The sequence below is a fragment of the Catenuloplanes atrovinosus genome, assembly GCF_031458235.1.
Taxonomy (GTDB): domain Bacteria; phylum Actinomycetota; class Actinomycetes; order Mycobacteriales; family Micromonosporaceae; genus Catenuloplanes; species Catenuloplanes atrovinosus.
The window spans coordinates 8,545,435-8,602,401 of record NZ_JAVDYB010000001.1; the positions used below are offsets into that span (position 1 = coordinate 8,545,435).

Genomic DNA, 56,967 nt, shown 5'->3' on the forward strand with positions numbered 1-56,967 from the left:
GGACGCGATCGGGTCGTTGGTGAACTCGATCGTCTTCCAGGCCTGCGCGATCAGCTCCAGGTCCAGCGGCTTTCCGGTGATCTTGCCGATGTGGTCGGAGATCGCCTTCTGCGAGTCCGCCTCGTTGGCGTGCAGGTAGTCGTTCGCCGCCACCTGGCCCGCGACCAGCGCCTTGACCACGTCCGGGTGCGCCTTGAGGAACTTGGTGCTGACGATCAGGTTCGTGATCACGAACTTGCCGTCCGGCCACAGGTCGCGCTCGTCGACCAGGACCTTGCCGCCCTCGTTGACCAGCCGGGAGACGAACGGCTCCGGCACCCACGCGCCCTGGATCGCGCCGCTGCGGAACGTCTCCACGGTCTGCGCGTTCTCCTGCGGCACGATCGAGACGTCGCCCCCGCCCTCCTTGGTGGCGGTGAGGCCCTTCTCCTTCAGCCAGTAGCGGAACGCCACGTCCTGCGTGTTGCCCAGCTGCGGCGTGGCGATCTTCTTGCCCTTGAGGTCCTCGACGCCGTTGATGTCCGGCTTGACCACCAGCGCGACGCCGCCGGACGCGGAGCCGGAGACCACCCGGACCGCCTCGCCGTTCGACTTCGAGTGCGCGTTGACGGTCGGGTTCGGCCCGATGTAGGTGGCGTCGATCGCGTCCGAGAACAGCGCCTCCACCGCGGCCGGGCCGGCGTTGAAGGTCTTGGTCTCGAGCGTGACGTTGCTGCCGAGCTTGTCCTGGAAGATGCCCTTTTCCACGCCCACGACGGCGGAGGCGTGCGTGATGTTCGGGAAGTATCCGAGCCGCAGCGTGACCGGACCACCGTCCGCGCCGGCGGCCTCGTCGGAGCTGCCGCAGGCGGCGAGCGCGCCCACGGTGGCCGTGGCGAGTGCCACGGCGGCGGCCAGGGTTCGCAGCCGAAGAGAGCTCATCGAGATCCAATCCAGATATTGCCTACTTGTTTGATAGGAACAATCGATTCAGTGGTGCTTCCCGGTCAAGGTGATGTCCAGATACTGGGAAGGTGGTCCGGGAGCGTCGGAAGCCGACCGCGCCGGAAAGCGCTAATGTCGCAGGGTGGCCCGGAGATCCAACAAAATAGCCGCGACGCGGTACCCGGTGGAGCGCCTCACGCTCCCGAACGGACTGCGCGTCGTCCTGGCCCCCGACCGCAGCGCACCCGTGGTCGGCGTGGCCGTCGTCTACGACGTGGGCATCCGCTCCGAACCCGAGGGGCGCACCGGTTTCGCCCACCTCTTCGAGCACCTGATGTTCCAGGGCTCGGCGAACCTGGAGAAGCTGGCGCACTTCCGGCACGTGCAGGGATCCGGCGGTACGTTCAACGGCTCCACCCACCTCGACTACACGGACTACTTCGAGGTGCTGCCGAGCAACGCGCTCGAGCGGGCGCTGTTCCTCGAGGCGGACCGGATGCGCGGCCCCCGGCTCACCGAGGAGAACCTGCGCAACCAGGTCGACGTGGTCAAGGAGGAGATCCGCGTCAACGTGCTGAACCAGCCGTACGGCGGGTTCCCCTGGCTGACGCTGCCGCCGGTCATGTTCGACACGTTCCCGAACGCGCACGACGGGTACGGCTCCTTCACCGACCTGGAGAGCGCCACCGTCGCGGACGCGGCCGACTTCTTCGAGCGGTACTACGCGGCCGGTAACGCGGTGCTCACCGTGGCCGGCGACATCGACGTGGCCGAGACGACCGCGCTGATCGAGCGGCACTTCGGCAGCGTGCCCGCGCGGCCCGCCCCGGCGCGCCCGTCGTTCGACGAGCCCGACCTGACCGCGGAGCGGCGGAAGTCGTACACGGACCGCCTGGCGCCGCTGCCCGCGGTGGCCGCGGCCTGGCGGGTGCCGGACCCGGTCGCCGACTTCGCCGGCTACCTGCCATACGTGGTGCTCGCCGAGGTACTCACCGACGGCGACGCGTCCCGGCTGGTCGAGCGCCTGGTGCTGAAGGACCGCTCGGTCACCAGCGTCGGCGGCTATCTCGGCTTCATGGGCGAGCCGTTCGAGGTACGCGACCCCACCGCGCTGCTGCTCCAGGCGCACCTGCCACCGGGCGGCGACACGGACAAGCTGCTCCGCACGGTCGACGAGGAGCTGGACCGGCTGGCCCAGGACGGCCTGGCCGCGGGAGAACTGGCCCGCACCCAGGCGCGGATGGCCACCCACCTGCTGCGCGACACGGACGCGGTGCTCAGCCGTACCCTCCGGATGGCCGTGCTGGAACAGCAGCGTGGCGAGCCCGGCCTGCTCAACGAGCTGCCCGTGCTGCTCGCCGAGGTCACCGAGGAGCAGATCCGCGCGGCCGCGGCCGCGCTCCGGCCGGAGCGCCGGGCCACCATCGAGGTCATTCCGGGAGCGGCGCGGTGAGTCCGACCACAGTGAAGCCGGTCAAGGTTCCGGCGATCGTGACCGAGCTGCCCGCTTTGGGCCCGGCGACCACGCTGCACCTGCCCAAGGAGGCCGAGGCGACGCTGCCGAACGGGCTGACCGTGATCGCGATCCGGCGGCCGTCCGTGCCGCTGGTCGAGGTGCGGCTGCGCATCCCGTTCGGCAAGGCGCACCCGGCCCGCGCCGCCATGCTCGCGCAGACCATCCTGTCCGGCACCGACACCATGACGTCCGTGGAGATCGCGGCCGCGCTGCAGACCGTCGGCGGCGGGCTCAGCGCGGGCGTCGACCCGGACCGGCTGCTGCTCGCCGGAAACGGTCTGGTCAGCGGCCTGGGCCGGATTCTGGAGCTGCTCGGCGAGGTGCTCACCGCGGCCCGCTACCCGGCCGAGGAGGTCGCCACCGAGCGCGCCCGCCTGGTCGACCACATCCAGGTCGCGCAGAGCCAGCCGCAGCACGTGGCCCGCACCGCGCTGCTCCGGCGGATCTACGGCCGGCATCCGTACGCGAACCAGCTGCCCGAGCCGGAGCAGGTCAAGGCCGTCCGGCCGGCCCAGCTGCGCGCGCTGCACTCCGAGCGGGTCCGCCCGGCCGGCGCCACGCTGGTGCTGGTCGGCGACATCCAGCCGGCCAAGGCGATCGACACCGCGGAGCAGATCCTCGGCGGCTGGGCGATCGGCGGCGACGTGCCCGCGTCCAAGTGGGAGCTGCCGGCCGTACCGTCGCTGGTCCCCGGTCCTCTGATGGTCGTCGACCGGCCGGAGTCGGTGCAGTCGTCGCTGCGGATGGCGCTGCCCGCGGTGCACCGCACGCATCCCGACCACGCCGCGCTGCTGCTCGCCAACCTGATCTTCGGCGGCTACTTCTCGTCCCGCTGGGTGGAGAACATCCGGGAGGACAAGGGGTACACGTACGGCCCGCACTCCGCGATCGAGCACCTGGTCGCCGGTTCCTCCCTCACGGTCGCGGCGGACGTGGCCACCGAGGTCACCGGCCCCGCGATGCTGGAGACGCTGTACGAGCTGGGCCGCCTCGCCAGCCTGCCGCCCGGCGCGGAGGAACTGGAGCAGGCCCGGCAGTACGCGCTGGGCAGCCTCCGGCTCGGCGTCGCCACCCAGGCCGGGCTCGCCGGGCTGGCCGTCACCTACGCCGGCGCCGGCCTGCGGCTGGACCACCTGGCCGAGCACTCCGCCCGGCTCGCCGCGGTCACCATGGACGAGGTCGCCGCCGCGGCCGCCACCTACCTGGCCCCGGCCCGCGCGGTCACGGTCGTGCTCGGCGACGCCGAGCGGATCGCGGCCCCGCTCGCCGCCCTCACCCCGATCGAGAAAGCACAACCGTGACGCAGGAACGCCCGGGCCCGCCGCTGGCACGCACCACGCTGGACCGCTCCGCCCACCGGCGGCGCGACGCCGCATGGCTTGCCTCCGCCTGGGAGCGGGCCCGGGTGCTGGTGCTCGACACCCGCGCCGGGGGCCGCACGCTGATCTCCGACGACCACCGCCTGGTCCTGTTCACGCCGGAGAGCGCGCCGGACGTCGACCCCGCCGCCCGGATGTTCCTCGGCGAGGAGCCGGACGGCGGCCCGGTCTTCGCCATCGACGCGCCGCTCCCCACGGTCCCCGGCGCCACCCCCGCCAACCTCCGCGACGTCGGCCACCAACTGGACGACCGCGACGCCGGCCTGATGACCACCGCGCTCGCGCTGGCGAACTGGCACGCGGCCTACGGCTTCGCGCCCGGCACCGGCAACGCCACCCGCGCCCACGAGGCCGGCTGGAGCCGCATCGACGACGGCGGCAAGCAGGTGTGGCCACGCACCGACCCCGCCATGATCGTCCTGGTCCACGACGGCGTACCCGGCCCCGACGGCCGCTGCCTGCTCGGCAACAACGCGGCCTGGGCCGGCGCGCCCGACATCCGGCGCTTCTCCTGCCTCGCCGGCTACGTCGAGCCCGGCGAGTCCGCGGAGGCCGCGGTGATCAGGGAGGTGGCGGAGGAGGTCGGCCTGCCGATCAGCCGCGTCTCGTACGTCGCCAGCCAGCCGTGGCCGTTCCCGGGCTCGCTGATGCTGGGCTTCAACGCCATCGCGGACCCGTCCCTACCGGTCACGGTCGACCCGGAGGAGATCGTCGAGGCCCGGTGGTTCACCCGCCGCGAGATCGGAACCATCTTCGACGGCGGCGAGGTGCTGACGCACGACGGGCGCCGGGTCGGGCTCCCGATGGGCGCCTCCATCGCCCACTACCTCATCGTCACCTGGCTCTCCTCCTAACCACCGCCCGCTCCCGCACCCTCCGCGTGCCGTCGCACGGCGCTCGCGTGGCCCCGTGCGCGTTTCACGCTCCGCTCGCGCCCTCCGCGCGGCACTCACGCGCCGTCCGCGCGGCACTCACGCGCCGTCCGCGCGGCGCTCACGCGCCGTCCGCGTGGCGCTCACGCCGTCCGCGCGGCACTCACGCGCCGTCCGCGCGGCGCTCACGCGCCGTCCGCGTGGCGCTCACGCCGTCCGCGCGGCACTCACGCGCCGTCCGCGCGGCGCTCACGCCTTCCGCGGCACTCACGCCCTCCGCGCGGGACTCACGCGCTCTCCGCGCGGCGTGCCGTCCGTGCGGGACTCGCGCGTCCCCTGCGTGCGGCCCCTCGCGCCCTCGGATCGCGCCCGTCGCGTGCTCTCCGCGCGTCGATCAGGCCGTATTCGCGTGATTGGAGATCAGACCGCCGGAATCCCGCTAGATCGACGCGCGTGGGGGGTGGGGGGTGTCGGGGAGGGGGTGCAGGTCGCGGGCCTGCCAGGCCTTGGGGTCGCCGACGCGGATGATCTTTACGCGCTGTCGGCCGGAGCGCACCGAGCCCATGGCGGACAGTGCTCGCGCGAGGTCCAGGGCGGCGGCCCGATCCTGTGCCAGGACGGTCTGGCGCCGGGGCTCGGGTGTGGTCCGCTCGTCACGCACCGACTTGCCGTCCGCCCACACGGACTCCATCGCCCCCGCCTCCACCGGCCGGATATCGGTGCGGACGATCAGATAGCGCATGATCCACTCCCCAGCGATGCCGTAACCCTCCGTGATGGCATCGTGCACTTCCCACCAGAGTGGAATTTGCAACCGTCCACCACGGACATGTCTATGACAGCCATTCGGCCCCGACAAGCGCCAGGATTTCCGGTTCGCCCAGCGCCACCCGATCGGGTGAAAACATCTCACTTTCCGTAATGTTCCTCGTATTGGTGGGTGGCCGCCACGTCCGTCGTGCGGACACTTGGACGGGCCAACCACCGGGAGGTGCCCACCACGGGCACGCCGAGGCGTCCGGGCGCGCCACCCCGGTGGGCGGTCACGTGGAGTGTCCGCAACACCGCCCATCGATACCGCGGTGCAGACCTCCGGTTGGTCCCGCCGACGTTCCGGTGGCACGTCGGGGCTCGTGCGGAGAAGCGCCGTACATGCCGGGGAGAAAGATCCGTCCGTGGTCATGGTGGCCGGCGTCCAGAGTCGATTCTCGGAGCGAAAAGCCCTCGATCGTCATGAAGCACGACGAGTTGATGATCGATTGTCTCGGCGAAGGACGATGATCGGCGGCCGTATACGTGAATGAGAGGAAATATCGGGCGCGGCGCGCCGACCACGCGTCCGAGGTTGCGCCCGCCGCACCGGACGGGTGAAGAGGCGAATCGGCGGCAGACCGCGAGAAGCGTCTGGTACGGAGATCTCGGCAGACCGGCTGCGGGCGGCGTCTGGCGAGTACGGGGTTTAGACCCCGGCGGAACCGGCTCCGGCGCGGCGGCCGGAGCGGAGCGCCAGCGGAGTCGGAGGCCGCCGCGCGGTTTGCCCGCGGGAGCATGCGGGCCGCACCAGGCCGGGAGCGGGAATATCGGGTTTCAAGGTCGTCCCGGAACCGGCGCAGTGCCCGCGGGCCGCACCGCGCCGGAACCGGGAGTCGAGGTCCGCGATCGTCCCGGGTCGGCACGACGCACGCGGCTCCCGGCCGCGAGGCAGGCGGAAAGCTAGATCTCCGACGGCCGCCGCTGCCCCGGTGGGCGGGCCGCCGTGTGCAGGGTTTCCGCCGCCTCGGTGAGCCAGTCCATCGAGTCCTCCGGGGAGAGGGCCGCGTCGCGGAGCCAGTCGTAGACGGTGGCGTAGTGGCGGACCTCGTGGGGCTCGTTGACGAACATGTCCCGTTCGAGGGTTTCGACGGCGACCGTCTCCGGGTCCTGCGGGTCGGCGAAACGGTACATCGAGAAGCTGGTGTGGACGAGGTACCAGTTCGCGATGGTGGCCGAGTTCGGCAGGATGCGGATCGTGACGTTGGGCAGGGAGCCGATGCGGCGGAGGTGGGCCGCCTGGCCGCGGAGGATCTCGGGTGGGCCGGCCCGGCCGGTGAGCGCGGTGTCCTCGAGGACCGCGTCGTAACGTGGCGCGTCGAGGCGGCGGGTGAGCAGGGCCTGGCGGGCGATGCGGGCGTGGATCTGGTTCTCCAGGGCCTCCGGGTTCTGGCCGTCGACGCCGGGGTTGGCCAGCGGGCGGGCGGAGACCAGGCGGAGGCGCGCGTACTCCGGGGTCTGGAGCAGGCCGGGGATGTGGCAGGGCGCGTACTCCCGGATGTCGACGCAGCCGGCCTCCAACTCGGCCCAGTCGCGTTGCTGCGGGGTCATCACCGGGTACGCCCGGAGCCAGGCGCGGGTGTTGCCGGCGTCCCGCGTGATCGCTATCAGCTCGTCGCGGGACGGGCCGGACACGCCGTAGAGGTCGAGCAGGTCGAGCACGTCGCCGAGGTCCGGGCGGCTGCGGCCGTTCTCCAGGCGCGAGAGCTTGGACGCGGAGGCCCAGCCGATCCGCTCGATGACCTGGTCGCCGGTGAGGCCGGCGGTCTCGCGCAGCCGACGCAGCGCCTGTCCGAGCCGGCGTCGCCGCACGATCGGGCTCGGGGCAGGGGCCACTGCAACCTCCACGCGTCGTCAATCGTTCCGCCAGCGTCCATTATGAACCGCCTCATTGTTGCGCGGGGGCCATGGGACGTGCGTGTTGGTCAATTGTCGAGCGCGCAGAACAATAGAAATACGCACTTATCCACCGAATGCTACGGCCGCCGATCGTAAATGATCACGATCGGCGGCCGTATATCGCTGAGAGCGTTACGCGGTGAGCGCGGCGAGGTGCGCCTTCACCTGAATGATCGACGGGTTGGTGAGCGCGGAGCCGTCCTCGAACCGCACGGTGGGCACGGTCTGTAGAGTTGCCCCACTGGCTGAGGTGATCAGCCAGCAAGGGGAGGAACCATTGAACAAGCCAAGAGCCCTGGGTGTCGTCCGCCTCTCGGTCTCGAACGAGAACCAGACGGGCGAGGAGACACAGCGTAGGCGCATCACGAAGAGGGCCGAGAGCGACGAGATGGAGATGGTCGGCTGGGCGGTCGACATCGACGTCTCCGGCTCCACGTCGCCGTGGATGCGTCCGTCCATCGGTAACTGGCTCACGAACCGCAAGGACGAGTTCGACCACATCATCGTCTTGAAGATCGACCGGATCGCTCGGTCGGTCCGCCACCTCACGGAGCTGATGGAGTGGTGCTCGAAGCACGGCAAGGGCCTCATCTCGTGCGAGGAGGGCTTCGATCTGTCCAAGCCGTGGGGGAAGGTGGTCGTCCAGATCCTCGCGGTTGTGGCGGAAGCTGAGCTGGACGCGATCACCGCACGGATCAGAGCTTCGCGGGAGGCGATGCGGCAGCAGGGACGGTGGCCAGGCGGTCTGGTTCCGTTCGGCCGACGGTCCGTGAAGGGCTCAGACGGCTTCACGCTGGAGCTTGATCCCGAGTACGGTCCCGTCCTCAAGGAGATGATCCGGCGATTCATCGACACGCCCAGCTTCTCGGGGGTGGCGCAATGGCTCAACGAGCAGGAGATCCCCACGGTCCAGGACATCGCTCGTCTCCGGTCGGCCAGAGGTGAGAGCACGACGCGTCTGATCGCTCCGGAGGCCAGAGGCAGGAAGTGGCTGCCGAACGCGGTTCAGGCGATCCTCACCAACCGGTCTCTCCTGGGCGAGTACCAGACGGCCGATGGTTCCGTTCTGCGAGGTGACGACGGCGCACCCATCATGAGATCGCAGCCGGTCCTCGGCATGGAGGAGTGGGCCGTCCTCCAGGACGCGGTGAACTCCGTGAAGTACAAGAAGCCGCGAGGGTCATCCTCCGCCCTGCTCGGAGTCGCGTTCTGCCTCACGTGCGGCAATCCCCTGTACTTCACGAAGGCGGAGCCGGCCCGTAGCAGAAAGGCGCGATACCGATGCCATGGCAACAAGAGCAAGGGGCAGCCAGCGTGCAAGGGTGCGGCGCTCACTGCGGAGCGCCTGTACGCGTGGCTGGAGGAGTTGCTTCTCATACAGATCGGCGACCTGGAGATCATGGAGTCGGTCACGAAAGCGGGTGACGACGAGCAGGCCCGCAAGCTCGCGATCATCGACGGCGAGATGAACCAGCTCACGAAGGAGTTCCGGGCTGGTCGCCTCGAAGCAGTGGCCTACGCCTCCCAGGTTGCCCAGCTTGCCAACGACCGGGAGCAGGCGTTGAAGGCCGGTAAGGCCAAGCCGGTGACCCAATGGGTCCCAACAGGGGAGACCTACGGCAACTGGTGGAAAAGGTCAACCGAGGAGGAGCGGCGGGAGTTCCTGACCAGGCGTGGGTTCAAGGCGTATGCCGGTATGGGCTTGCTCGTAATCACTCCCGGGGATCTGCTTGGCTTCCTTGAGCAGCGTCAAGCAATCAGTTTCGGTGACGTGCCTGCCGAAGCCTTCGGTAAGCCGCATCTCTGGTGGGATAGAGGCGATTATGAGACCCTCGAAGAGGCGAAGGACAAGCTTTACGCCTCGGGCTTCTTCACCCGGTTCTTTCAGGACCTGCCAGCCGATGCGCCACGCGCGATCATTGATGTAAGCGATAACCTTTACCTGCCTCGGAATAGCGAATCCGACGCAATCGCAGATACCCGCTTGTCGAGTTAGTCGATGCGTTATGGGCTCTCTTCGGAGAGCCTATAACCGTCTATATGCGCTTCCTTCATGGCTCAGGCTTGGCTCGGGTGTTATATCAATATTCCGGGCGGCGGGCTTTTCCTTCGCTGGTTATCGGATATTACCCAGAAGCCCCCGTAGGGGGTCATTGGCAGCTATGCGGCTAAACCGTAAACGGCTATAGCGGCTATGGAGCTGAAATTGTAAACGGTTGGCTGGGTTAACGGTAAGCGGCTAAACCAGCTTTGCAGTAGAAGACCCCGTAGGGGTCTATACAAAGGGTAAACAGCATAACTGCGAAGCAGTTATTCCGGTTTCGCACGCGCGCGAGGCCGCAGGTTTGGGCTGGTCGAGGGTGGGCTGGAGGGTCGGATCGCCGCTCTCGACATCCGCCACCGCCTCAGCGGCCTTCTGGCGTGCTGGGTGGGTCTACCCTAGACCCGGGTACCCTCCAGGCTCGTTCGGGCCGCAGCGTGGATCTCAGGCCCCCTGGCGACCCCGTCATGATCTTCGGTGGGGGCGTCGGTAGCCAACTCTTGAGCATACCGCCGTCGGTCCCTGCTGAGCAACCAGGGTGCTCCGCGCTGAGGGTCTTCTGTCGGCACATTGCTTTGCCGCAGACGTCGGGTTAGCAACGTAGCCGGAATGCCTCCCATTCGGCCGAGGCGTCAACCATGCGCTCGGTCCAGGGATCTGTGCTGCCCTTGCCGATATGAGACCATAGCCTCGCGTTTGCTGTTGCAAACTCGTTGAGTCCTTCGGCTGTCGCCATTTGCCATGTCGGCACTTTGCTTGCCCAGCGTTCGGCCGAGGGTGGCTGATGCCCGGATGCGATAAGCCAAATTACCCAGTAGGCGGCATCGAGCCATGGGGCACCTCGGGTGGCCCATCCCCAATCAACGATCCGAGCTTTCCCTTTGTATACGATGATGTTGGCGTTGTTAAGATCGGTGTGCAGTAGGGAGTCGCCGATGAAGTGGTGAACGCTACCGGGGCGAACGTAGGCTTGAAGTCGCTGGCCGGCATCCCGCAACTCAATGTCCGGGCGCGGGATTTCGCTCATCTGGGTTAAGAGGTCGACGACTACCGGGACATGAAATGAGCTGGGGCTGTAATCGGCCACGCTGCCTTGCAACATCTCGAAGACGAGTACGTCCCAGCCGTCTTTCACGACTCGCCCATGAAGCTTCGGCGCAACTGCGTGCACGTGCGGCGCGACTTCGGCTTCTCTTGCCTGCGTCCATGACCATCGGTCGCCGGATCGGAGCGCCTTGACGAAGAAATGCCCCTTGGCGCTCGCCAGTTTCACCCCCACCGCGCTGTTGAAGCCTTCGGCTACCGGCTCAACGGTGATCGGGGTTCCTGTGATCTGCTCAATGGCGGCACGGGTCCCTACGGGCAGGGCGTCATACGAGACTCGATGAACTGACATGTGAACTTCCTGGTCGACCGGATGGCCCTGGGACGTCTGGCACGACAACGCCCCAGGGCCTTACCGGGTTGTGGCCGTGCCTAGCGGTAGGGGTTGTCGTCGCCGCAACCGCGCTGGTTGCCGCCGGTCAGGTCGTCGATCTGCGTGATGACGACCCCGGTGGGCTCCGGCGCGGGCACCGAGCGGATCACGGTGCTGAGCGCCTGCTGCGGGCGGCTGATGATCTCGACCGGGACGGGGCTCATGAAGCCTCCTTCATGCCGTGCTGACAGTAGTGACTGAGTGGAGCCTTCGCCTCCTGGTACACCCGTGCCATGGGTCGGCATACCCGGCAGGTGGATGAGAGCTTGCAGCCCGTGCATCCACCTGTGCGAAGCATCTGGGCGTCTGCGATGCCGGGCAGACGCAATAGCCCTTGCGGGCCTTCGGTGATCAAGCTGATGGGGTTGTCCCGGCCGACCTTGCACATCGTCGCGAAACCGTGCGGGTCGACGTGGAACGACGTGTGTCCCGCCGGGCAGCCCTGGAAGACATCGCTCTTGCCGATCAGGTCGGGAACCTGCGCAGCGAGCGTCGAACCCTTGCCGGTGTAGGTCGGCGAGATGGAGGCGTACTCCTTGAACCGCAGGCCGAGATCTCGCACCATCGCTCGCATCTCGTCCAGCTCGGCGACGTTGTGCTTGGTGATGATCAGGGTGACATCGACGGGAAGCCCGGCTTCAGCCGCCGCGACGAGCCCGCGATAGGCGTTCTTGAACGCCCCTCGTGTCTGCGTCAGGGCGTCGGCGGTCTCCGGGCTTGCCCCGTACATCGACACGGTGATCTTGTGCGGCTGACGCCTTCTGAACGCGTCCAGCAGGTCTTCCCGGTGGAGGCGGGAGCCGTTGGTCAAGATCTCCATCATCATCCCGGCCGCGTGGGCCCGCTCGTACGCAGGCACGAAGTCCGGGTCGATGAGCGGTTCGCCGCCGGTGATCTCAAACCAGATCACGCCCATGTCGCGCAGCATGTCGATCAGGCGAAGCTTGTCCGCGAGCGGTAGTCCGGCGAAGGGCCGTTGTTCGAGGTAGCAGTGCTCACAGGAGAAGTTGCATCCCTTGTTGATCTCCCATGAGGCGCGGCTGTACGTGACCGGCAGGACCGACGGTGGCCGGACCACAAGCGCCTCATTGACCGGGCGCGCCGCCAGGTCCAATCCCCACGCCTGTCGCGCTACCTCGGCGAACCAGCCGGGCGTGACCGCGTTCTGATCGGCCAGGTTGGCAAGCTCGGCGTAGTACCTGGAGGGAAGCTGCATAGCCGCGTTCTGACCCGCCCGGACAGCGATGAACTTGTCCTCCTGCGGACTGACGATTGCCTGGTACATCGGTCCTCCTGTCCTGGTCAGTGGTGGCGCGTGAGCGCGGGCGGGCGTGACGGGGGCGGGGGCATCCGCCACGCCCGCCCACTCCCGTCAGGAGGGCCGGCTCATGACGGGCTTCGAGAGGGCTCGGATTTCAGCGGGAGGTCGCGTCGACCAGGCGGTTAGGCGTTCGGGGAATCCAGCCCATGAACCGAGGCCAGAAGTCGATGTCGGCGAGCTTGGGGTGCCGGACCGCATCCGCGATGGCTTCATGCATGTGGGCTGCCATGTACATCCGGAGTAGGAGCCGTGAATGCCGGAAGGTCCTCAACAGCGCAGCGCGTCTCTCCTCGCACGGCCACGCCTGACCACAGCTCGACACCTTGCACGTCCAGCCGGGTCGCGAGGGAGCGTGGAGAGTCGCTGTCTCAGCCACCGGTTCTCCTCCTGACCGTTGCCGCCCGCCGCCCCTCGCTCGGATGCTGAGAGCGGCGGGCGGGGCACTGGTGTGTCGATGAGGTGCCTCGACGCGAAAACGATCGCATCTGCGCAAGCTCGGACACACCTCTGTGGTCGGTCATGGACGATCGGATCTGTGTGTAGGGCTGAGCTGCGGATACGCCCATGATCGATGCGGCTTGCCCATTCGAGTGGGCAACAGTAGCGTGGCCGTCACGACCGGTGATGACGGATGGCTCGGCATCGGTGACGGAGAGGCCGGAATGGGCGCAGCGGCACAACGCAGCCAGTCCCCGCAGGCGCGCGGACGAGAGCTGGCACGGCAGGGCAAGGATCTCTACATCGAGTTCGGGTCGGTCAGCGCCGCCGCTCGCGAGCTGATGAACCGGCACCAGGATCTGCCCAGCATCCAGGCACATCGGTACGCGGCGGGGCTGTCACAGGATCAAGCCGCAGCCCGGTACAACACCGTTGCCGGTAATCAGACGACTCTTGGTGGAACGACCATCAACGCGTGGGAGAGCTGGGCGCGAGCGCGGGGAAGCGCGGGAGCCGGATCGCCACCGTCGTTCGCCAGTCTGCTGATCCTCGCGACCGCGTACGGGCGTGGCCCGCATGGCACCGCAGACGAGACCATCTCGCCGAGTGACCTTGTGCAAGAGGCGTACGAGAAGCTGGCTCCCGAGGACCAACTCGCGCTGAAGAGCGTGGCCGCTCGTCCCTCCATGACCGCCACCAGCGACGCGCTCCAGCCGCGTAACGCCGTCGTCGGCGGGTCGCCGGGCGTGGACAACATCATCGGGCCGGACTTCAACCTCCAGGCGCCTACGATCGACAACGGGAATCCAGCCATCTGTGCGTTCTCGTTGCCCAACCCGAATCCGGGCCAGCTACTCGATCTCACCTGGAACACGTTCGGCTTCGGCGTCCAACGCCTGATGAAGCAGATCAAGAGCCTCGGACGACGGCTCAACGCCGACATCTGCTTCGGGGTCAACGAGGCGGGTCTGGTGATGGCGACCTTCCTCGCCTCAGCCCAGTTCAACCGGTCCGCTATCGGGTACCTCCGGTGCCACCGGGTGAAGAACGAGGTGACCTTCACCAAGGAGTCCCACTACCCGGAGACGGTCGAAGCGCCAGTCATCGTCATCTGCGACTTCGAGGTGAAGCACGCGGACGTGGTGGGCTTGGTGGCGCGTGAGCTGCGAGCCCGCTACCCGGGAGCGGAACTGTACTTCGCCGTCTTCGGCGCGATGACGAAGGGCAACTCGTTGGAGGTAGAGAGCTTCGACGATCTGACCGGAGCGACGATTATGAAGGCCGCTAACTTCGAGGCCGTATTCATCGCCGCGACCATGAGCCCACCCGGCATCGAACCACCGCTTGAGCTGCGTTGACCGTTGGAGAGGCACTGATGGATCAAGCCAGGAACGTTCCCCCGCAGGCCATGAAGATCGCCGAGATGGTCAGGTCGGTGATGCTGGAACTGCGACCCCGCCTCGTAGAGGCTGCGCTGACCGGCCGGCGGGGCGAGAGCGAGAACCTGCGCCACGCGGACAACTTCCTGTCTGAGCACGACCTGTGGATGCACCAGCGTTACCGGGAACTCCTCACCCCTGTTCTCGGCACGTTCGTCTACGCATCGGAGGAAGCAGAGCCGGAGGTGATCGGCGACGACCCCGATCCTGATCTGTGCGTGCTGGTGGACCCGCTCGACACGAGCGAACTCGCCGTGCGGGGTGTGCTCGGCTACACGCACGTCATGGTCTACTCGCGTACTGCGGCCCAACCGGTGATCGCCGTTGTCGGCGACATCTTCCACCACCTTCAGCTCTACGTCGGCGCACGGGATGAACAGGGCATCGACCGAGCCTTCGTCGTGACCGCAGATGGCGAGACCTACGAACTCGGTCCGCGTCCACCAAAGCGGCTCGCCGAGTCGATGGTGACCAACTTCCTGATGAAGCCGGGTGAACGCTTCCTCCCGCTCTCGCAGAAGACTCAGCTCATGAACACCCTCGACGAGCCGTCAGAGGACGGCAAGAGCCGGGGACGTATCGGCGTGGACTTCGGCTCCGTCAGCCTCTGTCACGTCGCCGCAGGCATGACCGAGGCCGTCATCGAGTTTGCCAAGGGCTTCGCCGTCTGGGACCTCGCGCCAGGCCACTACATCCTGCACGCCGCCGGAGGAACCGTGCTCGACCTGGACGGCGCTCCCGTACCGCTCGACTATCGCTTCGGCTCGTTCGACGAGATCACCAAGGCCATGGACCGGCGACAGCGGTTCGTCGCTGCGGGAAGTAGCGAACTAGCGGCGGAAATTGTCACTGCGCTTCGCTCCTGACGGAGGCATTTGACCAGCTCAGGGGTTGTGCAGGCTCGTTCTAACCCGTTCAGAAAGACTCTGAAACTGTGGCGGAATCTGAGCTGCTATTACCTGCCGGTCCTCGGATGAAGGCGTTAGGGGTCATACCCCCACCCTCATGTGCAGGCAAACGTCCTGCTCGGAGGGTGTTCAAAAACGAAGGATTATGAGACGGCTCTGCCGGAGGGCTGAGCGAGGCTGAGACCTTGTCCATAACCCGTCTCGAAACGTGGCTTGCGGGCTTGATGTTTCGAGACGAGTTATGAGACAGTCTGTGCATGGCGATACCCGCTGGCGTCGGCCAGCTCATTGGATATGCCCGTGTCTCCACCAATGCACAGGACGCACAGCTACAGCGAGACGCACTCGCTGAAGTCGGGTGTGCCCGGGTCTTCGAGGACAAGGCGAGCGGCAAGAACACCGACCGCGTGGGCCTCGCTGCCGCGTTGGACTATGCGCGGCCTGGCGACACCCTGTGCGTCTGGAAGTTGGACCGTCTCGGTCGTTCGGTGAAGGACGTTCTCACCATCGCGGACGATCTCCATGGGAGGGACATCGGGCTGCGCATCCTCACCGGCAAGCTCTCCGGGGTCTATACGCCTACCGGTGAGGGCAAGTTCTTCTTCACCATGATGGCCGCCTTCGCGGAGCTGGAGCGTGACATCATCCGCGAGCGCACCCGCGCGGGGCTGGATGCCGCGAAGGCTCAGGGGCGGACCGGCGGGCGGCCAACGGTCGTCAATGAAGACATCTTGACGGTTGCGCGCGCTCGGCGGGCGAAGGGTGAGAGCGTCAACTCCATCGCCAAGGTGCTGGGAGTCTCGCGGGCGACGCTGCATCGGCACCTCGCGGAGCCCGCAGAGGGGCACTGAGCCGCGAGCCTGCGACACGGGGAGGCCGGTTGTCGACCGTCCGCGTACCGCAGGCTCAGGCGATCTCAGGTCTGTCGAGCTGCGATCAAGCGACCGGAGCCGTACCCGCGATGGCTTCCTTGACTTGCTTGATCGTCGGGTTTGTCATTACGATTTCGCTTCCGCCAGTTGGGGGAACAATGCGGACCGTGGGAACGGTCTGGTTGCCGCCGTTCACGCCGCGGACGAACGCGGCCGCCTCCTCGTCCGCCTCGATGTCCACCACCCGGTAGCCGATGCCCTCGCGGTCGAGCTGCGACTTCAGGCGGTGGCAGTAGCCGCACCAGCTCGTCGAGTACATGGTCAACATCGCAGGCTCACTCCTCATGGCAGACGCTGGTCACCCGATCATCACCCTCAACCAGCGATGATGTGCGGATAATCCCGCGCCCGGCGTGCGGTCGCGGCGCCGATCATGTCCTAGGCTCGGACGCCGTGGGTGACAGCGTCATATCCGGGCTCGACCCGGATCAGCTCAGGGCGGTGACCGCGCCCGCCGGCGCGGTGTGCATCCTGGCCGGCGCGGGCACGGGGAAGACCCGGGCCATCACCCACCGGATCGCGCACCGCGTGGTGTCCGGCGAGATCGCCGCCCGGCACGTGCTGGCGGTCACGTTCACCGCACGCGCCGCGGCGGAGATGCGCGCCCGGCTGGCCGCGCTCGGCGTGCCCGGCGTGCAGGCCCGGACGTTCCACGCGGCCGCGCTGCGCCAGGTTCGCTACTTCGCGCCCCGGATCCTGGACGGCCGGGCGATGCCGCGGCTTCTGGAGAGCAAGGCGCGGCTGGTCACGCTGGCCGCCGGGCGGGCCGGCGTGCGCGCGGACCGGATCACCGCGCGGGACCTGGCCGGCGAGATCGAGTGGGCCAAGTCGTCCCTGGTCGAGCCGGGGGAGTACCCGGTCGCCGCGGTCAAGGCGACGCGCGAGCCGCCGCTGGCGCCGGAGCGGGTCGCGGAGGTGTTCGCGGAGTACGAGCGGCTCAAGCGCGCCCAGGGCGTAATCGACTTCGAGGACATGCTGCGCGCCGCGGTCTGGGGCATCGAGGAGCACGCGGACGTGGCCGAGGAGATCCGGTCGCAGTACCGGCACCTCGTGGTCGACGAGTACCAGGACGTGAACCCGCTGCAGCAGCGCCTGCTCGACGCCTGGCTGGGCGGACGGGACGACCTCACCGTGGTGGGCGACGCCAGCCAGACCATCTACTCGTTCACCGGCGCCACCTCGTCGTACCTGATCGACTTCGCCCGCCGGTTCCGGGACGCGACCGTGATCCGGCTGACCCGCGACTACCGGTCCACGCCGCAGGTGGTCGGGCTGGCCAACGCGGTGATCGCGGCGGCCCGGGGTGCGGAGGCGCGGCTGCGGCTGGAGCTGGTCGGCCAGCGCCCGCCGGGGCCGGAGCCGGAGCTGCGGATCTTCGCGGACGAGCCGGACGAGGCGGCCGCGGTGGCGCGCCGGTGCGTGGAGCTGATCAGGTCGGGCGTGCCGGCGCGGGAGATCGCGGTGCTGTTCCGGACGAACGCGCAGTCCGAGGCGTACGAGGCGGCGTTCACCGACGCGCGCGTGCCGTACGTGGTGCAGGGCGCGGAGCGGTTCTTCGAGCGCGCCGAGATCCGCCAGGCGATGGTCGCGCTGCGCGCCGCCACCCGGTCCACGCCGTCCGGCACGCCCTTGCGTACCGCCGTGGTGGACGCGCTGGCCGCGACCGGCTGGGCGCCGGACACGCCACCGCCGGGCGGCGCGGCGCGCGAGCGGTGGGAGGCGCTGGCCGCGCTGGTGCAGCTCGCGGAGGAGTTCGCGGCGGTCCCGGAGATCCAGCCGATCGGCGAGGGCGGGGCCGTGCAGCGGGACGCGACGCTGGCCGGCTTCAACGACGAGCTGGCCCGGCGCGCGGCGCAGCAGCACGCGCCCGCGCTGGAGGGCGTCACGCTGGCCTCGCTGCACTCCGCGAAGGGCCTGGAGTGGGACGCGGTGTTCCTGGTCGGGCTCGCGGACGGCACGCTGCCCACCGCGTACGCGCGGACGCCCGAGGCGCTGGAGGAGGAGCGCCGGCTGCTCTACGTGGGCGTCACCCGCGCCCGCCACTGGCTGTGGCTCTCCTACGCGCAGAGCCGGTCGCCGGGTGGCCGGCCGCGGCGCCCCTGCCGGTTCCTGCCGAGCTTCGAGCGGCCGTCGCCGGGCCGGCCCGCGCAGGAGAGTCGGAAACCTGACCGGCGCCGGGTCCCGGTCGCGTCCTGCCGGGTCTGCGGGGCCACGCTGCTGGCCGGCGCGGACCGCAAGCTGGGGCGCTGCCCGAACTGCCCCAGCGACCTGGACGAGGAGCTCTACGAGCGGCTGGTCGACTGGCGCGCGCGGGTCGCCGGCGGGCAGAAAGTTCCTGCGTACGTGGTGTTCACGGACGCGACGCTGGTGGCGCTGGCCGAGCGGCGGCCGAGCCGGCCCGAGCAGCTGCTGGAGATCGCCGGGATCGGGCCGCGCAAGCAGCGGCTGTACGGGGAGACCGTGGTGGCCCTGATCGGCGGCGCGACCGTCGATGACGTGACCGTCCAAAAAACTTCTGAGAACCCGCGTTAATTCGTTTGCCCTCTCGCACGGGAGGGGCATAGCCTCAGATCACACCTCACCGGCAGCGGGTCTTCTTGCTGCTCGGAGGGGTTGGAAACCGTATTCGTCAACGGCTAGTGGAGAGAGAAGGTGACCCCCGTGGAGATCTACACGATGCTGCAGATCCCATCGATGTCCCCTGCCCTCCTGCTGTCCGTTGCCGGTCCGGTCCGGTCCGAGTGCCCCGTGGCGCCCGCGTCCTCGCCGACGCATGTGTCCCCGTGGCAGGTCCGGTCGATCGTGTCCGACGTGCCGCAGCGACCGCAGGTGGATCAGGTCCGCACCCAGGCCGAACTGGTGCGGGACCCGCAGTCGGTGGCATATGGCGCGCTCGATGCCCAGGGCACCGGTGTGTCCCTGGTCAACAGCGGCAACGAGTCCCTTCAGGGCCGCAATGGCTCTATGGGAAGCAACAAGATCTCGGGCAACAAGGGCATGACCGTCGAGACGAAGCGAGCCTTCGGCGGTGCCCGCGGTGTTCCACCTCGAGGAAGGCCGGTCTGACACTCAGACCAACCGGCTCACCTCGAGGCCGCGGAACCCGCTTACCGGGATCCGCGGCCTTCGTCATTTTCAGAAGCCCGCACCTCGGGTTCGGAAATGACTCCGACCCCCGTACGAAGTCGGAAGCGATCTACGAGATCGAAGCGAGAGAGAGGTGACCGGGCGATGAGTCTGGCCCTTGCCGTGCTCGACACGAACGTCGAGCTGGAGGCGAACCTGCCCTGTCGGAAGTTCGACCCCGACCTGTGGTTCTCGGATGTCCCGGCCGAGCTCGAGCTGGCGAAGTCGCTCTGCGGGGACTGCCCGCTGCGCAACGCCTGCCTGGCCGGCGCCGTGGACCGCGCGGAGCCGTGGGGCGTCTGGGGTGGCGAGATCTTCGAGCGTGGCGCGGTCGTTCCGCGCAAGCGGCCCCGTGGCCGTCCGCGCAAGGAGGACGCCGCGCGCGACGCCGAGCTGCGCACCGAGGTCGAGGCGCGGATGGAGGCCAGTGGTCTGGCCGAAACCCGCAGCAACGTCCGGCTGGCGGCCTGACATGCACCCGATCAGCGTCGACGCCGGTCACCGACCGGCACTGCACCTCGAGATGAACACCGGAATCACTGCTTCCCCGAACGGAGCCGGCAAGATGCAACTACTTCACGAAGCGCTGTCGAGGGTACGAATGCGACAGCCTCAGTCCGTGACCCGGAGCGCTGAGGCACCTCGATCCGCCCGTCGCGTCGCGATGGAGGCCCGCCAGCGGGCCGCCCGCGAACTGCGCGGATAACCATTCGGTATTCACCGCCCCTCGGCCGCACCGCGGCCGAGGGGCCTTTCTCATGCCGAGAAGCCCGGCAGCCACTCCTCGACGATGTCGCGGTAGCGCGCCTTCGCCTCCAACTGGGAGAGCACGCCGATCGAGCCCATCGTCACGCGGTGCAGCAGCAGGTAGGACGGCGGCAGGTTGAGGTGCCGGCTGAGCTGGTAGGCCGGGCTCCTCGGGTTGCCCAGCCGGACCGCCTCGCCGCGCAGCCAGGCGCGGGTGAACTGGAACTCCTCCTCGACCACCGGCGCCAGCATCGGCCGCAGGAAGTCCAGCAGCGCGGGCCCGTCCAGGTTGTCGTCGTCCGGCTTGACGAAGCCCTCCTCGACCAGGCCGGCCAGCACGCCGTCCGCGTCACCGGCGAGCGCCAGCGAGAGCAGCCGGCCGACCGGCTCGGGCAGGCCGTCCGGCAGCCGCGCCACCGCGCCGAAGTCGATCACACCGAGCCGGCCGTCCGGGAGAATCCGGAAGTTGCCGGGGTGCGGGTCCGCGTGCAGCAGGCCGCAGCGCCGGGGCGCGGAGAAGTGGAGCACCGCCATCAGCCGGCCGGCCTCGTCGCGCTCCTCCTGCGTGCCGCCGGAGATGACGGCGGAGAGTGGGGTGCCGTCGATCCACTCGGTGACCAGCACGTGCGGGGTGGCGCGGATCACCTCGGGGACGTAGATGTCCGGGTCCTTCGCGTACCCGGCGTGGAAGGCGCGCTGGGTCTCCGCCTCCAGCTCGTAGTCGAGCTCCTCGGTTATCCGCTCACGCAGCTCGACGATCAAGGGCTTCACGTCGATGCCGGGCTGGATCGCGCGGAACATGCCGGCCATCCGGGACAGCTGCTTCAGGTCGGAGAGCAGTGCGTCGCCGGCACCCGGGTACTGGATCTTCACGGCGACGGCGCGGTCCGGCGTGCGCCTCCGGCCGCGGCCCGGGGGTGGCGAGCGCCACACCGCGCGGTGCACCTGCCCGATGCTCGCCGCGGCGGCCGGCACGTCGTCGAACTCGGCGAAGTTCGCCCGCCAGTCGTCGCCCAGCTCGGCCGCGAGCACCCGGTGCACGCTGGCGGCGGGCAGCGGGGGAGCGGCCTCCTGCAGCTTGGTCAGCGCCTGACGGTACGGCCCGGCCAACTCGTCCGGCAGCGCGGCCTCGAACACCGAGAGCGCCTGCCCGAACTTCATCGCACCGCCCTTGAGCTGCCCGAGGACGCTGAACAGCTGCTCGGCCGTACGCTGCTGGATCTCGGCGGATATGACGTCGGAGGCCATGCCGGTGACGCGCTTCCCCAGCCCGAGCACGGTCCGGCCGGCGAAGCCGAGCGGAAGACTGGCGAGCTTGGCGGTGCGAGCGGCCGCCCGTCGGGGAATATCGGTCACCAGATCATTGTGCCTGGGCTTTCGTGAACGTGTCGGGCTGGAAGCGTGGAGATCGGCGATGCCGCCGCCCGCAGTCGCACACCGGGTGCTGCGCCCAGCGGCGCCGCCGCATCCGGGACGGCCCGTCGATCTCGGTCGCCGCGCCGATCGTCTCCGGCGCGTCGCCGTCCAGGTACGCCAGCGTCTGCTCCGCCGCGTACGCCGCCGCGGCCAGCACGGTGGCGGCGCCGCCGGTCGGGCCCTCGCGGCCCGGGCGCGGCACCAGCTGCGCCGCGAGCGCGGGCCAGGCCGGATCGCGGTCGCGCCGGTGCAGTTCGAGGCAGCGCAGGCAGGGCACGCCCGCGCTCGGGACCAGCGGGCCGACCACCATCGTGCCGTCGCGCGCGGCGACCAGCAGGTGTGCCTGCCGGCGCTGGGCGAACCCGGCCGCCAGCACGGGCGCGGGCCGGTCCAGCCCGAGCTGGACGACGAGCGCGGCCCGGCCGCGCGGCACCGGGCCGGTCCGCACGTCCGGTGCGACGCGGGTGATCGCGGCCGTCACCGCGCGTGCCCGTGCGGGCGGCGGGTCGCCGGTCGCGACCGCGCCGCCGGCCGTGTCGGACGGCAGCACCGGACCGGACAGCGCGGCATGAATCCGGCCCACGCCGGCCTGGGCGAGCGCGACCGCGATCGGCCCGGCGGCCGGACCGGGCCCGGTGATCGTGACGTCCGCCGCGTATCGCCGGCGCAGCACCTGGGCCGGGTTGTCCACAGGCGGGGCGTCACCCAGCGCGATCGCGGTGGCCTCGCCGGACAGCCGCGCGCGGACCTCGCCGGGCAGCCGGGCGGGGAGGAAGTGGTGCGCGCCGAGCAGCAGGCCGGCATCGAGGAGCTCGCGGAGCAGGCCGCGGGCCTCCGCCTCGGAGAGGCCGAGCCGGTCGGCGTGCCGCAGGATGGTGCCCTCCGACCTGGTGCCGTCGACCAGGTCGAGCAGCTCGCCGACGGTGCCGGCGGCCGGCCGGAGCACGACGCCGCGCCGGGCGTCCGTGCCGAGCTGGAACGTCTGCGGATCGCGCCACAGCCGGGTGAGGCCGGGGATCAGCATCGGGCGATAGACCATGGGTCACACCGTGTCACCCGGGACGGGTCGTCCCACCGGGTTATCCACAGGCCCGCACTGCTGTGCACCGTGTTATCCACAGAACTCGGCGGGTTATCCACAGGCTGTGTGTGTCCCCGTACTTACTCAACGTGGCGGAGTCGTCGCTGGTGACGGCCTCGGCCGGAAAAGCCGAGGGGCGGCCGGAGCCGCCCCTGCCAAGCGTCGCGGATCAGGCCTTGTTGGCCTTGCCGAGGATGCGGTTCATGGTCGTACCGCAGACCGGGCACTTGCCCTTGGCCATGTTCATCCCCGTCTTGGAGACCTCCACGGAGCCCTCGAAGTCCCGCTTCTCCTTGCACTTAACGCAGTACCCGTTGTAAGTCTGGGTCTTGGTGGCCACGGTGCCCCTCCTCAGTTTCGGTGACCGGCTTGCCGCACCCCGGTGTCTCCGGCGCGGCGACCTCGTTCGGCGCCGGCTGTTCGATGTGACCGCCGCCGGCGGGTCGCGGTCCTCGCGGACCCCTACCCAGCCGGGGCCGATTCCATGTCCGGTGCGTACGCCGAGGTGGAGTCTGCCCGTCGTATTGCCCGGTTTTGGGCAGGTTCGCGCGGACACGCCGGAGAAGCTTTGCCGGCCGTCCACCTCGGTGATCAAAAGAGTCCACCCCCGATGCTCAACCGTCCGAACCGCCGGGTAGTCTCGCCGTGGCACCAAATTTTTTTCGGACTCCATGCCCTAAAGAGGACTTTTTGGGCGCGGCTCACCCGGATGGCTCTTGCGAACACCTGGTGACTAGGGATTAGCGTGCCGATGTGAACGGAACCCGGGGCTCCGCGGGCCGGTAATGGCTGCTACGCGGAAGCCGGTCGTCGAGGTGCGGCGCAGTCAGCGTCGTCGCCGGACGGTGTCCGCCTATCGGGACGGCGAACGCGTGGTCGTCCTCATCCCCGACCAGTTCTCCCGCGCCGAGGAGACCGAGTGGGTCGACAAGATGCTCGCCCGCCTCGCCGCCCGTGAGGAACGCCTCCTCCGCACCGACGCCGAGCTCCTCGCCCGCGCCCGCCGCCTGATCGCCCGCTACCTCGACGATCACCGCGCCCTGGTTCTCCCCGACAGCGTCCGCTGGGTCACCAACCAGAACGGCCGCTGGGGCTCCTGCACCCCCGCCGACCGGACCATCCGCATCTCCCACCGCATCCAGGAGATGCCCGAGTGGGTCATCGACTACGTCCTCCTCCACGAACTCGTCCACCTCGTCGTCCCCAGCCACAACGCCCGCTTCTGGGACCTGGTCGGCCGCTACCCCCGCACCGAACGCGCCCGCGGCTACCTGGAGGGCATCTCCGCCGCCACCGGCATGGTCCTCGACGACTGAACCCCTCCCTTCCCCGATACCCCGTCCCGGCGGCTCACCTCCCGCATGCTCCCGCGGGCACCGGTCGTCGCTGGCGCTCCTCCCTGCACGCGCCGTGGCCGCAAGCCCTCGCCCTTCCCGCGAAGCCCTCGTCTTTCCCGCGAGGCTCTCGTCTTTCCCGCGAGGCTCTCGTCTTTCCCGCGAGGCTCTCGTCTTTCCCGCGAGGCTCTCGTCTTTCCCGCGAGGCTCTCGTCTTTCCCGCGAGGCTCTCGTCTTTCCCGCGAGGCTCTCGTCTTTCCCGCGAGGCTCTCGTCTTTCCCGCGAAGCTCTCGTCTTTCCCGCGAAGCCCTCGCCTTTCCGCGCGGGCGATGCGGTGTTTCCCGTGGGCGGCCGGATTCTGGCGTTGCCTGAACGGTGGCGGCGCCTGGCGCGATCGGGATTCGGCGCTGCGGCGGTGGCGACGTCCGCGCTCGCCTGTCGTGGGCGGGAAAGCCGGCGGCGAACGGAGCCGGTGATGCCGAGGGATTGCCAACGATGGGGAATCGCCTCGGCCGTTGCCGTCGCGTCCGTTCTGGCGATCGTCTCGGCGGTCGCCATCGGGTCCGCTCCGCCATGGCGGGCACTCCGTGCCCGAAATTTCGTGTTATTGCGTTCGGCAGGGGAATTAGTGCATCCGCAGGATTGCGAACCTGCGCCACCTTGCGCATGGGTCGAGGCCGTGGGTGTTGGCGGGATGTGTGGATGGCCTGAATGGTGTTGATAACTCGATCATAACCTGTAGCTATGTGAGCCTCAGGCACGTTATTCGGGCGGAATTACGTGCCTGAGGCTCACATAGTGAGGTGGATCGAGAAAGGATACGTGAAGTGTCATACGGGTGCGGCAGGATGTCGGCGTGGCTCGATTGGCTTCAGTGCCCATGCAGCTCCGGATCAGGCCGTTTCGTGGCGATCGCGCGGTCTCCGGCGGGCTGATAACGCGGCGGCAGTTGCAGTCGGCGGCGTGGCGTCGGCTCTTTCCCCAGGTTTATGTGGAGGATGCGGCATTCGTACCCGACGATCATCGGTTGTGGTGTGAGGCCGCGGCATTGCTGTTGCCGCCGGGTGCGGCGATCAGTGGAGACAGTGCCGCGTTTCTCTGGGGCGCGGCCTCGCCGCGGTGGAACGCGCCGGTCACCGTGACAGTGCCGCGATCGCGGAGGCTGGAGTCGGGACCGCGGCTCTCGGTCACGTGCCGCACGCTTCCCGCGGAGGACGTCGCGGAGTTCGGGGGCCTGCCGGTGACGACTCCCCTGCGCACCGCGTTCGATCTCGGGCGGCAGTCCGACCGGCGGCGTGCGATCGTGGCGCTGGACGCGTTCCTGCACCACCGAATGGTGGAGGCGGGGAAACTGGAGGCGTTCGCACGGGGGCGTGCCCGGTGGCCCGGCAACCGGCGTCTCCTGGAGCGGCTGGCCGAGGCGGAACCGCTGACGGAGTCGCCGATGGAGACGCTGCTGCGACTGCTGATCACCGATGCCGGGCTGCCGCGGCCGTTCGCCCAGGTCGAGGTCACGACGGACGGCGGCCGCTGGCTGGCCCGCGTCGATCTCGCCTACCCCGACCTGCGGATCGCCATCGAGTACGAGGGCGATCATCACCGCGAGCGGGACACCTTCCGGCGCGACATCACCCGCAAGCGGACCCTCGAAGCAGCCGGCTGGCTGGTGCTCCGTTTCACGGCCGACGACGTCCTTCGCCGACCAGCCGACACGGTCGCGATGATCGCCGAAACGCTCCACCGGCGCGAAGCCCGGCAACCATCCGCCTCGCCCTGACCGATTCGACGCCTTCGCCCGATGTGGTGCCGGCGATCATCCGCCTGACCCGGCTGCTGCCCCCGGATCGAGATCACCTCGGATATCCGGCCGCAACCAGCGGACGCGGTTGCGGTGATGGCCGGGACGCTCCGCCGGTGCGAAGGGCGGCAACCGTCGACCGGAGTTGGCTGTGGCGGTTGGCGCTTCGCCGGTGTGGTGGGTGGTGATTGACCGTATGGGCCGGTGACTGGCCTCGGGTCGAGATGGCCTCTGACGTCGGGCGGCACCCGGCGGACGCGGTTGCGGTGATGGCCGGGACGCTCCGCCGGTGCGAAGGCCGGCAACCGTCGACCGGAGTTGGCTGTGGCGGTTGGCGCTTCGCCGGTGTGGTGGGTGGTGATTGACCGTATGGGCCGGTGACTGCCTCGGGTCGAGATGGCCTCTGACGTCGGGCGACGCCCGGCGGACGCGGTTGCGGTGGTCGCCGGGACGCCCCGCCGGGTGCGGAGGTCGGCAATGATCAACGGGATCTGGCTGTGGCGGTCGGTGCTTCGCCGGGTGAGGGCTGTCCGTCTAGGCCGGTGGCTGGCCCCGGTTGAGATCCCTCTGACGTCGGGCGGCGGCCAGCGGACGCGGTCGCCGGGACACTCCGCCGATGCGGCGGCCAGCGGACGCGGTTGCGGTGATGGCCGGGACGCTCCGCCCGGCGTGTAGGCCGCAACCGTCGACCGGAGTTGGCTGTGGCGGTTGGCGCTTCGCCGGGTGTGGTGGGTGGCGGTTGTTCGTCTGCGGGCCGGTGGTCGGCTTCGGGTTGAGGTGGCTTCCGGCGGTGGGCGGGGGAGCGGCGGACGCGGTTGTGGTGATGGCCGGGGTGCTGCGCCGGTGTGGACGCAGGCAACCGGAGACCGGAGTCGGGTGGGTGGGCAAGGCCTTCGCCGGGGGTTGTCGGCGGGAGTGTGGGGGAGGGGCGGGATAGCGTGAGGGGATGACGCGGCGGGTGGTGGTGGCGGTGTTGGTGCCGGTGAGGTGGGCGCCGCCGGGGGTGGAGATCGGACGGTGGCGGGCGGCGCTGGCGGAGGATGTGGTGGATCTGCTGCGGGGGCTGGCGCAGGTGGATGCGGCGATCGCGGTGACGGGGGAGGATGCCGGGCTGGCGGAGGCGATCAGCTGGCCGGGGATGCCGGTCTACCGGGTCGGGAGCCTGCGGGCGGGGGAGATCTTCGCGGAGGCGGCGGCGGACGGGTATCAGCAGGCGGCGCTGGTGGCGGGGGATGCGCCGAATCTGCCGGGGCTGACCGTGGGGAAGTTGCTGCGGCCGCTCACCACCAGGCCGCTGGCGGTCGCGCGGGCGGACGGGGGGCCGGGGCTGGTCGGGGTGGCGGCGGCGCTGCCCGTACCGTCGTGGCTGCCGGATTTTGATCTTGATGAGGGGGATCCGGGGGCGTTGCGCCGGGCGGCGGAGCGGCCGGAGCACGTGGGATCGGCGCCGGAGTGGCGAAGGCTGCGCACGCCGGACGACCTGCACGCGCTCGATCCCGCCGTGGAGGGCTGGGACGTGACCCGGGCCCTCCTCGGCGGCTGACGAACCGGCTGGACGAGGACTCAGTCGTCCGAGGCGGGGGGCAGGTCGTCCAGCTCGGCGATGTCGAAGTCGAGCTGGGAGCGGGCGAAGACCTCGGGGTGCGCGAAGTCGTCGTCGGTGGGGAGCAGGTCGGGGTGGCTCCAGACGGAGTCGCGGCCGGCGACGCCGCGGTGCTCGGTCAGCGCGGCCCACAGTGCGTTGGCCTCGCGCAGGCGGCGCGGGCGCAGCTCCAGGCCGACCAGGGCGGCGAACGTCTGCTCGGCCGGGCCGCCGGCGGCGCGGCGGCGGCGGAAGGCCTCGCCCAGACGCACCACGTTGGGCAGGCGGTCGGCGACGGCGGAGTCGACCACGTGGCAGACCCAGCCCTCGACCAGCGCGAGCGCGGTCTCCAGGCGGTTGAGCGTGGCCTGCTGCTGCGGCGTGTCCTCGGGGCTGAAGATGCCCTCCAGCGCCATCACCTGCATCGACTCGGGGTTGCCCGGGTCGATGCGGCCCATCGCCTCCTCGATCGCCTCGCGGTTGACCGTGATGCCGGCCGCGTACGACTCGACGGCGCCGAGCACGTGCGCGCGCAGCCACGGGACGTGCTCGAAGAGGCGCTGGTGGGCGGCCTCGCGCAGCGCCACGTACAGCCGGACCTCGTCCTCGGGGAGCTCCAGGCCCTTGCCGTACTGCGCGATGTTCGCCGGGACGAGCGCGGCCATGCCGGCGGGGCCGAGCGGGAGGCCGATGTCGCCGGCGGAGAGCACCTCGGCGGCGAGCGAGCCGAGCGCCTGGCCGAGTTGGCCGCCGAAGAGCGCGCCACCGAGCGTGGCGACCATCGACTGCATCGGGCCGAGCTGGGCGCGCGCCTCCTCCGGCACCAGGTCGCCCATGGCGGAGACCATCCGCCCGGCGACCGGGTCGCACAGCTTCTTCCAGACGTCGAGCGTCCGGTTCACCCACTCCGTCCGGTTCCACGCGACGGAGGAGCGGATGCCGGAGGGCAGCGCGGAGGCGGGCTCCAGCCAGAGGTCGGCGAGGCGCAGCGCCTCCGAGACCGAGTTCCGCTCGTACGGCGAGACGGACGGGTCCCCGTTCGCGGCGAGCTGGCTCAGCGCCACCTGCTTGGCGAGATCCCAGTTCACCGGGCCGCTGCCCGGCGACGCGAGGAGCTGTTGCAGCTGCGCCATGAACTGCCGCATCTGCTGCGGGTCGTTGGGGTCGGGCGGCTGCGCGCCCGGCAGGGCGAAACCGAACGGGATGTCAGGCACGTGTCAACGGTACGCGCGCGGAGCCGGTTCGTGCCGGTCCCGGCCTTGCGCTCATAGCGAATCGGTAGCGGATACACAGGAAACGACCAGCCGCCCCGCTGTGGGTACGCTCAGCGGCATGAAACGTCGCGGCTTCACGGTTCTCGTCGGTGCGCTCATCACATTCGTGCTGACCATGGCCGCCGTGTACGCCCCGATCCCGTACGTGATCCTCAAGCCCGGCCCGACCGTCGACACGCTCGGCAAGGAGAAGGACGCGGACGTCATCCAGATCTCCGGCACCGAGACCTCCACCTCCGCGGGCCAGCTCCGCCTCACCACGGTCGGCGTGCAGCCCGAGCCGAACCTGGTGAGCGCGATCCTGGGCTGGTTCGACGGCACCGAGGCGGTCGTGCCGCGCGAGCTGATCTACCCGCCGGACGAGACCGAGGAGCAGGTCGACCAGCGCAACGCGGAGGAGTTCCAGGCGTCGCAGACCACCGCGGAGACGGCCGCGCTGCGCGAGCTCGGGCTGCCGATCCTGGTCGCCGTGGCGAAGGTGTCGGACGACGGCCCGTCCGTGGGCAAGCTGCAGGCCGGCGACGTGATCAGCGGGGTGGACGGCGAGACGGTCGACTCCGCGCCGCGGCTGACCGAGCTGGTCCGGGCGAAGCCGGCCGGGACGCTGCGCACGCTCGACGTCACGCGCGCCGGGCAGAAGCTGGCCGTGCAGATCACCACGCAGGAGATGGACGGCCAGCCGCGCATCGGGGTGGAGATCGAGGAGAAGCCGCCGTTCCAGCTCGAGATCAAGCTCGACGAGATCGGCGGCCCCAGCGCCGGGCTGATGTTCACGCTGGGCATCATCGACAAGCTCAAGCCGGAGGATCTGACGGGCGGAAAGATCGTCGCGGGTACGGGCACGATCGACGCGGACGGCAAGGTGGGCGAGATCGGTGGCATCCCGCAGAAGCTGGTCGGCGCGAAGCGGGCCGGTGCCGAGCTGTTCCTCGTCCCCGCGGGCAACTGCGAGGAGGCCAAGCGGAACGCGGTGGACGGCCTGCCCATGTACCGAGTGGCCACGCTCGATGACGCGCTGTCCGCGCTGGAAGCCGTGCGCGCCGGCCGTACCCCGGAGCTTTGCTGAGTTTTTCCTGTAAGACCGGCATTTGTGAGACCAGAACGTGAGCGAGGCGCGTGACGACTCCTGTGACCACAGGCCGTAGTCTTGTCCTTGTTCTACAGACAACTCCGGCCGGAAGGCACCGGCTGGCGCAGGACCTATAGCGGGCGGAGAGCCAACCGTGGTAGTGCGTAACAGTCCCCTACCGAGGATGAGCCGGCGTGGCCGCGCGACCATCGGCGTCCTGATCGGGGTGTTCGTCCTGTTCACCCTGCTCGGCTGGGGCGTCGATGCCTGGACCGACTGGTTGTGGTTCGACGAGGTCGCGTTCACGCAGGTCTTCACCGGCAAGCTGATCACCCAGCTGCTGCTCTTCCTGTCCGTCGGCGCGGCCATGGCCGTGATCGTCGGCGGCAACCTGTACCTGGCGTTCCGGCTGCGCCCGATGCTGCGGCCACCGTCCGCCGAGCAGGCCACGCTGGAGCGGTACCGGATGGTGCTGACGCCGCGGGTCGGCACCTGGATCGCGGTGCTGTCCGTCATCGTCGGCCTGTTCGCCGGGCTCTCCGCGCAGAGCCGCTGGCAGGACTGGCTGCTGTTCCGCAACAAGCAGCCGTTCGGCGTGACGGACCCGCAGTTCGGCGTGGACGTCGGCTTCTACGTCTTCGAGTACCCGTTCTACCGCTACGTGCTCGGCGTCGCCTTCACGGCCGTGGTGCTGTCCGTGATCGGCGCGCTGGCCGTGCACTACATCTTCGGCGGCGTGCGGCTGCAGGGCATCGGCGACCGGATGACCGCCGCCGCCCGCGCCCACCTGACCTCGCTGGTCGCGCTGTTCGTGCTGCTCAAGGCAGTGGCGTACGTGCTGGACCGGCGCGCGCTGCTGCTCAACCACAACAGCGGCACGGACCTCTACGGCGCGGGGTACGCGGACATCAACGCGCTGCTGCCGGCCAAGGAGATCCTGGCGTACATCTCCGTGGTGGTCGCCATCGCGATCATCGTGTTCTCCAACGCGGTCATGCGGAACCTCACCTGGCCCGGCGTCTCGCTGGCGCTGCTCGGCATCTCCGCGGTCGCGATCGGCGGCATCTACCCGTGGGCGGTGCAGACCTTCGAGGTCAACCCGAGCATCCGGGACAAGGAGGCCGAGTACATACGGCACAGCATCAACGCCACCCGGGACGCGTTCGGCATCGCCGCCAGCGACGTGCAGGCGTTCGGCGCGAGCAATCTGACCCCGCCGGCCGAACTGTCCACCGACCCGGACGTCGTACCGAACATCCGGCTCCTCGACCCGCAGCTCGTCTCCGAGACGTACACGCAGCTCCAGCAGGTCCGTGGCTTCTACGACTTCGGCCAGAAGCTGGACATCGACCGGTACCAGGTCGACGGCAAGAGCCAGGACTACGTGGTCGGCGTCCGTGAGATCAACTACGGCGAGCTGACCGACCAGCAGAACAACTGGATCAACCGGCACACCGTCTACACCCACGGGTACGGGCTGGTGGCCGCGCCGGCGAACCGGGTGGTCTGCAACGGCCAGCCGTACTTCGTCTCCGGCTTCCTCAACGACGCGCAGCCGGACCCGGCGCAGGCCGAGCAGCAGGCCGAGTGCAACTCCAGCGAGGAGCTGATCAAGGTCGAGCAGCCGCGGGTCTACTACGGCGAGCAGACCCGCGACGAGGCCAACGACTACGCGATCGTCGGCGCGGGCGCGGAGGGCCGGCCCGTCGAGTTCGACCGCCCCGGCGCGAACAACAGCGACACGTACTACACGTACACCGGGTCCGGCGGCATCCCGATCGGCTCGCTCACCCGCCGACTGCTCTACGCGGTCAAGAACGCCGAGACGAACTTCCTGCTCTCCGACGCGGTCAACGAGAACTCCCGGCTGATGTACGTGCGCGACCCCCGCTCCCGGGTGGAGAAGGTCGCGCCGTTCCTGACCATCGACGGCGACCCGTACCCGTCCGTGGTGGACGGCAAGATCGTCTGGATTCTGGACGGCTACACGACGTCGGCGACGTACCCGTACTCGCAGCGGATCAACCTGCAGACCGAGACCGAGGACGCCACCACCGGCGTCGGCGCGTTCGCGCTGGCCGGCCAGGACGTCAACTACATGCGCAACTCGGTCAAGGCGACCGTCGACGCGTACGACGGCACGGTCACGCTCTACGAGTTCGACACGCAGGACCCGGTGCTCAAGGCGTGGAACCAGGCGTTCGGCGGCGACCTCGTCAAGCCGAAGTCGGAGATCCCGGCCGCGCTCGCCGAGCACCTGCGCTACCCGGTCGACCTGTTCAAGGTGCAGCGCAACCTGCTCTCCCGGTTCCACGTGACCGACCCGGGCGGCTACTTCACCGGTGACGACTTCTGGGCGGTGCCGAACACGCCCGGCCAGTCCGAGTCGCCGTCCAAGCAGCCGCCGTACTACCTGAACACGCAGCTCGGCACGCAGACCGACACGACGTTCCAGCTCACGGCCGCGCTCAGCCCGGCCAAACGGCAGAACCTCGCCTCGATCATGTCCGGCTGGTACGACGCACAGGGCAACCCGCAGCTGCAGGTGCTGGAGTTACCCGACTCCACACCCGTGCTCGGCCCGGAACAGGTCTTCCAGCGGATGACCACCGAAGGCGACGCGCGAACCGCGATCAGCCAGCTCACCGCGGACGGCGCGGCCCGGATCGACTACGGCAACCTGCTGTCGCTGCCGTTCGGCAACGGCATCCTCTACGTCGAGCCGATCTACGTGCAGAGCAACGACGAGAGCGCATACCCGCTGATGCAGCGCGTCCTGCTCTCCTACGGTGACGGCAAATACGTGGTGCTCGCCAACAACATCAGCGAGGGCATCAACACGCTGGTCGACCGCGCCAGACGCGGCCAAACCTCGGCGCCCTCCACACCCGAGCAACCCGGCGGCACCCCGTCCACACCGCCACCGTCCGGCTCCGCCACGCCCACCGCGCCGGCCAGCCCCACGCCGACCGTGACCGGGGCACCGCCACCCGGCAACGTCACGCTCGACCAGGCCGCCCAGCGCGTCCAGGCCGCGATCACGGAGGTGCGGGAGGCGCAGAAGTCCGGCAACTTCGACCGGTACGGCAAGGCGCTGACCGAACTCGACGAGGCCATGAAGCAGTGGGACGCGGCCCAGCGGTCCGCCACCTCACCCAGCCCACAAGGCTGACCCGTCAGTTCCACGACCCCCGGCGGCCACCGCCGGGGGTCGTTTTGCAGGCGGCGGAGTCGCTGAGGTAGTGTTCTAGAAGCCGACGCGGGGTGGAGCAGCTCGGTAGCTCGCTGGGCTCATAACCCAGAGGTCGCAGGTTCAAATCCTGTCCCCGCTACGAGGGTCGAGGGGCGCCTGTTCACGGAAAGCGTGAACCGGTGCCCCTCTTTGCATTCTGCTCCGGGGCCGAGCCCCGGAAACCCCGCGGACGGTGGGTGCGTTTGCGTGGGGCGGTTGCGGGCGCTGGGTGGTGGGCGTCGTGAAACCCCGCGGACGGTGGGTGCGTTGCGTGGGGCGGTTTCGGGCGCTGGGTGGTGGGCGTCGTGAAACCCCGCGGACGGTGGGTGCGTTGCGTGGGGCGGTTGCGGGCGCTGGGTGGGTGGGCGGCGTGCTGCTGGTCATGGGGGGCGTATCACCGACCCCGCGCGCCGACGGCCAGCAGACCCGCCCCCAGGTACGCAGAAGACACCAACGGCGAGGGTCCCCGGGCCGCGTGAAAGGCGGGCCGGGGAGCCGTGGGTCAGTCGAAGATGGTGCGGATCAGGGTGTTGAGGGCGGTGGGGAAGATCTCTGCCGGGTTGATGGGGGCGTCGCCCATGGTGATGCCGGCGGTCATGGTCGTGGTGGCGTCGGGGGTGCTGTACATGAGGGCGCCGTAGCCGCCGGGGGCGCCGCCGTTGTGGTGGTGGACGGTGCGGTGGCCGAGGTCCTGGACGAAGATGCCGAGGCCGTAGCCGAGCGGGCCGGTGGGGGTGAGCATCTCGGCCAGCAGCTGGGCGGGGAGCAGGTCGCCGCGGTGCAGGGCGGTGAAGAACGTCTGCAGGTCCCGGGTGGTCGAGATCATGCCGCCGGCGGCGGGGAGCATGGAGAGGTTCTGGCGGGACACGTCGGTGACGGTCCAGTCGTCGCCGTCCTGGTAGCGGTAGTAGCCGTGCGCGTACGGATCGGGCAGGTCCGTGATCTCGCCGGCCAGGACGGTGTCGCGGAGGCCGAGCGGGCGCAGGATGCGGCGGGCCAGCTGGTTGCCGTACGTGTCGCCGGTCAGCCGCTCGATCAGCAGCGCGGCCACGGTGTAGTTGGTGTTCGAGTAGCTCCAGTCCGTGCCCGGCGCGAACCGCGCCGGCTTGGACAGTGCCAGTGCCACCAGCTCCTCGGGCCGGTAGGACCGCAGGCGGGTCTCCACCCACTCGCGGCCGGTGGCGGGGATGCCGGGGACGAACGTGCCGTCGGCGTAGTACTCGCCGGTGTAGTTGAACAGGCCGCTGGTGTGCTGGAGCAGCATCCGCGCGGTGATGCGGCCGTCCAGGTCGAGGGTCGGCAGATGGCCGGCGATCGGCGCGTCCAGGTCGATCAGGCCCTCGGCGCACAGGTGCAGGACGGCCGTGGCGGTGAAGGTCTTGACGACGCTGCCGGCCCAGAAGTGGCCGTCGATCGGCGGCGGGCCGGGCTCGCCGAGCGCGCGGACACCGGCGCTGCCGGCCCACTCGCCCCGCTCGTCGCGGACGCGCAGGTGCAGCCCGGCGAAGCCGGCGTCGACGAACGTCTCGACGGCCCGCTGCAGGTCCGGCCGGTCACGGTAGGTCATGTCGGTGCTCCTTGTCGGGGTGGTCACAGGCCGCGGGCGGTGATGTCGCCGTACGCGGTGGTGGCGTGGATGGCGAGCGCGGCGCCGGCGCCGCGGGTGTTGCGGAGCGAGTTGTGCACGCGGCCGTGGCCGGTGCCGGCGTCGAGGGAGGCGTCGCGGGCGGAGCCGATGGAGATGTCGCCGTGCTCGGTGCGGAGCGTGACGGTGCCGGTGACGGCCTCGGCGACGCGCAGGTCACCCCGCCGGGTGGTGATCGCCGCGGGCCCGCCGAGCCGGCCGACCGTGACGTCGCCGGCCTGCACGGACAGCCGCGCGCCCGCGGTCTCGTCGAGCGTGACCGTGCCGTGCGCGCCGTCGAACACGACGTCGCCGAGCCGGCCCACGCCGCGGAATTCGGCGCTGGCCGTCGTCGCCTCGACCCGGGAGCCGGCGGGCAGCCGCACCGTCACCTCGACGGAGCCGGTGGCGCCGAGCAGCCCGGCCGGCTTCGGCGCCGCGATCCGCAGGACGCCGTCGTCGTAGGCGACCTCGACGCGCTGCGCGGCCGTGACGTCGCGGGCCCGGGCGGCGTCCGCCGGCCGGACCTCGACGGTGGTGTCGGCGCGGTCGGCGGCGATCAGGCTGATCCGTCCGGCGGGAATGTCCAGGACGGCGGAGACGGGCGCGGGGGTGGCGTACGTGTGCATCGTGAGGCTCCTTCGATCAGCTCTTTCCGACACCGGAAACGCTACGTTGCTTTTCGATCCAAGGAAACACGTTCTTTGCGCTGTTTGGGACTAGCAGCAGCTCAGCGGCCATTAATCATTGCAATGGCCGCAGCAGCTAATGCAACGTACCCACCGGGGGTGTTGCAATGGAAGGGTAGTGAACGCTATGGTGGCGGCTCACGGCGGGACGCGAGGAGGAGGTGGCGATGCCGGGAGGCAGGCTCACCCCGCAGGAACGGCAGCAGATCGCGCTCGGACTGGCCGACGGCCTCGCCTACGCGGAGATCGCCCGGCGCCTCGACCGTCCGACGTCGACCGTCACCCGGGAGGTCATGCGCAACGGCGGGCCCACGGCGTACCGTGCGGATCTGGCTCATCACGCCACCGAGCGGCGCGCCCGGCGCCGGCGGACGGCCGCGGCCGGACCGGCCGGCGCGCCGCCGCAGCCGCACGGGCGCGACGCCGAGGCCGTGCGGGAGTACGAGGAGACGTTCGCCGCGGTCTTCATGCAGTCGGGGCTGCCCCGGATGACCGCCCGGACGCTCGCGGCGCTCTACACCGCGGACACCGGCAGCCTCACCGCGTCCGAGCTGGCCGCGCGGCTGCGGGTCAGCGCGGCGTCGGTCTCCAAGGCGGTCGCGCTGCTCGCCGGGCAGGGTCTCATCCGGCGGGAACGCGACGAGCGGCGCCGCGAGCGCTACGTGGTCGACGACGAACTGCTCTACCAGTCGACGATGGCCAGCGCCCGGTCCACCGCCCACCTCGGCGAGATCGCCCGGCAGGGCGTGAGCGTGCTCGGCGCGGGCACGCCGGCCGCCGCCCGGCTGGAGAACATCGCCCGCTTCGTCGACTTCGTCTCCGAGGGCATCGCCCGCGCCGCGAACCAGGCCCGCGAGATCCTGCGCAGCGGGCCCGGCCCGGACGGCGAGGTCACCGCGCCGGAGTGAGCGGACGCGGGGTGGCGATGCGCAGCGCCTCGACCAGGCGGCGGTAGAGGTCGTCGGTCTCCAGCAGCTGCGCGTGCGTGCCCTGGGCGCGCACCCGACCCGCCTCCAGCACCACGATCCGGTCCGCGTCGAGCACGGTGGAGAGGCGGTGCGCGATGGTGACGACCGCGCCGGTGCGGGACTGGGCGCGCACGCACTCCTGGAGCGCCTGTTCGGTGAGCGCGTCCAGTTGCGCGGTGGCCTCGTCGAGCAGCAGGACCTCGGGGGTACGGATGACGGCGCGGGCCAGTGCGACGCGCTGACGTTCGCCGCCGGAGAGCTCGGTGGCGGAGAGCGGCGTGTCCAGGCCCTGCGGGAGCGCGGCGACCCGCTCGGTGAGCCGGACCGCGGCCAGCGCGGCGGCCAGTTCCTCGTCGGTGGCGTCCGGGTGGGTGAAACGCAGGTTGTCCCGGATGGTGCCGGGAACCAGCGGCGTCTCCTGCTCGACGTACGCGAAGCGCGACCTGACCTGGTGCGATCCGTAGGGCACGCCGTCCAGCAGCAGGGTGCCGGAGGTGGGCTCGACGAAGCGCAGGACCAGCGAGAACAGCGTGGTCTTGCCGGCGCCGGACGGGCCCACCACCGCGGTGTGGCCCAGGCGAGGGATGGTCAGGTCGATCTCGTGCACGGCGTCCGGGCCGTCCGGCGCGTACCGGGCGGTGACCCGGCGCAGCTCCAGCACCGCGTCCGGCCGGGCGGAGTCCGGCGGCGGGCCGGTGAAGTCCTCGGTGGGCAACTCGTCGATCGTGCGCAGCCGGGCCGCGGCGGCCATCCCGGCCTGGAGCGTGGTCAGGTTCTGGGTGATCTCGGTGGCCGGGCCCATCAGCTGGAAGAGATACAGCAGGAACGCGATCAGGCTGGACACCTCCAGCAGGCCCAGCTCCACCCGCCAGGCGCCGAGGCCGAGGATCACGATGATCGCGAGCTGGATGCCGGTCCAGGAGACGGTCCACACCTTGGCCGCCTGGTGCGCGGCGTGCAGGCCGTGCCGGAACGCCTCCGAGGCGGCCGCCACGATCCGGCCGGACTGGCGCTCCTCCGCGCGGCTGGCCTTGACCGTCCGGATCGCGCGGATGCTGCCCTCCAGCGTGCCGCCCAGTTCGCCGATCGAGGCCTGCGCGGCCTCCTGCGCGCGGCCGATCGACGGCAGCAGCGTCACCATCACGGCGCCGACCAGCAGCACGGCCAGGAGCGTGCTGCCCAGCAGCACCGGGTCGAGCACGGCCATCAGCACCAGCGTGGCCAGGAAGCCGAGCACGTTCGTGACCAGGCTGACCACGCTGGCGGCCGCGTCGTGCAGCAGCGCCGGGTCGGAGGTGGCGCGGGTGACCAGCTCTCCGGTCGGGCGGCCGGTGAGCGCGCCGACCCGGGCCGCGAAGTAGCGGCGGACCACGGAGACGCGCGCCTCGTAGACGATCCGCTCGGCCAGTGTGGCCATCATCATCCACTGCCGGAACGAGATCACGGTGCCGACCACGACCAGGCCCACCAGCACCGCGACCGGGCGGCCCGGGAAACCGCCGTCGCCGAGCGAGTCGATGATCTCCTTGGCGGCCAGCGGCGTGGCGAGCCCGGCCGCGCTTCCGAGCAGACCCAGGACCAGACCGATCAGGAGGGTACGGCGGTGCGGGCGCAGATACCCGATTAAGACAGTCATGTATCAGAGTGGAACACTCATGTTCCGTTCTGGTCAAGGAGTATCCTCAAGCGTCATGACCGTCGACGTACCGAACAGCGGCAGCCGTGCGCGTACCCGCCGGGCGATCCTGGACGCCGCGATCGCGGCGCTCGGCCGGAACCCGGCCGCCTCGCTCGCCGAGATCGCCACCGCCGCCGGCGTCGGCCGCACCACGCTGCACCGCTACTTCGCGGACCGCTCCGACCTGCTCGCGGCCGTGAACACCGAGGGCATCGCGCGGATCGACCGCGCCGTGCGGCTGGCCCGCCTCCCCGAGGGCACCGGCGGCGACGCGATCGCGCGGCTGGCCCGGGAGTACTTCGACCTCGGCGACCTGCTCTCCCTGCTGTTCGCGGACCCGCAACTGGTCGGCGACCCGACCTGGGAGGGTGGCGCCGACGCCTGCGACCCCCGGCTGGAGGAGGTCGTCACGCGCGGCCACCGCGACGGCACCATCGACCCGGAGCTGCCCCCCGGCTGGGTGCAGAGTCTCATCTGGTCCCAGCTCTACGCCGGCTGGGGCTACACCGCCGCCGGCGCCTCCCGCCACGACGCCCTGCGCCTCGTCCTGCGCACCCTGACCGGTGCGCTGGCCCCACGCCCGGACCGCGAGGTCCGGTGACGGCCGTGCGGAAAATGCCGCGAGCGGATTCGTGGGCCCGGCTACCCTGAGCCGCATGCCATACGTGCTCTACCTGTGAGACGGCCGACGGCCTGAGGCGCGGTGCGCCCGGTCGATCGTCGTCCACATAAGCCTCGTCGAGCGTCGCCCGCGGGTCGTGCGGGTGCGGCGCTCCGTGCTGGGAGAGCAATGTTCATCAATTCGATTGTCAGTGCTGCGCGCGATCGTGCGCAGCTGACCGCCATCGACATTCATATCGCGCGCGGCGGCGTGACCGTGCTGCGCGGTGCGGGGCTGAGCGTCACGCCCGGATCGCGCTGGGGGATCGTCGGCGAGAACGGGCGTGGCAAGTCCACGCTGCTGGCGGTGCTCGCCGGGAGACTCGAACCCGACGCGGGCACGGTGCGCCGCGCCGGCACGCTCGGGCTGGCGGAACAGGAACTGGCCGTCGCCGGTGACGCCACGGTGGGCGACGTCATCGACGCGGAGCTGACGGATGCCAGGGCGGCGCTGCGTGCGCTGGACGACGCGGCGGAGGCGCTGGCCGCGGGCGCGCCGGGCGCGGACCGGGCGTACGCGGACGCGCTGCACCGGGCCGAGACGCTGGAGGCCTGGGACGCCGACCACCGGGTGGACGCGGCGCTGGCCGCGCTCGGCGCGGAACTCCAGCGGGCACGTCCGCTGGCCGAGCTGTCCGTGGGCGGGCGGTACCGGGTCCGGCTGGCCTGCCTGCTGGGCGCGGAGCACGACTTCCTGCTGCTGGACGAGCCCACCAACCATCTCGACGACGAGGGGCTGACCTACCTGACCGGGAAGCTGGCCACCACCCGGGCCGGCGTGGTGCTGGTCAGCCACGACCGGGCGCTGCTGGCCACGGTGGCCACCTCGATCGTCGACCTGGACCCGAGCCGGGACGACCGGCCGCGCGTCTACGGCGACGGGTATGCCGGATACCTCGCCGGGCGGGCGGCCGAGCGGGAGCGGTGGGAGGAGGAGTACGAGCGGCAGCGCGCGGAGCACGCCCGGCTGGCGGCGAACCTGGCCGGCGCGCGCGACCGCCTGATCGACAACTGGCGGCCGGACAAGGGCACGGACAAGCACAAGCGCGCGACCCGGGCGTCGTCCCAGGTCCGCACGTTCCACCGGCGGCAGGACGAACTGGCCGCGCACGCGGTCACCATGCCGGAGCCGCCGCTGCGGCTGAATCTGCCGGAGCTGCCGCGGAACGCCGCGGCCGCGCTGGACGGCGTGACGGTGGCCGGCCGTCTCCGCCGGCCGGTCATGCTGACGGTCGGGCCGTCCGGGCGGCTGCACGTGGACGGCCGCAACGGCGCCGGCAAGTCCACGCTGCTTGCGGTGCTCGCGGGCCGGCTGCGGCCGACCACCGGCACCCGGCGCGTCGCGGGGAGCCAGCGGATCGGATACCTCACGCAGGAGTCGCCGGAGCCGGGCGCCACGACCGCGCGCCGGCTCTTCGCGGCGGCCGGCGGCACGGTCGAGCTGGAGTCGCTCGGCCTGCTCGACCGCCGGGAACTGGACCGGCCGGTGCGCGAGCTGTCCACCGGGCGGCGCAGGCGGCTGGACCTGGCGCTGGTGCTGGCCCGGCGCCCGCACCTGCTGCTGCTCGACGAGCCGACCAACCACCTGTCGATCGCGCTGGTCGACGAGCTGACCGCGGCGCTCGGCGCGACGCGGGCGGCGGTGGTGCTGGCCACGCACGACCGGGCGCTGCGCGCCGACGTGGCCGACTGGCCGAGGCTCACCGTGGAGCGGTGAAGGCCGCTACGTCAAGCGATTGTCCGGTGACGGATAGCATCCTTGCTGGGGATGGTGATCAATATTGAGCCGCGGATAACTTGTCCGCATGCCCGCGCTTCTGGAGATCGCCGCGGTCGCGCCTGATTCGGGAGTCAACAAGGTGGCGTGGGCCGGCGCGCTGCTGGCCTGGCTCCTGGCCGTGCCGGCGTACGTCGTCTTCGGGCTGATCGACACGATCGCGCACGAGGGCGGCCACGCGCTGCTGGCCAAGCTGCTGTTCCAGCGGGTGCGGGCGATCCGGCTGTTCCCGGACGGCGGCGGCGCGACGTACTTCGACGACGACATGCCATGGGCGGTGGACGTGGCGGTCAAGTTCATCGGGTACGTCGCGCCGTCGCTGTTCGGCCTGGCCGCCGCGTGGCTGCTGGCCCGCGACCTGGTCGACGTCACGCTCTGGGCCAGCCTCGGCTTCCTCTTCGTCATGCTGTTCGCGGTGCGCGGGCTGCTCGGCTGGCTGGTCGTACCGTCGCTGATGGTGGTGATCTGTTATGTCGCGCTGGCGGTGGAGCCGCCGATGCGCGAGCTGTTCGCGCACGTGTGGGCCTGGTTCCTGCTGATCGCGGCCGTCGAGACCATGCTGATCTTCCTGCGCGCCCGCGGTTACCACCACAACGCCTCGGACGCGGGCGCGCTACGCCGCCTGACCAGCCTGTCCGGCGAGTTCTGGGCGGTGCTGATGCTGATCGGCACGACCGCGGCGCTGATCTACGGCGGCGTGATGATGCTCCGCGCCGCCACCTGAAAGATCACGATCAAGGGCATCCGAGGGTACGGCCGGCGACTGCCACCTCCCGCACGGGAGTCACCGGACGCCGGCCGTACCCTCGGCGGACTCACCGCACGGTGAGCGTGGCCGACGACTCGCCGGCCGAGATCACGTACCGTCCGGGCGCTACGCGCGGGTCCTGGGTGGAGAGCATGTCGCCGGGCGTGACCGCGAGCCGGGACGCCGGGAAGTTGAGCGTCACCGTCCTCGTCTCGCCCGCGGCCAGCGCCACCTTGGTGAACGCCACCAGCCGCTTCGGCGGCGCCAGCGGGTTCGCCACCGGCTGGCCGGCGTAGACCGGGACCACCAGGTCACCGGCCCGGCCGCCGGTGTTCGACACCGTGACCGTGACGCGCACGTTGTCCTTGGGCCGCACCGTGCCGGACGCCAGCGCGACGCCACCCGTGGTGAACGACGTGTACGACAGGCCCGCGCCGAACGGGTACGCCGGCGTGTAACCGGAGTTCACGCCGGCGTTCGTGCCCGGTAGCTGCTGGTAGTACAGCGGCTGGTTGCCGACCACGGCCGGCCAGGACACCGGCAGCCGGCCGCTCGGGTTCGCCCGGCCGTAGAGCACGTCCGCGATCGCGTTGCCGCCCTCGCTGCCCGGCTGCCACGCCGCGATCAGCGCGTCCGACTCGCCGGCCGGCCCGAGCACCAGCGGCCGGTCCGACACGACCACCACGACCACCGGCGTGCCGGTCGCCTCCAGCCGCGCGACCAGCTCCTGCTGGTCCGGCGCGAGCACCGGGTTCGGCATGTCAGCCTCGCCCTCGGCCGCGGCGCGGTTGCCGACCGCGACCACCACCGCGTCCGCGTCCTCGGCCTGCGCGACCGCGTCGTCCGGACTGGACGTGCCCACCACGGTGGTGCCGGCCGGCGCGGTGTCACGCAGGCCCTGCAGGATCGTGGTGCCCGGGATGGTGACGCCGTCCGGCACCCCCTGCCAGCCGATCGTCCAGCCGCCGACCTGGTCGCGCAGGTTGTCCGCGTTCGGCCCGGCCACCACGATCTTCCGGGTGTCCGGCCCGAACGGCAGCGTGCCGTCCGTGTTGCGCAGCAGCACCAGCGACTCGGTGGCGGTCTGCCGGTTGAGCGGCCGGTTCGCCTGGATCACGGCCGCGTCCGCGGCGGCCGGGTCCACGTACGGCCGGTCGAAGAGGCCGAGCTGGAACTTGAGCGTCAGAATCCGGCCGACCGCCTGGTCCAGCCGCCGCTTGGAGATCAGATTCTGGTTCACCGCGTCCAGCGCGGCCTGGTGGAAGCCGCGGTCGTCCGGCGGGACCATCGCCATGTCCACGCCCGCGTTGACCGCGGCCGCGACCGCGCCCGCGTACGAGTCCGTGATGTGGTATGCGGTGTGCAGCAGCCGGACGTCGTTCCAGTCGCTGATCGTCACGCCCTTGAAGCCCCACTCGTCGCGCAGCAGGTCGGTGAGCAGCCAGCGCGAGCCGGTGGCCGGGATGCCGTTGACCGCGCCGGAGTTGACCATCACGGTCAGCGCGCCGGCGTCCACCGCGGCCTTGTACGGCGGCAGGATCGTGTCCTGGAGGTAGCGCGGGGACAGGTCGGCCGGCGCGCGGTCGTGCCCGTTGAACGGCTCCGAGTAGCCGGCGAAGTGCTTGACCGTGGCCGCGACCGGGCGGCCGGAGGCCCGGTTCTGCAGGCCGGTGACCGCGCCCGCCGCGAGCGTGCCGGCCAGCACCGGATCCTCCGCGTACGTCTCGTAGTAGCGACCCCAGCGCTGGTCCCGGGCCAGGTCCGCGACCGGCGAGAAGTTCCAGGTGGTGCCGGTGGCCGCGACCGCGCGCTGGGTGGCCTCCGCGGTGCGCTGGTTCAGTGTGGTGTTCCAGGTGGCGCCGAGCCCGATCTGGTGCGGGAAGACGTCCGTGCCGAGCACGTTGTTGTGCCCGTGCACCGCGTCCACGCCGTAGACGATCGGGATGCGCAGGCGGGAGTGCTCGATCGCGTACCGCTGGATGGTGTTGACCATCTCGGCCCAGGCCCGGGGCGTGTTGACGGCCGGCGCCGCGCCCCCGCCGGAGAGGACCGACCCGGCGTGCTGGTCGGCGAGGACCTCCCGCATGCAGGTCTCGTTGAGCGCGCCGCCGCTCCAGTTGCAGTCGCCCTGCATGCGGTTGACCGCGATCTGCTGGAGCTGGCCGACCTTCTCCTCCACCGTCATCCGGCGGAGCAGGTCGGCCACCCGGGACGGAACGGACGCCTTCGGGTCGAGGTAGCGCTCTCCGACCGCGCCGGCGGGCGTGGCGGTGAGCGTGAGAATCAGGACGCCGACGACGGCGGGTGCCAGCAGCCGACGCCGGGTCGAGGAACGAACGAGCAGGGAACGGAGTCGCATGAATCCTCCCGTGCAAGGTCAAAAGAATCGATCAGACGCTATGCGCTGGCATGTAAGCACGTCAATGCGGTGGGTGAGGATGCGCGGAAAAGTCCGGTCGCGCGTTGAACCATCGGGACGCCCGCATCCGAACAAGTGGGCATGAGGTGGGTACGGCTGATCGCCGCGATGCTGCTGGGTGCGCTGGCCGTGCTGATCGGCCCGGTCTCGCCCGCGTCCGCGCACGCGGTGGTCGTCGACACGGTCCCGGCCCGCGGCTCCGTGGTCGGCAGCGCGCCCGCCACCGTGACCATCACGTTCAGTGAGGCGGTCCGGCTGGTGCCGGGCAAGGTCAAGGTGGTCGCGCCGGACGGCACGCCGGTCACCGGCGGCGAGCCCACGCTGACCGGCGCGGTGATGAGCATCCCGATCGCGCCGGCGGAGCGGCCGCTCGGCACGTACACGGTCAGTTACCGCGTGGTGTCCGCGGACAGCCACCCGGTCGGCGGCGGCTTCTCGTACTCGGTCGGCGCGCGCTCCACGTTCGACGGCGCGGTCACCGGCGACGCGGTCCACGCGGGCGTGACGGCCGGCATCTCGATCGCGAAGTACGTCGGCTACGTCGGGCTCACGCTGCTGGTCGGGCCCGCGCTGCTGATGCTGTCGATCTGGCCGCGCCGGTTGCTGCGCACGCCGGCCGCGCGGCGCGGGCCGCGGATCATGATGTTCACCGGCGCCGGGCTCGTCGCGCTCTCCGCGATCGCGGCGGTCTGGCTGCAGGCGCCCTACGCGTACGGTGGCGGGCCGCTGGACGCCACCGCGTCCGGGCTGGGCGAGGTGCTGCGCAGCCAGTTCGGGCTGGCGCACCTCGGGCGGCTGGTGGCGCTGGCGCTGGCCGTACCGCTGCTGACCATCAGGGGTTTCCGGGGTCGTGGCGCGGTGCTGGCGCTGGTCGCGACCGCCGGCATGCTGACCTGGCCGCTGTCCGGGCACCCGATCGCGTCGCGCATGCCCGTGGTCACGGTGCTGGCGGACCTCGCGCACCTCGGCGCGATGGCGGTCTGGCTCGGCGGCCTGGTCGCGCTGGCCGCGTTCCTGCTGCGCCGCGCGGACGCCCGCGAACTGCGGGTGATCCTGCCGGTCTGGTCGCGCTGGGCCGCGCTCGCGGTCTACTGCCTGATCGCGGGCGGCGTGCTTCAGGTGATGGTCGAGGTCGGCGCGGTCTCCCAGTTGGTCACCACGCGGTTCGGCCAGCTCATTTTGGCGAAGACCGCGCTGCTCGCCGTGGTGCTGGCCGTCGCGGGCGCGGCCCGGCTGCTGGTCCGGCGGATCGTGGCCGGCACCGCGACCGGGTGGACGGCGCGGCTGGTGCCGGGCGGGGCGCCGGTGACCTGGCTGCGCCGCTCGGTCGCGGCCGAGTTGGTGGTGACCATGGTGGTGCTGGCCGCGAGCGCGGTGCTGGTGCAGACCACGCCGTCGCGCAACGTCGGCGAGGAGGCGCCGGTCGTGGTGCCGGAGACCTACAGCGAGACGCTGACCAGCCCGATCTACACGCTCCAGTTCGAGATCTACCCGGTGCAGCGCGGCGAGCACAACACGCTGCACGGCTTCGTCTACACGCCGGAGGGCAAGCCGATCCCGATCGAGGAGTTCAAGGTGTCGCTGGCGCTGCCGTCCGCGGGCCTGGAACCGATCGACGCGCCGATGGCCATCCTGGACGAGAGCCACGGGCTGGGACCGCTCAACTTCCCGCTGCCCGGCGAGTGGACCGTGAAGTTCACGATCCGGATCTCCGAGATCGACCAGGCTACGGTGTCCGCCGTGGTGAACGTTCCCTAATTTCCCAATCTTGCCCGTTACAGGTTATTCGACTGAAAAATGGGGCCGTAGGGTATTTGTCTCTTCGGGAAGGGGCGGCGCATGACCACCCTCGAAGCCCCGGCCACCGCGATCGCCGACACCGGCCCGGCCCGGCCGCTGCACGTCTTCCGATCCCGCCCCCACTTCGGCGTCCCCTTCTGGCGCTGGGAATGCCGATCCTGCGGCGACTCCGGCGGCGGCGGCAGTCAGCCGGACGCGGTCGGGCGGGCGCTCACCCACTGCGTTGAACATCCGGACCACCGCTCCTCGCTGGTCCCGCCGGTCACCTGCCGGCAGGAGAACCCGCGGGCCCCGCTGCGCACGATCTACGAGTGGCTGGTGGCGCGCAGCACCCTCGAACCGCTGGACGAGGACGACCCGTTGATCCCGGTGGTGGACGGACCGACGCCGGGTGCCGAGCCGGGCTTGCCGATCATCGCCGAGGACGTCGATCACGGCGACCCGGAGGGCGGCGTGCCGTGGGCCGACGGGTGGTCGCGAGCACTGCCCGCGAACTGGCCGCCGGAACTGCTGGAGCACGAGCCGACGCCGTCCGACGAGCCGCGGGGGCCGGTCTTCGGCCCGCGACCGGACGGCCGGTTCGCGCCGCTCGCGAACGATGCCGCCGGCTCGCCCGAGGCCGCCGCCTCGCCCGAGGCCGCCGCCTCGCCCGAGGCCGCCGTTGTGCCTGCGGTCGGCGCCTCGCCCGAGGCCGCCGCCTCGCCCGAGGCCGCCGCCTCGCCCGAGGCCGCCGTTGTGCCTGCGGTCGGCGTCTTGCCCGAGGTCGGCGTTGTGCCTGCGGTCGGCGTCTTGCCCGAGGTCGGCGTTGTGCCTGCGGTCGGCGTCTTGCCCGAGCTCGGCGTTGTGCCTGCGGCCGCTGCCTCGCCCGAGGCCGGCAGTGTCCCTGCGGCTGGCATTTTGCCTGAGGCCGGCAGTGTCCCTGCGGCTGGCATTTTGCCTGAGGCCGGCGTCTTGCCTGAGGCCGGCGCCGCGCCCGGCCTCCGCGAGGCCGGTGGTGACTTCGCCACAGGGCTCTCCCGGCTTCCGCTCTCGGCCGCCATGGTCTCGCGGGACGCCGGACTGCTGGATGCCTCCGAGTCCGGGACGGCGGACGGCACGGCCGCCGCCCGCGAGCCGGCCATCGGTGCGATGCTGCCGAGCCGCAGGTTCCTGCTGCCGACCGCGGGCCTGCTGCCGGTCCTGGAGCAGGACCCACCGGCAACGCGCGGAATCGACGCCGATCCAGCCGGTTCCGGCGCGGCGCATGCAGAGCCGACCGGGCCGGGCCGGGACGCCGCCGCCGAGGAGGGTCCCGGCGCGGTCGGCCCCGGCCTCGACGCTCGCGTGTCGGCGGATTCCGGCGACGTCGGCCCGGCGGATTCCGGCGCGGTCGGCCCCGGCCTCGACGCTCGCGTGTCGGCGGATTCCGGCGACGTCGGCCCGGCGGATTCCGGCGCGGTCGGCCCCGGCCTCGACGCTCGCGTGCCGGCGGATTCCGGCGACGTCGGCCCCGCGGAGTCCGGCGCGGCCGGTGCGGGGCCGGATGACGTCGGCCCGGTGGATCCGGACGCGGCCGGCGCGGGCGCTGACGACCTGAGCCCGTCGCAGGAGGCCCCCGAGAGCCACACCGAGACGGCGTCGGTCACGCAGGACGAACTGCCGGGGCTGGAGACGCACGTGACCTGCTGAGGTGCGCCGCGCGATGAGGGCGGCCTCCGTGACGGAGGCCGCCTTCGCTATCGCGCGCGCGTCACCCGGCCGCCGCCGGGAAGCGGTCGAAGCCGATCACGGAGGTGATCAGTCCTCCGCGCGCGCGTCACCCGGCGGCCGCCGGGAAGCGGTCGAAGAAGCCGATCACGGAGGTGATCAGTCCTCGGTCGTCCAGGGTCAGCACGTCGGAGCCGATCACCGCTGGTTCCGTACCGTCCGGGGTGATGGCCCAGCGGAATCGGACCACGTCGTGGTGGGTCTCCGGGGTGCCCAGCGGGCGCAGTGGCGAGCCGGGGAACAGCGCGCCGATCTGTCGCTGCGCGCCCGCGATCGCGGCGTCCAGCGCGTCCCGGCCGGTCGCGTCGATCAGCGGGTCGACGTAGCGGCAGTCCGGCGCGAACGTCTCCGCCACCAGGTCGCGGCGGCGCGCCGGGTCGGTCTCGTTCCACGCGGCCAGGTAGCGGTCCACCGGATCGGACATGGTTCCTCCTCGATTCGACGTGGTCGGCAGGGCACCAATCATCAGCGGGTACGGGTGGGGGCGTCGATTACCCGGGAGGTAATGGCCGGGGCGCGGCCGGGACGGCTAGCGTCTGGCCGTATGACGATCGCCGCCGAGCCGGAACCGGCGGGCCGGGTGCTGCGCCGGTGGCGTGAGCGGCGCCGGCTCAGCCAGCTGGAGCTGTCCATCCGCGCGGAGATCTCCACCCGGCACCTGAGCTTCATCGAGACCGGCCGTTCGCGGCCCACGCCGGAGATGATCCTGCGCCTGGCGGACCAGCTCGACATGCCGCTGCGGGAGCGCAACGCGGCGCTGCTGGCCGGCGGGTACGCGCCGCGGTACCCCCGGTCCGAGCTGGGCGCGCCGGAGCTGGCCGAGGTCCGGGCCGCGCTGCGGTCCGTGCTGACCGGCCACGAGCCGTATCCGGCGCTGGTGCTGAACCGGTGGTGGGAGCTGCTGGACGGCAACGCGGCCGTGCCGCCGCTGGTCGAGGGCGCGGCGGCGCACCTGCTGGAGCCGCCCGTGAACGTGTTGCGCCTGACGCTGCACCCGGACGGCCTGGCCCGGCGGATCGTCAACCTCGCGCAGTGGCGGGCGCACCTGCTCGGCCAGCTCCGCCGCCGTGCCGATCACCTCGGCGACGACCGGCTGGCCGGGCTGCACGAGGAACTGCTGGCGTACCCCGGCGGTCTTGATCATGCTGTGCCCGCGCAGCGGGTGGTGCTGCCGCTGCGGCTGCGCGTGGAGGGTGGCGAGGCCGCGCTGTTCTCCGTCGCGTCGCGCGTGGAGACGGCCGCGGACGTGACCGTGGAGGAGCTGACGATCGAGACGTTCTACCCGGCCGATGCGGCGACCGCAGAACTGTTTCGCACGAGATTATCTTGAGCGGGACGGCTCGCTATCCTGGATGGATGACCGCACCACAGCGCACTGCACCCGACGTGTCGTTCCTGCTCAACCATGCCGCGCACGTGTTGCGGACCCGGATGGCGGCGGCGCTCGCGGAGGCCGGCCTGACGGCGCGGATGCACTGCGTGCTCACCCACGCGATGGGCGAGGAGCGGACGCAGGCGGAGCTGGCCGAGCTGGGGGACATGGACAAGACCACGATGGTGGTCACCGTGGACGCGCTGGAGCGGGCCGGCCTGGCGGAGCGGCGTCCGTCGGCGAAGGATCGCCGCGCGCGGATCATCTCGGTGACGGATGCGGGTGCGGAGCTGGCGGAGCGGAGTCAGCGGATCGCGGATCAGGTGCACGCGGACGTGCTGGCCGCGTTGCCGCCGGACGAGCGGGAGGTCTTCCTGCGGGCGATGAAACGGCTGGTGGAGGGGCATCTGGCCGAGCCGGTGGAGGCGCCGGTGCCGGCCAGGCGGGCGCGGCAGCGGGAGAACTGAGCTTCCGTAATGGATCGTCTGTAACAGAACTATCTGCTACGGTTCGACCTGTCGTTGTCCGGCAGGGAGGACCGCCATGTCCGTCGCATCCGTACCAGAGCCGTCGCGCCGCACCTGGGTCGCGCTCGGCGTGCTCGCCACCACCACGCTCATGACCATCCTGGACGGCAGCATCGTCACGGTCGCGCTGCCCGCGATGCAGGCCGATCTCGGCTTCTCGCCGGGCGCGCTGAGCTGGGTGGTCAACGCGTACCTGCTCGGCTTCGGCAGCCTGCTGCTGCTCGCCGGGCGGCTCGGTGACCTGATCGGCCGGCGCCGCGTGTTCCTGGCCGGCACCGCGATCTTCACGGCCGCGTCCGCGCTGGCCGGCGTGGCCGCCTCGGCCGAGGTGCTGCTGGCCGCGCGGTTCCTTCAGGGTGTGGGCAGTGCGGCCGCCACCGCGGTGAGCCTCGGCATCCTGGTCACGCTGTTCGGCGAGGGCCGGCACCGCGGCCTCGCCATCGCGATCTTCAGCTTCACCGGCGCGGCCGGCGCCGCGATCGGTCAGGTGGCCGGCGGCATCCTCACCGGCGCGGCCGGCTGGCCCTCGATCTTCCTGATCAACCTGCCGATCGGCGTGGCCGCGATCGTGGCCGGCGCGCTCGTCCTCCCCGCCGATCGCGGCGCCGGGCTGCGCGCGGGTGCGGACGTGCTGGGCGCGCTGCTGGTGACGGCCGGGTTGGCGCTGGCGCTGCACGCGGTGGTCACCGGCACCGAGCACGGCTTCTCCGGCGCCGTGGCGCTCACCGCGCTGGCCGCGGCCGTGCTGCTGGCGGCGTTCCTGGCCCGGCAGGCGCGCACGGCGTACCCACTGATGCCCTTGAGGATCTTCCGCTCCCGCGCGGTGGCCGGTGCGAACGCGGTGCAGGTGCTGATCATGGCGGCGATGTTCGGCTTCCAGGTGCTGAGCACGCTGTTCATGCAGCGCGTGCTGGGCTGGTCCGCGCTGGAGACCGGCCTGGCGATGCTGCCCGCCGCGCTCCTGATCGGCGCGATCTCGCTCGGCCTGTCCGCGCCGCTGATGGCCCGGTTCGGCGCACGCGCCGTGCTGCTGGCCGGCCTGGCGCTGCTCGCGCTGCTGTTCGGCTGGCTGACCCGGGTGCCGGTGGACGCCGAGTACCTGCCGGACGTGCTGCCCGCGATGCTGCTCGCCGCCGGCGCCGGCCTGGTGCTGCCCGCGCTCACCACGCTCGGCATGTCCGGCGCCGGCCCCGACGACGCCGGCCTCGCCTCCGGCGTCTTCAACACCACCCAGCAGATCGGGATGGCTCTCGGCGTCGCCGTCCTCTCCGGCCTGGCCGCGACCCACACCCAGGACCTGATCAGCGAGGGTACGACCGAGGCCGCGGCCCGGACCGGCGGCTACCGCCTGGCGTTCGCGGTCGGTGCCGCCCTGATCCTGGCCGCGATGGCGCTGGCCGCCATGGTGCTGCGCCCCGCGCCCGCCACCGCCCCGCCGGAGGCCGCGCGCCCGGTCGCTACCCGGTGAGCAGTTCTTCGCTGAGTTCCCACAGCCGCCGCGCGGACGCCGGATCGAGTGCGTGCGGTGCGGCGTCGGAGAGCACCACCGGCTCCTCGCCCACCGGCGTGGGTCCCCAGGGCGTGGGGTCCAGCGGCGCGACGTCGCTGTTCTTCAGGTAGACGCCGCCGATGCCGTCGAGCAGTGGGCTGGCCGCGCCGAACACGATCGTCGCGGCGGCCTGCTCGGGCGTCTTCTTCTCGTGCTCCGGGTCGATGATCGGCCGTTCGTTCTCGTCGACCAACCCCATGGCCTGCAACTGCCGCATGGTGAAGGTGCCCTGCTCCAGGTGCGCCAGGTTCGAGGCGACGGAGATCCCCGGGTGTACGGAGAAGGCGCGGATGCCCTCGCCGGCCCAGCGGCGGTCGAGCTCGACGGCGAACAGCACCGCCGCGGTCTTGGTCTGCCCGTACGCGAGGTTGCCGTCGTAGCCCCGCGCGAAGTGTGGGTCGTCCCAGCGGATGTCGCTGGTGCGGTGCGCGCCGGAGGAGACGTTGACGACCCGGGCGCCGTGCGCCGCGCGCAGCGCCGGGTGCAGCGCGAGGGTGAGCTGGAAGTGGCCGAGGTGGAACGCGGCGAAGCCCGCCTCGTAGCCGCGGGCGTCCAGTGTGCGTTGTCCGTAGGCGTTGCCGGCGCAGTTGATGAGGACGTGCAGCGGCCGACCGGTGGCGAGGTAGCGGCGCGCGAACGCGTCGATCGAGGCCGGGTCGAGCAGGTCCAGTTCGCCGACCTCGACGCGCTCGATGCCGGCCAGGGTGGCGGCGGCGCGTCCGGGATCGCGGGCGGTCACGGTGACCGAGGCGCCGGCCTCGCTCAGCGCGCGGGTGGCCTCCCGGCCGAGGCCGCCCGCGCCGCCGGTGATGACGACGTTCCGGCCGGTCAGGTCGAGGCCGGTCAGGACGTCGCGGGCCGTCGACGCGGCCGTGAACGGGGTGCCTATCGGGTGTTGCCGTGCGGTGGTCATGAATCCACGGTATGGGCGATTTCCGTACTATGAATGCTTGATGGTTCGCATTTTCCTTGCGATAGTCCGGGTGTGGACGAGTTCTCCGAGGTGTTCGACGTCGTGGAGGCGCGCGGGCAGGTGACCGGCGCGTTCGCCGCGCGCGGGCGCTGGGTGGCCCGCTCGTTCGGCCGTACCCCGCTCAAGCTCACCGTGATGGTGCGCGGCCGGGCCCGGCTGTCGGCCGACGGCCTCGACGCCCCCGTGCATCTCGACGAGGGCGACGTCGCCATCGCGAACGGCCGTTCCTGGCTCGAACTGGAGGGCGGCTCCGGCGACGGCCCGATCCGCGAGATCGAACCGGAGATCACCGACCTGACCGACGGCCTCCGCGACGCCGCCCCGGACTGCGATCTGGTCGTCGGCGGCCGGGTCCTGTTCAACCGGGCCGGCGAGGACCTGCTGCTCCAGGCACTCCCGCCGGTCGGCCACGTCCGCGCGTCCGCCACCGAGGCACCCCGGCTGCGCACCATCGTCGGCCAGTTGGTGGACGAGGTGAGCGCCGCCCGGCCGGGATCGGGCTTCGCCGTCCGCCAGTACGCCCAGCTGCTGCTGCTCGAGGTGCTGCGCGCCTACATCGGCCAGGCGCCGCTGCCGCCCGGCCGCCTCCGCGTGCTGACCGACATCCGCCTGCGCCCCGCCGTCAGCCGCATGCACGCCGACCCGGCCCGCTTCTGGAAACTGGAGGAACTGGCCCACGCCGCCGCCATGTCCCGCACCACCTTCACCGAACGGTTCCGCGCCGCCGCCGGCGTCCCGCCCCTGGCCTACCTCAACAGCTGGCGCATGCTCCTGGCCCAACGCGCCCTCCGCGACAACGACGCCCGGATCGGCACCATCGCCACCAGCCTCGGCTACACCTCCGAGAGCGCCTTCAGCACCGCCTTCAAACGCGAGACCGGCGAATCCCCCCTCCGCTACCGCGCCCGCCTCCGCGACAATCCCTCAACAACCTGACCCCCGCCTGAGATCTTCAAGCCCCACGAGATCGTCCGCGTCGCGGGTGTCGACCGCCGCGTCACGGCCGTCCACGGTCCCCGCGCGGAGCAGGTCCGTCACGCACGCTCACGGTCGGCGCCCGATCCCGACTACGCGCTCCGCCAGCCGCGCGCGTAGCTGTCCGCGACGGCATCATCCACGGCAGCGAATTGATCACCGCTGAACGGCACCGAGCCGCGCCAGCCGCAGTGCCAGGCCTCGCCGCCTCCGCGACCAGCACTCCACCCGCAGTTCCGCGATACCGCCCACCCCATGGCCACCTCGCCGAACACCGAGCTCACGTCGGTGGCGATGAGCACGCCGGCATCGAGGAAGCCGCAAATCGCCGGAGCCCCCCCTGGCCCACCGCCACACCGCTCCCAGCGTGCGGAAGCCGATCCGGCTCGCCAGAGCCGGCCTGAACCACCGGCGCACCGCTCCCAGCGTGCGCAAGCCACCCCCGGAACGCGGGGCCTCCGGGGCTCGGCCCCGGAGCAGAAATGCGAAGAGGGACCTGTGTCCGCGCTCTCCGCGGACACAGGTCCCTCGTCACTCGTAGCGGGGGCCAGATTTGAACTGACGACCTCTGGGTTATGAGCCCAGCGAGCTACCGAGCTGCTCCACCCCGCGTCGCTGGGTAAACAGTAGCTCGCGTACCCCGGGTTCTGCAAAACGATTGGCGCTCGATCGTGTTTTGGCTGGTGGAGAGGCGAGGCGGCGGTGGGGCGGGGTGGGGCGAATAATGGGCGGTGTTCGCTGTGCGGGGAATCGCTTGGTGCGGGGGCCGTGGCGGCGGAGGGTTGACCGAGACGTTTATCCGAGGGGTGGTTGCATGGGTAGGGATGAGCTCGTGATGCGTGCGGGCGGCGGCAGCTTCGACGACGAGGTCTTCCAGCGGCTGCTGCGTGAGCGGATCATCTTCCTGGGCAGCCAGGTGGACGACGCGGTGACGAACCGGATCACGGCGCAGATGCTGCTGCTGGCGTCGGAGGACAGTGAGAAGGACATCTCGCTGTACATCAACTCGCCGGGTGGTTCGATCAGCGCGGGCATGGCCGTCTACGACACGATGCAGTACATCAAGAACGATGTGGTGACGATCGCGATCGGCATGGCGGCCTCGATGGGCCAGTTCCTGCTGTGCGCGGGCACTCCGGGTAAGCGGTACGCGCTGCCGCACTCCCGGATCATGATGCACCAGCTGTCCGGCGGCATCGGCGGTACGGCGGCGGACATCGCGATCCAGGCGGAGAGCATGCTGCACATCAAGAAGGTCATGAACGAGCGCATCGCGTTCCACACCGGGCACACGCCGGAGCAGATCGAGCGTGACTCCGACCGTGACCGCTGGTTCACGGCGGCGGAGGCGAAGGAGTACGGCATCGTCGACCACGTGATCAGCAGGGCGAACGCGGGCGCGGGCGCGAATCTGCTGTGACGCATCGGGGGTGGGGGTGGAACCGGCGCCCCCACCCTTAGTTGCGCCGGTCCCACACCACACGTGAGCCTTCCCCGGCCGCACGCCGTGGGACGGGGAAGCCTCGTTGGGCGAGCCGGTGGCAGCCGGCCCGCCGGAGAATGTCTGAGGGTCAGTGCAGCGTGCGGCTGCGGTGGACGGCCGCGAGCGCGGCGTCCGCGTACTCCCGCTCCTGCTGGAAGCCGAGGAGCAGCGCGCCGGGCAGCGGCACGGAGCCGACCTTGCGCTGGAAGTTGGGGCCGTTCAGCAGCCCGCCCAGCGTCGCGATCTTGGTCTCGTTGAGTCCGAGCACGTCGGCGTGCTGGATGCGGAAGCCGGCGATGGCCCGCCGCAGGATGTTCGCCAGGAAGCCGCCGCCGACGTCGCCGCCGGAGAGCGCGAGCGTGGGGCGCCCGCCGGCCAGCGCGGCGCCGCAGACGAGGAGCACTTCCTGGGTGGAGTGCACGTAGAGGTGGTACGGCCACTGGTAGAGCAACTGGCCGACCATGGCGCGGCTGTCCCGGCGGCGGATCCAGGCGCGGTGGCTCCAGGCCCGGCCGCGGTCGGCCGCGTTCTCCCGGTCCATCGGGCCGGCGAAGGTGAGGCGCCGATCAGTGACCATGACGGTCGTCGAGGGCGGCAGCGTCCACCGGACGGCGGAGCGGGTCATGGTCTCGCTGTACAGGTGTTCCGCGACGCTGGCGCGGCCGTGCCACAGCAGTTGTTCGCCCTCGTGGAGCCGGGGTCCCTCGGGCAGCCGTGCCCCTTCCGTCAGGCGGAAGTAGGAGGACGAGTGATCGGCCATGAAAGAAACCTCCTCAATGCCCCACTCTGGTGGTTGAAGGCTCCACAGTCATGACACCTGTTGGGGGGTCAACCCCCGTTCAGTACCGATTCGACGCGTTTGACCGATATTCCTGGACATCGTCTGGTTTTATCAGACCGTCCTCGATCGCCCTAGCCAGCAACGCGGCCTTGGACGCGGCCGGGCGACCGGCCTTGGCGTATTTGATCCGGGCGCGGTCCACGTACTGCTTCACGGTGTGCTCGCTGATCTGCATGCGGCGGGCCACCGACGCCTTCGACATGGACTGGAACCAGAGCAGCAGCGCCTCGCGCTCCTTCTCGGAGAGCGAGGGGCGCTCCGGCCGCCGGTCGCCGACCATGGCGCCGGCCAGCGCGGGTGCCACGTACGGCTGATCCATCGCGGCGGCGAGCACGGTGGCGACGCAGTGCTCCTTGCCCTCGTTCTTCGCCAGGAACGCCACGGCGCCGGCCTCGACCACGCGGAGCACCGTCTCCGGCTCGGTGTGCTCGGAGTAGACCACCACGCGCAGGCCGGCCTCGCACAGCTCGGAGACCCGGTCGATGACCATGCGGCCGTGCAGGCTGAGGTCGAGTAGCAGGACCTTCACGTCACCGGCGGCGGCCAGCACCTCGTCGATGGAGGAGCCGGTCGCGACCACGCGCAGGCGCGGATCGTCGGCGAGCCAGGAACGCACGCCCTCGAGCACCACCGGGTGGTCGTCGACTATCGCCACCGTGACGGGGGTGTCCACAGCGGTTCCTCCTACCGGTAGCAGCCGTCGGTCGCCGAAACGGGCCCCAGCCGGCCCGGAAACACACCGCGAGGACCGAAGTTCGCAATGATTGAACTCTGCATCAAATGGCGTGCGCAAGGCCTGTATCGGAAATGCCTACTTCCGACACAAGGGCAGCTCGCAGGCGATCCCTTTCTGGTGCGACATCAATATATCGAAAGGGGTCAGATTTCGGGGCGCTCCGGCCGGAGCAGTTCCGGCGGCGGCGGTGAGGACTCCGCGTCCGCGTCCGTGACCACGTGCCCGCCGTCCGCGAAGCGGTCCAGTTCCGGCCCGGCCTCCACCCGGCTGGGGAACCAGTCGCCGGCCATCCGCCGGCGCAGATCGGGCAGCGGCAGCGGGGTACGGCCGGCGGCCACCACCAGGTTGCCGTACCGGCGCCCGCGCAGCACCGTGGCGTCCGCGATCAGGCACAGCTCCGGCAGCACCGCGCGCACCGTGGCCACCGCGTTGCGGCCGAACCGCAGCGGCGGGCTGTCCGCCATGTTCAAGATGTAGCGGCCGTCCGGGCGCAGCACCCGGGCCACCTGGCCGACGAACTCCACCGAGGTCAGGTGCGCGGGCGTGCGGGCCTCGTCGAACACGTCGCCGATCACCACGTCGTAGGCCGCGTCCGGGCTGGCGGTGACCACCTCGCGCGCGTCGCCCTGGCGTACCCGGATGCGGGAGTCCCTGGGCAGCGGCAGCGTCTCGCGGATCAGCTCGATCAGCGCGCCGTCGATCTCCACCACCCGCTGCGTGGAGCCGGGGCGGGTGGCGGCCAGGTAGCGCGGCAGGCTGAGCGCGCCGCCGCCGAGGTGCAGCACGCGCAGCGGCGCGCCGGGCGGCGCGGTCAGGTCGAGCACGGCCGCGATCCGGCGCATGTACTCGAACTCCAGCGCGGTGGGGTCGGCGAGGTCCACATGGGACTGCTGGGTGCCGTCGACGAGCAGCAGGAACGCGTTCTCCCGGTCGCGGTCGGGGACCACCTCGGCCACGCCGCCGCCGCGCACGACCCGGCGCACGGTGCCGTCCCGCTTCTCTCTGCCCACGCGTCAACCCTCTCGCGCCGCCGCGATCTCGCGCAAATATGAGGGCGGCGCGGGTGCGATCCGGTTGCGGCCGGGCGCAGTCCGGTTGCGGTGGTTCAGGTGCGCGGCGGCTCCGGCGACTGTGCCCGGCATGACCGCACAGACCTCCCGGCGTACGCTGCTCGGCGCCGCCTCCGCGGCCGGCGCCGCCCTGGCGATCGGCACGCCCGGCACGGCGCACGCCGCCGACGCCTCCGGCGGGGAACTGGTCGCGGCCGACCCGCTGCTGCACCTGCTGCGCCGCGCCACGTACGGCCCGACGCCCGCCTCGATCGCGGAGATCCGCTCGCTGGGCGCCACCCGCTGGCTGGACCGGCAGCTCAACCCGGCCGCGATCCCGGACAGCGCCTGCGCCGCCGTGCTCGCCCGGCTGCCGCTGGCCGGCCGGGACATCGCGGGCGTGCGCGCGGCCGCGTCCGCCGGCGTGTTCAAGCGGTACGGCTGGGAGGCGATGTTCCAGGTCGGCACCGCGGCCGTGACCCGGGCGATCTGGAGCAACCGCCAGCTGTTCGAGGTCATGGTCGACTTCTGGTCCAACCACCTCAACGTGACCTGCCCGAACGGCGACGTCTGGGACAGCCGGCCGGACTACGACGCCGCGGTGATCCGCCGGCACGCGCTCGGCCGGTTCGCGGACCTGCTCAAGGCCAGCGCGCGGCACCCGGCGATGCTGACCTACCTGGACAACCGCTACTCGACGCGGGCGAAGCCGAACGAGAACTACGCGCGCGAGCTGCT

Annotated in this window: 47 protein-coding genes, 2 tRNA genes and 1 pseudogene (2 of these 50 cut by a window edge); 28 read left to right on the forward strand and 22 right to left on the reverse strand. The window is 70.9% G+C overall.

Annotated elements, in window-relative coordinates:
* Nucleotides 1-921, reverse strand: partial view of an ABC transporter substrate-binding protein gene (locus tag J2S41_RS38230; protein ID WP_310375668.1) — the 5' portion only. 135 nt of this gene lie to the left of the window's left edge; 921 of the gene's 1,056 nt are visible here — the first part of the coding sequence; the start codon lies at nt 919-921; its stop codon lies off the left edge, out of view.
* Between the two features lie 145 nt (nt 922-1,066).
* Here J2S41_RS38230 and J2S41_RS38235 point away from each other — a divergent pair, with 145 nt between their 5' ends.
* From J2S41_RS38235 to nudC, 3 genes are read left to right on the forward strand one after another with little or no spacing between them, the layout of a single operon-like run.
* Nucleotides 1,067-2,377 carry a M16 family metallopeptidase gene (locus J2S41_RS38235; protein WP_310375670.1) on the forward strand — a complete coding sequence of 437 codons (1,311 nt, stop codon included), beginning with the start codon at nt 1,067-1,069 and terminating at the stop codon, nt 2,375-2,377.
* On the forward strand, nt 2,374-3,741 hold the full coding sequence (locus J2S41_RS38240) for a M16 family metallopeptidase (RefSeq protein ID WP_374728232.1): 1,368 nt from the start codon (nt 2,374-2,376) through the stop codon (nt 3,739-3,741). The genes J2S41_RS38235 and J2S41_RS38240 overlap by 4 nt, the downstream gene beginning before the upstream one ends.
* Nucleotides 3,738-4,673 (forward strand): NAD(+) diphosphatase, encoded by a 936-nt coding sequence (nudC, locus tag J2S41_RS38245; protein ID WP_310375672.1) that lies wholly within the window; start codon nt 3,738-3,740, stop codon nt 4,671-4,673. The genes J2S41_RS38240 and nudC overlap by 4 nt, the downstream gene beginning before the upstream one ends.
* A 457-nt stretch (nt 4,674-5,130) precedes the next feature.
* Here the strand turns inward: nudC and J2S41_RS38250 are convergent, their stop codons facing one another.
* The 3 genes and pseudogenes from J2S41_RS38250 to J2S41_RS38260 all read right to left on the reverse strand — a co-directional run.
* Complete coding sequence (locus tag J2S41_RS38250; protein WP_310375674.1) at nt 5,131-5,433, reverse strand: hypothetical protein; 303 nt, start codon at nt 5,431-5,433, stop codon at nt 5,131-5,133.
* Nucleotides 5,434-6,404: 971 nt separating this feature from the next.
* Nucleotides 6,405-7,337, reverse strand: coding sequence for a helix-turn-helix domain-containing protein (locus J2S41_RS38255; protein ID WP_310375676.1), 933 nt, complete (start codon nt 7,335-7,337; stop codon nt 6,405-6,407).
* Between the two features lie 195 nt (nt 7,338-7,532).
* Nucleotides 7,533-7,628, reverse strand: a pseudogene (locus J2S41_RS38260) (thioredoxin domain-containing protein); the annotation flags it as partial.
* 22 nt (nt 7,629-7,650) lie between these two features.
* Here J2S41_RS38260 and J2S41_RS38265 point away from each other — a divergent pair.
* Nucleotides 7,651-9,396 carry a recombinase family protein gene (locus J2S41_RS38265; protein ID WP_310375678.1) on the forward strand — a complete coding sequence of 582 codons (1,746 nt, stop codon included), beginning with the start codon at nt 7,651-7,653 and terminating at the stop codon, nt 9,394-9,396.
* 637 nt (nt 9,397-10,033) lie between these two features.
* On the opposite strand, the gene J2S41_RS38270 is transcribed toward J2S41_RS38265, so the two are convergent.
* From J2S41_RS38270 to J2S41_RS38280, 3 genes are all read right to left on the reverse strand, one after another.
* Nucleotides 10,034-10,837 carry a protein kinase family protein gene (locus tag J2S41_RS38270; protein ID WP_310375680.1) on the reverse strand — a complete coding sequence of 268 codons (804 nt, stop codon included), beginning with the start codon at nt 10,835-10,837 and terminating at the stop codon, nt 10,034-10,036.
* An 80-nt stretch (nt 10,838-10,917) separates the two neighbouring features.
* Nucleotides 10,918-11,082 carry a hypothetical protein gene (locus tag J2S41_RS38275; RefSeq protein ID WP_310375682.1) on the reverse strand — a complete coding sequence of 55 codons (165 nt, stop codon included), beginning with the start codon at nt 11,080-11,082 and terminating at the stop codon, nt 10,918-10,920.
* Entirely contained in the window at nt 11,079-12,203 is a 1,125-nt protein-coding gene (locus tag J2S41_RS38280; protein WP_310375684.1) for a radical SAM protein, read from the reverse strand. The genes J2S41_RS38275 and J2S41_RS38280 overlap by 4 nt, the downstream gene beginning before the upstream one ends.
* A gap of 641 nt (nt 12,204-12,844) precedes the next feature.
* On the opposite strand from J2S41_RS38280, the gene J2S41_RS38285 reads away from it, so the two are divergent.
* From J2S41_RS38285 to J2S41_RS38295, 3 genes are all read left to right on the forward strand, one after another.
* Nucleotides 12,845-14,035 carry a hypothetical protein gene (locus tag J2S41_RS38285; protein ID WP_310375686.1) on the forward strand — a complete coding sequence of 397 codons (1,191 nt, stop codon included), beginning with the start codon at nt 12,845-12,847 and terminating at the stop codon, nt 14,033-14,035.
* Nucleotides 14,036-14,052: 17 nt separating this feature from the next.
* The gene (locus J2S41_RS38290; RefSeq protein WP_310375688.1) at nt 14,053-14,982 is read left to right on the forward strand and encodes an inositol monophosphatase family protein; all 930 of its coding nucleotides are present in this window, start codon (nt 14,053-14,055) and stop codon (nt 14,980-14,982) included.
* 299 nt (nt 14,983-15,281) lie between these two features.
* The gene (locus J2S41_RS38295; protein WP_310375690.1) at nt 15,282-15,875 is read left to right on the forward strand and encodes a recombinase family protein; all 594 of its coding nucleotides are present in this window, start codon (nt 15,282-15,284) and stop codon (nt 15,873-15,875) included.
* Nucleotides 15,876-15,960: 85 nt separating this feature from the next.
* On the opposite strand, the gene J2S41_RS38300 is transcribed toward J2S41_RS38295, so the two are convergent.
* The gene (locus tag J2S41_RS38300; RefSeq protein WP_310375692.1) at nt 15,961-16,224 is read right to left on the reverse strand and encodes a mycoredoxin; all 264 of its coding nucleotides are present in this window, start codon (nt 16,222-16,224) and stop codon (nt 15,961-15,963) included.
* 125 nt (nt 16,225-16,349) lie between these two features.
* Between J2S41_RS38300 and J2S41_RS38305 the strand changes: the two genes are divergently transcribed.
* The 3 genes from J2S41_RS38305 to J2S41_RS38315 all read left to right on the forward strand — a co-directional run bounded on the left by J2S41_RS38305 (nt 16,350) and on the right by J2S41_RS38315 (nt 19,553).
* Nucleotides 16,350-18,488, forward strand: a complete 2,139-nt coding sequence (locus tag J2S41_RS38305) for an ATP-dependent DNA helicase UvrD2 (RefSeq protein ID WP_310375693.1) — start codon at nt 16,350-16,352, stop codon at nt 18,486-18,488.
* A 129-nt stretch (nt 18,489-18,617) separates the two neighbouring features.
* Nucleotides 18,618-19,022 carry a hypothetical protein gene (locus tag J2S41_RS38310; protein ID WP_310375694.1) on the forward strand — a complete coding sequence of 135 codons (405 nt, stop codon included), beginning with the start codon at nt 18,618-18,620 and terminating at the stop codon, nt 19,020-19,022.
* 165 nt (nt 19,023-19,187) lie between these two features.
* Complete coding sequence (locus J2S41_RS38315; protein ID WP_310375696.1) at nt 19,188-19,553, forward strand: WhiB family transcriptional regulator; 366 nt, start codon at nt 19,188-19,190, stop codon at nt 19,551-19,553.
* Between the two features lie 285 nt (nt 19,554-19,838).
* Here J2S41_RS38315 and J2S41_RS38320 read toward each other — a convergent pair whose 3' ends face one another.
* The 3 genes from J2S41_RS38320 to J2S41_RS38330 all read right to left on the reverse strand — a co-directional run bounded on the left by J2S41_RS38320 (nt 19,839) and on the right by J2S41_RS38330 (nt 22,666).
* Nucleotides 19,839-21,185, reverse strand: a complete 1,347-nt coding sequence (locus J2S41_RS38320; protein WP_310375698.1) for an ABC1 kinase family protein — start codon at nt 21,183-21,185, stop codon at nt 19,839-19,841.
* A 4-nt stretch (nt 21,186-21,189) separates the two neighbouring features.
* Nucleotides 21,190-22,284: a hypothetical protein gene (locus tag J2S41_RS38325; RefSeq protein ID WP_310375700.1), complete on the reverse strand. Its 1,095-nt coding sequence runs from the start codon at nt 22,282-22,284 to the stop codon at nt 21,190-21,192.
* Nucleotides 22,285-22,495: 211 nt separating this feature from the next.
* Entirely contained in the window at nt 22,496-22,666 is a 171-nt protein-coding gene (locus J2S41_RS38330) for a DUF5679 domain-containing protein (protein WP_310375701.1), read from the reverse strand.
* Nucleotides 22,667-23,111: 445 nt separating this feature from the next.
* On the opposite strand from J2S41_RS38330, the gene J2S41_RS38335 reads away from it, so the two are divergent.
* From J2S41_RS38335 to J2S41_RS38345, 3 genes are all read left to right on the forward strand, one after another.
* Entirely contained in the window at nt 23,112-23,642 is a 531-nt protein-coding gene (locus tag J2S41_RS38335) for a M48 metallopeptidase family protein (RefSeq protein ID WP_310375703.1), read from the forward strand.
* An 856-nt stretch (nt 23,643-24,498) separates the two neighbouring features.
* Nucleotides 24,499-25,437: a type IV toxin-antitoxin system AbiEi family antitoxin gene (locus J2S41_RS38340; RefSeq protein WP_310375704.1), complete on the forward strand. Its 939-nt coding sequence runs from the start codon at nt 24,499-24,501 to the stop codon at nt 25,435-25,437.
* 967 nt (nt 25,438-26,404) lie between these two features.
* A complete protein-coding gene (locus J2S41_RS38345) occupies nt 26,405-27,001 on the forward strand; it encodes a hypothetical protein (protein WP_310375706.1) in 597 nt (198 codons plus the stop codon).
* Between the two features lie 20 nt (nt 27,002-27,021).
* Here J2S41_RS38345 and J2S41_RS38350 read toward each other — a convergent pair whose 3' ends face one another.
* Nucleotides 27,022-28,185, reverse strand: a complete 1,164-nt coding sequence (locus tag J2S41_RS38350; protein WP_510183746.1) for a zinc-dependent metalloprotease — start codon at nt 28,183-28,185, stop codon at nt 27,022-27,024.
* Between the two features lie 187 nt (nt 28,186-28,372).
* Here J2S41_RS38350 and J2S41_RS38355 point away from each other — a divergent pair, with 187 nt between their 5' ends.
* From J2S41_RS38355 to J2S41_RS38365, 3 genes are all read left to right on the forward strand, one after another.
* Nucleotides 28,373-29,380, forward strand: coding sequence for a YlbL family protein (locus tag J2S41_RS38355; RefSeq protein WP_310375710.1), 1,008 nt, complete (start codon nt 28,373-28,375; stop codon nt 29,378-29,380).
* A gap of 187 nt (nt 29,381-29,567) precedes the next feature.
* The gene (locus J2S41_RS38360; protein ID WP_310375712.1) at nt 29,568-32,555 is read left to right on the forward strand and encodes a UPF0182 family membrane protein; all 2,988 of its coding nucleotides are present in this window, start codon (nt 29,568-29,570) and stop codon (nt 32,553-32,555) included.
* Between the two features lie 86 nt (nt 32,556-32,641).
* Nucleotides 32,642-32,715, forward strand: a tRNA-Met gene (locus J2S41_RS38365).
* Nucleotides 32,716-33,117: 402 nt separating this feature from the next.
* Here J2S41_RS38365 and J2S41_RS38370 read toward each other — a convergent pair.
* Complete coding sequence (locus J2S41_RS38370; protein WP_310375714.1) at nt 33,118-34,182, reverse strand: serine hydrolase domain-containing protein; 1,065 nt, start codon at nt 34,180-34,182, stop codon at nt 33,118-33,120.
* 23 nt (nt 34,183-34,205) lie between these two features.
* Nucleotides 34,206-34,868, reverse strand: a complete 663-nt coding sequence (locus tag J2S41_RS38375) for a DUF4097 family beta strand repeat-containing protein (protein WP_310375715.1) — start codon at nt 34,866-34,868, stop codon at nt 34,206-34,208.
* Nucleotides 34,869-35,095: 227 nt separating this feature from the next.
* On the opposite strand from J2S41_RS38375, the gene J2S41_RS38380 reads away from it, so the two are divergent.
* Nucleotides 35,096-35,836: a MarR family transcriptional regulator gene (locus J2S41_RS38380; protein ID WP_310375717.1), complete on the forward strand. Its 741-nt coding sequence runs from the start codon at nt 35,096-35,098 to the stop codon at nt 35,834-35,836.
* Here J2S41_RS38380 and J2S41_RS38385 read toward each other — a convergent pair.
* Nucleotides 35,820-37,532: an ABC transporter ATP-binding protein gene (locus J2S41_RS38385; protein ID WP_310375719.1), complete on the reverse strand. Its 1,713-nt coding sequence runs from the start codon at nt 37,530-37,532 to the stop codon at nt 35,820-35,822. The genes J2S41_RS38380 and J2S41_RS38385 overlap by 17 nt on opposite strands.
* 55 nt (nt 37,533-37,587) lie before the next feature.
* Here J2S41_RS38385 and J2S41_RS38390 point away from each other — a divergent pair, with 55 nt between their 5' ends.
* The 3 genes from J2S41_RS38390 to J2S41_RS38400 all read left to right on the forward strand — a co-directional run bounded on the left by J2S41_RS38390 (nt 37,588) and on the right by J2S41_RS38400 (nt 40,735).
* Nucleotides 37,588-38,175: a TetR/AcrR family transcriptional regulator gene (locus J2S41_RS38390; protein ID WP_310375721.1), complete on the forward strand. Its 588-nt coding sequence runs from the start codon at nt 37,588-37,590 to the stop codon at nt 38,173-38,175.
* A gap of 270 nt (nt 38,176-38,445) precedes the next feature.
* On the forward strand, nt 38,446-39,951 hold the full coding sequence (locus tag J2S41_RS38395) for an ATP-binding cassette domain-containing protein (RefSeq protein ID WP_310375723.1): 1,506 nt from the start codon (nt 38,446-38,448) through the stop codon (nt 39,949-39,951).
* 88 nt (nt 39,952-40,039) lie between these two features.
* Nucleotides 40,040-40,735: a M50 family metallopeptidase gene (locus J2S41_RS38400; RefSeq protein ID WP_310375725.1), complete on the forward strand. Its 696-nt coding sequence runs from the start codon at nt 40,040-40,042 to the stop codon at nt 40,733-40,735.
* 91 nt (nt 40,736-40,826) lie between these two features.
* Here the strand turns inward: J2S41_RS38400 and J2S41_RS38405 are convergent, their stop codons facing one another.
* Nucleotides 40,827-43,118, reverse strand: a complete 2,292-nt coding sequence (locus J2S41_RS38405; protein ID WP_310375727.1) for a glycoside hydrolase family 3 N-terminal domain-containing protein — start codon at nt 43,116-43,118, stop codon at nt 40,827-40,829.
* 141 nt (nt 43,119-43,259) lie between these two features.
* On the opposite strand from J2S41_RS38405, the gene J2S41_RS38410 reads away from it, so the two are divergent.
* Together J2S41_RS38410 and J2S41_RS38415 are read left to right on the forward strand one after the other, a co-directional pair.
* The gene (locus tag J2S41_RS38410) at nt 43,260-44,936 is read left to right on the forward strand and encodes a copper resistance CopC/CopD family protein (protein ID WP_310375728.1); all 1,677 of its coding nucleotides are present in this window, start codon (nt 43,260-43,262) and stop codon (nt 44,934-44,936) included.
* Nucleotides 44,937-45,017: 81 nt separating this feature from the next.
* Nucleotides 45,018-46,646, forward strand: coding sequence for a hypothetical protein (locus J2S41_RS38415; protein ID WP_310375730.1), 1,629 nt, complete (start codon nt 45,018-45,020; stop codon nt 46,644-46,646).
* Between the two features lie 127 nt (nt 46,647-46,773).
* Here J2S41_RS38415 and J2S41_RS38420 read toward each other — a convergent pair whose 3' ends face one another.
* Nucleotides 46,774-47,148: a nuclear transport factor 2 family protein gene (locus J2S41_RS38420; protein ID WP_310375732.1), complete on the reverse strand. Its 375-nt coding sequence runs from the start codon at nt 47,146-47,148 to the stop codon at nt 46,774-46,776.
* A 120-nt stretch (nt 47,149-47,268) separates the two neighbouring features.
* Between J2S41_RS38420 and J2S41_RS38425 the strand changes: the two genes are divergently transcribed.
* The 3 genes from J2S41_RS38425 to J2S41_RS38435 all read left to right on the forward strand — a co-directional run bounded on the left by J2S41_RS38425 (nt 47,269) and on the right by J2S41_RS38435 (nt 50,091).
* On the forward strand, nt 47,269-48,054 hold the full coding sequence (locus J2S41_RS38425; protein ID WP_310375733.1) for a helix-turn-helix domain-containing protein: 786 nt from the start codon (nt 47,269-47,271) through the stop codon (nt 48,052-48,054).
* A gap of 26 nt (nt 48,055-48,080) precedes the next feature.
* Complete coding sequence (locus tag J2S41_RS38430; RefSeq protein WP_310375735.1) at nt 48,081-48,563, forward strand: MarR family winged helix-turn-helix transcriptional regulator; 483 nt, start codon at nt 48,081-48,083, stop codon at nt 48,561-48,563.
* A gap of 76 nt (nt 48,564-48,639) precedes the next feature.
* The gene (locus tag J2S41_RS38435) at nt 48,640-50,091 is read left to right on the forward strand and encodes an MFS transporter (protein WP_310375737.1); all 1,452 of its coding nucleotides are present in this window, start codon (nt 48,640-48,642) and stop codon (nt 50,089-50,091) included.
* Here J2S41_RS38435 and J2S41_RS38440 read toward each other — a convergent pair.
* A complete protein-coding gene (locus tag J2S41_RS38440; RefSeq protein WP_310375739.1) occupies nt 50,081-51,085 on the reverse strand; it encodes an SDR family NAD(P)-dependent oxidoreductase in 1,005 nt (334 codons plus the stop codon). The two genes, J2S41_RS38435 and J2S41_RS38440, sit on opposite strands and share 11 nt — an antisense overlap.
* A 72-nt stretch (nt 51,086-51,157) precedes the next feature.
* On the opposite strand from J2S41_RS38440, the gene J2S41_RS38445 reads away from it, so the two are divergent.
* A complete protein-coding gene (locus tag J2S41_RS38445) occupies nt 51,158-52,081 on the forward strand; it encodes an AraC family transcriptional regulator (RefSeq protein WP_310375741.1) in 924 nt (307 codons plus the stop codon).
* A 577-nt stretch (nt 52,082-52,658) separates the two neighbouring features.
* Here J2S41_RS38445 and J2S41_RS38450 read toward each other — a convergent pair.
* Nucleotides 52,659-52,732 (reverse strand) — tRNA-Met (locus tag J2S41_RS38450).
* 202 nt (nt 52,733-52,934) lie between these two features.
* Between J2S41_RS38450 and J2S41_RS38455 the strand changes: the two genes are divergently transcribed.
* The gene (locus J2S41_RS38455; RefSeq protein WP_310375742.1) at nt 52,935-53,540 is read left to right on the forward strand and encodes an ATP-dependent Clp protease proteolytic subunit; all 606 of its coding nucleotides are present in this window, start codon (nt 52,935-52,937) and stop codon (nt 53,538-53,540) included.
* A gap of 151 nt (nt 53,541-53,691) precedes the next feature.
* Here the strand turns inward: J2S41_RS38455 and J2S41_RS38460 are convergent, their stop codons facing one another.
* From J2S41_RS38460 to J2S41_RS38470, 3 genes are all read right to left on the reverse strand, one after another.
* On the reverse strand, nt 53,692-54,363 hold the full coding sequence (locus tag J2S41_RS38460) for a hypothetical protein (RefSeq protein ID WP_310375744.1): 672 nt from the start codon (nt 54,361-54,363) through the stop codon (nt 53,692-53,694).
* A 79-nt stretch (nt 54,364-54,442) separates the two neighbouring features.
* Nucleotides 54,443-55,117, reverse strand: a complete 675-nt coding sequence (locus tag J2S41_RS38465; protein ID WP_310375746.1) for a response regulator — start codon at nt 55,115-55,117, stop codon at nt 54,443-54,445.
* A gap of 206 nt (nt 55,118-55,323) precedes the next feature.
* Complete coding sequence (locus J2S41_RS38470; protein WP_310375748.1) at nt 55,324-56,190, reverse strand: spermidine synthase; 867 nt, start codon at nt 56,188-56,190, stop codon at nt 55,324-55,326.
* A gap of 130 nt (nt 56,191-56,320) precedes the next feature.
* Between J2S41_RS38470 and J2S41_RS38475 the strand changes: the two genes are divergently transcribed.
* Nucleotides 56,321-56,967 carry the 5' portion of a DUF1800 domain-containing protein gene (locus J2S41_RS38475; RefSeq protein WP_310375750.1) on the forward strand. 889 nt of this gene lie beyond the right edge of the window, so the window shows 647 of its 1,536 coding nt (coding positions 1-647); the start codon lies at nt 56,321-56,323; its stop codon lies beyond the right edge, outside the window.

What these genes read in the sequence shown, in the direction of transcription:
- J2S41_RS38460 (WP_310375744.1), bottom strand. Translation starts at nt 54,363, where the DNA reads ATGGCCGATCACTCGTCCTCCTACTTCCGCCTGACGGAAGGGGCACGG.
- J2S41_RS38345 (WP_310375706.1), top strand. Translation starts at nt 26,405, where the DNA reads ATGACGCGGCGGGTGGTGGTGGCGGTGTTGGTGCCGGTGAGGTGGGCG.
- J2S41_RS38390 (WP_310375721.1), top strand. Translation starts at nt 37,588, where the DNA reads ATGACCGTCGACGTACCGAACAGCGGCAGCCGTGCGCGTACCCGCCGG.
- J2S41_RS38400 (WP_310375725.1), top strand. Translation starts at nt 40,040, where the DNA reads ATGCCCGCGCTTCTGGAGATCGCCGCGGTCGCGCCTGATTCGGGAGTC.
- J2S41_RS38360 (WP_310375712.1), top strand. Translation starts at nt 29,568, where the DNA reads ATGAGCCGGCGTGGCCGCGCGACCATCGGCGTCCTGATCGGGGTGTTC.
- J2S41_RS38290 (WP_310375688.1), top strand. Translation starts at nt 14,053, where the DNA reads ATGGATCAAGCCAGGAACGTTCCCCCGCAGGCCATGAAGATCGCCGAG.
- J2S41_RS38410 (WP_310375728.1), top strand. Translation starts at nt 43,260, where the DNA reads ATGAGGTGGGTACGGCTGATCGCCGCGATGCTGCTGGGTGCGCTGGCC.
- J2S41_RS38435 (WP_310375737.1), top strand. Translation starts at nt 48,640, where the DNA reads ATGTCCGTCGCATCCGTACCAGAGCCGTCGCGCCGCACCTGGGTCGCG.
- J2S41_RS38455 (WP_310375742.1), top strand. Translation starts at nt 52,935, where the DNA reads ATGGGTAGGGATGAGCTCGTGATGCGTGCGGGCGGCGGCAGCTTCGAC.
- J2S41_RS38440 (WP_310375739.1), bottom strand. Translation starts at nt 51,085, where the DNA reads ATGACCACCGCACGGCAACACCCGATAGGCACCCCGTTCACGGCCGCG.
- J2S41_RS38385 (WP_310375719.1), bottom strand. Translation starts at nt 37,532, where the DNA reads ATGACTGTCTTAATCGGGTATCTGCGCCCGCACCGCCGTACCCTCCTG.
- J2S41_RS38315 (WP_310375696.1), top strand. Translation starts at nt 19,188, where the DNA reads ATGAGTCTGGCCCTTGCCGTGCTCGACACGAACGTCGAGCTGGAGGCG.
- J2S41_RS38275 (WP_310375682.1), bottom strand. Translation starts at nt 11,082, where the DNA reads ATGAGCCCCGTCCCGGTCGAGATCATCAGCCGCCCGCAGCAGGCGCTC.
- J2S41_RS38425 (WP_310375733.1), top strand. Translation starts at nt 47,269, where the DNA reads ATGACGATCGCCGCCGAGCCGGAACCGGCGGGCCGGGTGCTGCGCCGG.
- J2S41_RS38430 (WP_310375735.1), top strand. Translation starts at nt 48,081, where the DNA reads ATGACCGCACCACAGCGCACTGCACCCGACGTGTCGTTCCTGCTCAAC.
- J2S41_RS38370 (WP_310375714.1), bottom strand. Translation starts at nt 34,182, where the DNA reads ATGACCTACCGTGACCGGCCGGACCTGCAGCGGGCCGTCGAGACGTTC.
- J2S41_RS38295 (WP_310375690.1), top strand. Translation starts at nt 15,282, where the DNA reads ATGGCGATACCCGCTGGCGTCGGCCAGCTCATTGGATATGCCCGTGTC.
- J2S41_RS38325 (WP_310375700.1), bottom strand. Translation starts at nt 22,284, where the DNA reads ATGGTCTATCGCCCGATGCTGATCCCCGGCCTCACCCGGCTGTGGCGC.
- J2S41_RS38335 (WP_310375703.1), top strand. Translation starts at nt 23,112, where the DNA reads ATGGCTGCTACGCGGAAGCCGGTCGTCGAGGTGCGGCGCAGTCAGCGT.
- J2S41_RS38270 (WP_310375680.1), bottom strand. Translation starts at nt 10,837, where the DNA reads ATGTCAGTTCATCGAGTCTCGTATGACGCCCTGCCCGTAGGGACCCGT.
- J2S41_RS38415 (WP_310375730.1), top strand. Translation starts at nt 45,018, where the DNA reads ATGACCACCCTCGAAGCCCCGGCCACCGCGATCGCCGACACCGGCCCG.
- J2S41_RS38380 (WP_310375717.1), top strand. Translation starts at nt 35,096, where the DNA reads ATGCCGGGAGGCAGGCTCACCCCGCAGGAACGGCAGCAGATCGCGCTC.
- J2S41_RS38350 (WP_510183746.1), bottom strand. Translation starts at nt 28,185, where the DNA reads ATGCGGCAGTTCATGGCGCAGCTGCAACAGCTCCTCGCGTCGCCGGGC.
- J2S41_RS38405 (WP_310375727.1), bottom strand. Translation starts at nt 43,118, where the DNA reads ATGCGACTCCGTTCCCTGCTCGTTCGTTCCTCGACCCGGCGTCGGCTG.
- J2S41_RS38355 (WP_310375710.1), top strand. Translation starts at nt 28,373, where the DNA reads ATGAAACGTCGCGGCTTCACGGTTCTCGTCGGTGCGCTCATCACATTC.
- J2S41_RS38420 (WP_310375732.1), bottom strand. Translation starts at nt 47,148, where the DNA reads ATGTCCGATCCGGTGGACCGCTACCTGGCCGCGTGGAACGAGACCGAC.
- J2S41_RS38250 (WP_310375674.1), bottom strand. Translation starts at nt 5,433, where the DNA reads ATGCGCTATCTGATCGTCCGCACCGATATCCGGCCGGTGGAGGCGGGG.
- J2S41_RS38375 (WP_310375715.1), bottom strand. Translation starts at nt 34,868, where the DNA reads ATGCACACGTACGCCACCCCCGCGCCCGTCTCCGCCGTCCTGGACATT.
- J2S41_RS38280 (WP_310375684.1), bottom strand. Translation starts at nt 12,203, where the DNA reads ATGTACCAGGCAATCGTCAGTCCGCAGGAGGACAAGTTCATCGCTGTC.
- J2S41_RS38300 (WP_310375692.1), bottom strand. Translation starts at nt 16,224, where the DNA reads ATGTTGACCATGTACTCGACGAGCTGGTGCGGCTACTGCCACCGCCTG.